The following is a 56,918-nucleotide window of genomic DNA, read 5'->3' as shown; positions in this document are numbered from 1 at the left end:
GCCAGGCCCTCCAGGCCGGGGGAGCGACCGTGCCGGCCGGTTCCTTCGACGAGGACGGCGCCAACCGCACCGTCCAGGTCGGCGGCGGCTTCACCTCGCTGAAGCAGATCGAGGACCTCCGGGTCGCCGGCCAGGGCGCGGACCGGCCCGTGCGCCTCGGTGACGTGGCCACCGTCGGGCAGCGGCCGGCCCCGGCGGACTCCATCACCCGCACCGACGGGCGGCCCAGCCTCGCCGTCACCGTCACCATGGACCACGACGGCAGCGCGGTCTCCATCTCCGACGCCGTCCGGGACAAGCTCCCCGGCCTGCGGGCGGACCTCGGCTCGGACGCCCGGCTCACGGTCGTCAGCGACCAGGGCCCGGCCGTGTCCAAGTCCATCGAGGGCCTGACGACGGAGGGCGCGCTGGGCCTGCTCTTCGCGGTCCTGATCATCCTGGTCTTCCTGGCCTCGGTCCGCTCGACGCTGGTCACGGCGGTGTCCATCCCGCTGTCGGTGGTCCTCGCGCTCATCGTGCTGTGGACCCGCGGCCTGTCGCTGAACATGCTCACGCTCGGCGCGCTGACCATCGCCATCGGCCGTGTCGTCGACGACTCGATCGTGGTCCTGGAGAACATCAAACGGCACCTCGGCTACGGCGAGGAGCGCCGCGAGGCGATTCTCGCCGCGGTGCGCGAGGTGGCCGGCGCGGTCACCTCCTCGACCCTCACCACGGTCGCCGTGTTCCTGCCGATCGGTCTGGTCGGCGGCATGGTGGGCGCCCTGTTCGGCTCGTTCAGCATCACCGTGACCGCGGCCCTGCTCGCCTCGCTGCTGGTGTCGCTGACCGTCGTGCCGGTCCTGTCGTACTGGTTCCTGCGCGCACCCAAGGGCACCCCCGAGGACGCCCACGAGGCGCGCCGGCTGGCCGAGGAGAAGGAGGCCAGGAGCCGCCTCCAGCGGGTCTACGTCCCCGTCCTGCGCTTCGCCACCCGCCGCCGGCTCACCAGCGTGCTGATCGCGGTGGCCGTCCTGGTCGTCACGTTCGGCATGTCCGGGCTGCTGAAGACGAACTTCTTCGACCAGGGCGAGCAGGAGGTCCTCACGGTCAAGCAGAAGCTCAGGCCCGGCACCGGCCTCGCGGCCACGGACGCGCAGGCGAGGAAGGTGGAGAGGCTGCTCGCCTCCACCGACGGCGTCAAGGACTACCAGGTCACCGTCGGCTCCTCCGGCTTCATGGCGGCCTTCGGCGGCGGCACCGACACCAACCAGGCGTCGTACCAGGTCATGCTGAAGGACTCGGCGTCCTACGACGACGTGCAGAAGCACCTCGAGGACGGCCTGGGCAAGCTCGACGGCATCGGCACGACCACGGTCTCCGCCGGTGACGGCTTCGGCAGCCAGGACCTGCGCGTCGTGGTGAAGGCCTCCGACGCCGGCGTGCTGCGCGAGGCCTCCGAACGGGTCCGCTCCACCGTGGCCGGTCTGGACGACGTCACCGACGTCACCAGCGATCTGGCCCAGAGCGTGCCGCGGATCTCGGTCAGGGCCGACTCCAGGGCGGCCGCGGCCGGGTTCGACGACCAGAAGCTGGGCGCCGCGGTCGCACAGGCCGTGCGCGGCACGACGGTCGCGCACGCGATCCTCGACGACACCGAGCGCGACGTCGTCGTGGGGTCGGCCAAGCCCGCCACCACCCTCGCCCAGCTCAAGGCGCTGCGCCTGGGCCCGGTGAAGCTCGGTGACGTCGCCACCGTCAAGGTGGTGGACGGACCGGTGTCGATGACCCGCATCGACGGTCAGCGCGCCGCGACCGTCACGGCCCGGCCGACCGGTGACAACACCGGCGCGGTCAGCGCCCAGCTCCAGTCGCGGATCAAGGCCCTGAAGCTCCCGGCGGGAGCGACGGCCGAGATCGGCGGAGTCTCCTCCGACCAGGACGACGCGTTCAAGAACCTGGGTCTGGCCATGCTGGCGGCGATCGCGATCGTCTTCATGCTGCTGGTGGCGACGTTCCGGTCGCTGGTGCAGCCGCTGATCCTGCTGGTGTCCGTCCCGTTCGCGGCCACCGGCGCGATCGGCCTGCTGGTGGCCACGGGCACTCCGATGGGTGTCCCGGCCATGATCGGCATGCTGATGCTGATCGGCATCGTGGTGACCAACGCGATCGTGCTGATCGATCTGATCAACCAGTACCGCGGGCAGGGGCACGGCGTCGTGGAGGCCGTGATCGAGGGCGGCCGGCACCGGCTGCGCCCGATCCTCATGACGGCGCTGGCGACCATCTTCGCCCTGCTCCCGATGGCGCTGGGGATCACCGGCGAGGGCGGCTTCATCGCCCAGCCGCTGGCGGTCGTCGTCATCGGCGGCCTGATCAGCTCGACCCTGCTGACCCTCCTGCTGGTCCCGACGCTCTACGCGATGCTCGAGCTCCGCAAGGAGCGGCGCGCGAAGAAGAAGGCGGCCGAGCGGGAGCCGGAGCCCGAGGTGCCGGAGACCGCGGGCGTGTGAAGCACAGGGCGGGGCCCGGTCCACGTCTTCGGTGGACCGGGCCCCGCGCCGTGCGCCGGTGAACCCGTTACGGCAGCGCCAGCATCCGCTCCAGGGCGAGCTTGGCGAACGCCTCCGTCTCCTGGTCGACCTCGATCCGGTTGACCAGGTTGCCCTCGGCCAGGGACTCCAGCGCCCAGACCAGGTGGGGCAGGTCGATGCGGTTCATGGTCGAGCAGAAGCAGACCGTCCTGTCGAGGAAGACGATCTCCTTGCCCTCGGGAGCGAAACGGTTCGCCAGCCGGCGGACCAGGTTCAGCTCCGTGCCGATGGCCCACTTGGAGCCGGCCGGGGCGGCCTCGAGCGCCTTGATGATGTACTCGGTCGAGCCGACGTGGTCGGCGGCGGCCACGACCTCGTGCCTGCACTCGGGGTGGACCAGGACGTTCACCCCCGGGATGCGCTCCCGGACGTCGTTCACCGAGTCCAGGCTGAAGCGGCCGTGCACCGAGCAGTGGCCGCGCCACAGGATCATCTTCGCGGCGCGCAGCTCCTCGGCGGTCAGCCCGCCGTTCGGCTTGTGCGGGTTGTAGACCACGCAGTCGTCCAGGGACATGCCCATGTCCCGCACCGCGGTGTTGCGGCCCAGGTGCTGGTCGGGCAGGAAGAGGACCTTCTCGCCCTGCTCGAAGGCCCAGTCGAGGGCCTGCTTGGCGTTGGACGAGGTGCAGATGGTGCCGCCGTGCCTGCCGGTGAACGCCTTGATGTCCGCCGAGGAGTTCATGTACGAGACCGGCACCACGTCGTCGGCCACGCCGGCCTCGGTCAGCACGTCCCAGCACTCGGCGACCTGCTCGGCGGTGGCCATGTCGGCCATGGAGCAGCCGGCCGCCAGGTCGGGCAGGACCACCTTCTGGTCGTCCGACGTCAGGATGTCCGCCGATTCGGCCATGAAGTGCACACCGCAGAAGACGATGTACTCGGCCTCCGGGCGCGCGGCCGCGTCCCGGGCCAGCTTGAAGGAGTCACCCGTGACGTCGGCGAACTGGATGACCTCGTCGCGCTGGTAGTGGTGGCCGAGCACGAAGACCTTGTCGCCGAGCTTCTCCTTGGCCACGCGGGCGCGCGTCACCAGGTCCGGGTCGGACGGCGAGGGCAGGTCGCCGGGGCACTCGACGCCCCGCTCGCTCCTGGGGTCGGCCTCGCGGCCGAGCAGCAGCAGGGCGAGCGGAGTCGGCTGTACGTCGAGTTCCGGGGTCTGGGCGGTGGTCACGACACGCACCCTTTCTACTTTTCGTCTAACTGACGCTATCTATGATAACCGCTTCACGTCACTTTGACGATGGCCATAGTGTCCATGTGACGTGAATCCCGCCCGGGTCGCTCCACGGGCCGCTGTCCGTGTCCACGCGCGTGTGCGAGCATGAAGAGAGAACCAACAAGCGCGACCACGCGAATGCCCGGCCCGGAATGAATCCGCGGAAACGCCGGTTGCACTCGTCGGCAAGCAGTCTCCGTACAACCCGGGAGAGATGTAGATGTCCGTATCGGACGAGACCACCACCGTCACCGACGGCATCATCCTGACCGACGCCGCGGCGTCGAAGGTCAAGGCCCTGCTCGACCAGGAAGGCCGCGACGACCTGGCCCTGCGGGTCGCCGTCCAGCCCGGCGGCTGCTCCGGCCTGCGCTACCAGCTCTTCTTCGACGAGCGTTCGCTCGACGGCGACGTGGTGAAGGACTTCGGCGGGGTCAAGGTCGTCACCGACCGCATGAGCGCTCCGTACCTCGGTGGCGCCACCGTGGACTTCGTGGACACGATCGAGAAGCAGGGCTTCACGATCGACAACCCGAACGCCACGGGCTCCTGCGCCTGCGGTGACTCCTTCAGCTGAACCCGCCACGACCTGACGGACGAAGCGGCGGCCCCCACACCGGGGGCCGCCGCTTCGTCGGTCGCGAGCCGGTGCACCCTTCCGGTCACGGCACCGGTGCCGCGCCGGCACCCACCGGACGCCGCTCCTCGACGCGCAGACCTCGGCTGGCGCTGCACTAACGGGACGCCTGCGGACGCGGCTCCGCCCGCTTCGCCGCGGGGAGCCGCCGGCCGTCGTCGCCGACCACCGCGCGGCCGTCGAGCGGTGCGTCGAGGCGCACGGTCTCGGTGTACAGCTTGCCCATGGCGACGCACATCTCGCCCGGCCGTGAGCTCTCCGTCACCGTCACCGTCACCCGGCCCGCGCTCTCCTTCGCCGCCGCCCGGTAGTCCGAGCACATCCCGCCCGTGAAGCTCACCCTCAGTTCACGGCCGTGGGCGCTGTAGCCGTCCGCCGGCACGCTCCGGTGCCTCGCGCCCGGCCCGGCGGAGGCCGCCCCGCGCGTCGGGGACGGTGCGTCGGGTGCGGTGGCCGCGGAACGGGCGACCAGGTACTCCGGGTCGACGGCCGGGTACGCCACCGTGAAGTCGCCGTCCGCCGCCGGGCCCCGCACCTCGAACAGCCACGCCGGTACCAGCACCTGCCGGCCGTCGGACGAGCGGGCGGCCAGCCCGAACACGGCCTTCTCCACCTTCATCTCGTCGGCGGCCTTCGGCACCGATGTGGACGCGCCGCACGGCTGCTCGTCGCGGTCCTTCAGCGGCACCGGACTGGCGCAGCCGCCGATCCCCATGCGGTGCGTGCTCCTCGGCTCCTCGTTCATCAGCTCAAGCGTCCTGGCCGCGCCGAGCACCGGGTACGTGTCGCCCCTGACCGGAGCCGCGAGCTGCCCGTGACCGCCGGCCAGCTCACCCTTCGCGTCCACGGTCAGCCCGGTCGTCAGACCGTCGGTGGGCAGCCCGCCCACCACCGGGTCCGCGTCGACCACCCGCTGCGCACCCATGACCGTGCTCGCGTCGATCCTGGCGTCGTCCAGGCCCAGCGCCTTCAGTACCGGCGCCGCCGCCTTCTCGGCGTCGGCCACGCTCACCGGATCGGCGGCCGGAGCGGCCGGGTCGTGCGCGCAGACCGCCACCTTGCGGCAGTTGTCGGTGCCGGGCGCGTACCGGCTGTAGGTCCAGTCGCCCGGGGCGTCCCGGTTCACCCGCAGCACCGGCCCGGAGCCGTCCTTCCCGCCGACCCGCCACCCACGCCCCTCGGCCACCGGCGCCCCGTCGACCCCGAGCGCCTTCGCCAGCCGGGCCACCCGGTCCCTGCCGACCTCGTCCCCGGGCAGGTACACCGGTGCCGAGCCGGGGCCGTCCGGCAGCTCGCCCACCGCCACATACCTCGCGCCGTACGGATTCGGCTCCCCGGGCGCGATGCCCCCCGTGCCGCCCCGCGTCCACCCGTCCAGGTGGAGCGGCGAGGGGGTCGCGCCCCCACCGGAGGCGCCCGCTTCCGCGCGGGAGCCGGAACCGCCGCCGGCGGCGGCGAGGTACGCGCTCCCGCCCCCCACCAGCAGGACCGCCGCGGCGACCGAGACGATCACCGCCCGCGAGCGGCTCCGCCGGGCCCACTCGCCCCCGTCCCCGTCCCCGTCGGCGACCCGGCCGACCCCACCGGTGGCCTCGCCGGCCTCGGCGCGGGCCGCGCCGGCGCCCCCGGCGTCGTCCCGGTCGGGGGCCTCGGCGGAGTCTTGGGCGGCCGCCGCGCGGGCCTCACCGGCCGCGCCGTCCGCCGCCTCGCCGGTCCCGGCCGTCCCGGGGCCCGAGACCTCCGGCTCGGCGGGGTCCCTGGGGTCCTCGGGGTTCTCGGGTCGCTCGGTGTTCACCGCATCGCTCCTCGCTGGCTCGTGTCCCGCGTTCCCGGCAGGGGGAACGCCGATGGGACGCGCCGAAGGAGCGCACGGTTCCCGCCCGCGCGCGCCGGCTCAGTCGCCGTAGTCGGACATGGAGTCCAGCAGCCGAGCGGACCGTGCCGGCACCGTCACACCGTGGATCAGCGAGGGCGGCACCGGACCGGGGCCCGCATGCGTCGGCGGCGCCCAGCGCGGGGCCATCCGGGCGCAGTCCCCGCGCAGGGAGGCCAGGTCGCCGTCGAGTTCGGCGGGAGCGTACGTGGGAACCTCGAGCTTCGTCATGGCGGCACCGTAAGCACGTGGGAACGATGAACAAAGACCTACTATCGGGTAGTTTCGCCTGCTTCAGTGTCCCGCGCCAACCGGGTAGCGTGAACTGTCAAGCTGCCTCCCACAGGAGAGTCCACGCCGTGCGCATCGCAGTCACCGGCTCCATCGCCACCGACCACCTCATGACCTTCCCCGGCCGTTTCGCCGACCAGTTCGTCGCGGACCAGCTGCACACGGTCTCGCTCTCCTTCCTGGTCGACAACCTCGACGTCCGCAGGGGCGGCGTCGGCGCCAACATCGCCTTCGGCATGGGTCAGCTCGGCACGAAGCCGATCCTCGCCGGCGCCGCCGGCTTCGACTTCGACGAGTACCGGTCCTGGCTGGACCGCCACGGCGTCGACACCGAGTCGGTCCGGATCTCCGAGACCCTGCACACCGCCCGCTTCGTGTGCACCACCGACGCCGACCACAACCAGATCGGCTCCTTCTACACCGGCGCGATGAGCGAGGCCCGCCTCATCGAACTCAAGACCGTCGCCGACCGCGTCGGCGGCCTCGACCTGGTCCTGATCGGCGCCGACGACCCGGAGGCGATGCTCCGCCACACGGAGGAGTGCCGCTCCCGGAACATCCCCTTCGCCGCCGACTTCTCCCAGCAGATCGCCCGCATGGAGGGCGAGGAGATCCGGATCCTGCTGGACGGCGCCACGTACCTGTTCTCCAACGAGTACGAGAAGGGTCTCATCGAGTCCAAGACCGGCTGGTCGGACGCGGAGATCCTGGCCAAGGTCGGCCACCGGGTCACCACCCTCGGCTCCCGCGGCGTCCGCGTCGAGCGGTCCGGCGAGGACCCGATCGAGGTCGGCTGCGCCGAGGAGGAGCGCAAGGCCGACCCCACGGGCGTCGGCGACGCCTTCCGGGCCGGCTTCCTGTCCGGTCTGGCCTGGGGTGTCCCGCTGGAGCGCGCGGCCCAGGTCGGCTGCATGCTGGCGACGCTCGTCATCGAGACGGTCGGCACCCAGGAGTACCAGCTTCGCCGGGGCCACTTCATGGACCGGTTCACCAAGGCGTACGGGCACGACGCGGCCGAGGAGGTACGCGCGCACCTGAGCTGAACGCCCACCACGAGGGGGGCGGGCCCGCCCGCCCCTCGTCAGCTCACCCGGCGGACCAGATGGGCCGAGCCCCGCTCCGCGGGCTCCTCGCCCAGGTACTCCTGGCCCCGCATCTCGCACCACGCCGGAATGTCCAGGCGGGCCGCCTCGTCGTCCGACAGGACCCGGACCGTGCCGCCCACCGGCACCTCCCCGAAGACCCTGGCCAGCTCGATGACCGGGATCGGGCAGCGCTTGCCGAGGGAGTCGACGACCAGCTCCCGCGCCCGCACGGCCGTGGCCGGCACGGCCGACGGGGCCCCCAGCTTCTCCCGGACCTCCGCCACCACCCGGGGCAGCACCTCGAGGAACCGCTCCACGTCCTCCGCCGCGGTCCCCACCGGCAGGGACACGCGCACGTTCCCCTCGCTCAGCACGCCCATCGCCCTCAGCACATGGCTGGGCGTCAGCGTGCTGCTGGTGCACGAGGATCCGGACGACACCGAGAAGCCCTCCCGGTCCAACCCGTGCAGCAGGGCCTCTCCGTCGACATAGAGACAGGAGAAGGTGACGATGCCCGGCAGCCGTCGCTCCGGATCGCCCACCACCTCCACATCCGGCACCAGCCGCGGCACCCGGGCCCGGATCCGCTCCGTCAGTTCCCGCAGCCGCAGCGCCTCCCGGGCCGCATCGGCCCGTACCGCCCGCAGGGATGCGGCGGCCGCCACGATGGCCGGCAGGTTCCCGAAACCGGGCGCCCGCCCCGACTCCCTCTCGTCCACCGGGCCTCGCGGCGCGAACCGCACCCCCTTGCGCACGGCCAGCAGACCCACGCCCGGGGGGCCGCCCCACTTGTGCGCGCTGCCCGCCAGCAGCGACCAGTCGCCCTCGACCGGTCCCCACGCCAGGGACTGAGCGGCGTCCACCAGCAACGGCACGCCGGCGGCCCGGCACGCCGCGGCCACCTCGGCCACCGGCTGGACGGTCCCGACCTCGTGACTGGCCGACTGGAGGCAGGCCAGCGCGGTGTCCGGCCGGAGAGCGGCGGCGTAGACCGAGGGGTCCACCGCCCCGCCGCGCTGCACGGCCACCCGGTCGACAGAGCCGCCCTCCGCCTCGAACGCGTCAGCCGAATGGAGGACCGAGGAGTGTTCGACGGCTGACACGATCAGGTGGCGCCCCGCCCGCCGCCGCCCGGCCAGCGCCCCGGCGACACCCGTGTGCACGGCCCAGGTCCCGGACGAGCCGAACACCACCTCGTCCGCCCGGCACTCCACGGCCTCGGCCACCGCCTCCCGGGCCGCGTCGAGCAGCATCCGCGCCTTCCGCCCCTCCCGGTAGAGCCGGGCCGGATCGGCCCACCCGTCGTCGAGCGAGGCCAACAACGCCTGCCGGGCGACAGGATGAAGGGGAGCCGCTGAAGCGGAGTCGAAGTAGGCCACACGGCAACGGTAGAACGCCGGTCGGCGGACGGGCGCGCGGGGCCGGGGTGAGCCGCGGCCCCGCCACGGGCGCGGGACCAGCCGCGACGTGCCCGCGTCCGGCGGTCAAACCCCGACAACCCGAGCCATTGGGCACCCCTTCCCACCTCTTCGGAGTGACCGGCGGCGCGTATGGCACCCTCCCCGCGAACCCTCGAAGAGCGTCGGCTAGGGTTTGGTCCGCATAAACATCCAAACCCCTGCCCGACGCAGGGCGGCGACCGACCAGCGAGAAGGCCGCAGCCGTACAGCGCGGGCGAGACTCTCGGGAAGGCGCTACGTGAGTCCCAACGGCTCCGACCGCTCGCCGCGGCGCCCGATGCGGCGGAAGCTGCTGCAGGCACTGACCGCGGGCCTGGTCCTGGCGACAGCCACCGGTTGCTCGTACAACTGGGAAGACTTCCCCCGCCTTGGTATGCCCACCCCGACCACGGAAGAGGCTCCCCGGATCCTCTCCCTGTGGCAGGGTTCCTGGGCGGCTGCGCTCGCCGTCGGCGTGCTGGTGTGGGGCCTGATCCTGTGGAGCGCCATGTTCCACCGGCGCAGCCGCACCAAGGTCGAGGTACCTCCGCAGACCCGGTACAACATGCCGATCGAGGCCCTGTACACGGTGGTCCCGATCATCATCATCTCGGTGCTGTTCTACTTCACGGCCCGGGACGAGACGAAGCTCCTGAGCCTCTCCAAGAAGCCGGACGTCACGGTCAACGTGGTCGGCTTCCAGTGGAGCTGGGGCTTCAACTACATCGAGAACGTTCCCGGCTCGGCCGGCAACGCCAAGACCGACCCGAACCTGTCCGCGATTCCGGACCGGTTCAAGAACGCCTTCCCGGCCGACGCCGGCGGTGTCTACGACGTCGGTACCCCGGCCACCCGGAACCCGCAGACGGGCAACCCCGGCCCGACCCTCTGGCTCCCCAAGGGGCAGAAGGTCCGCTTCGTCCTGACCTCGCGTGACGTCATCCACTCCTTCTGGGTGGTGCCGTTCCTGATGAAGCAGGACGTCATCCCGGGCCACACCAACGCCTTCGAGGTGACCCCCAACAAGGAGGGCACCTTCCTCGGCAAGTGCGCGGAGCTCTGCGGCGTCGACCACTCCCGGATGCTGTTCAACGTGAAGGTCGTCTCCCCCGAGCGTTACCAGCAGCACCTCAAGGACCTCGCCAAGAAGGGGCAGACCGGTTATATTCCCGCCGGCATCGCGCAGACGAGCCACGAGAAGAACCGGGAGACGAACAACCTGTGAGCATCCTCAACGAACCCCAGGGTGCCGCGGCAGCTGAGGACTCGTACGCGAACGAGCTGCCGGTCAGGCGCAAGGAGCCCGGAAACCTCGTGGTCAAGTGGCTGACGACCACCGACCACAAGACGATCGGCACGCTCTATCTGGTCACCTCGTTCGCGTTCTTCCTGATCGGTGGCGTGATGGCGCTGCTGATGCGCGCCGAGCTGGCCCGTCCGGGCCTGCAGATCATGTCGAACGAGCAGTTCAACCAGGCGTTCACGATGCACGGCACGATCATGCTGCTGATGTTCGCGACGCCGCTGTTCGCCGGTTTCACGAACTGGATCATGCCGCTGCAGATCGGCGCGCCCGACGTGGCGTTCCCGCGGCTGAACATGTTCGCCTACTGGCTCTACCTGTTCGGCTCGACCATCGCGGTCGGCGGCTTCCTCACGCCGCAGGGCGCTGCCGACTTCGGCTGGTTCGCCTACAGCCCGCTGTCGGACGCGGTCCGCAGCCCGGGTCTGGGCGCCGACATGTGGATCATGGGTCTGGCCTTCTCCGGCTTCGGCACCATCCTCGGCGCGGTCAACTTCATCACCACGATCATCTGCATGCGCGCCCCGGGCATGACCATGTTCCGCATGCCGATCTTCGTGTGGAACGTGCTGCTGACCGCCGTGCTGGTCCTGCTCGCCTTCCCGGTCCTGGCGGCCGCGCTGTTCGCCCTGGAGGCGGACCGCAAGTTCGGCGCGCACGTCTTCGACGCCACCAACGGCGGCGCACTGCTGTGGCAACACCTCTTCTGGTTCTTCGGCCATCCAGAGGTGTACATCATCGCCCTGCCGTTCTTCGGCATCATCTCCGAGGTCATCCCGGTCTTCTCCCGCAAGCCGATGTTCGGCTACATGGGCCTGGTCGCGGCGACCATCGCGATCGCCGGCCTGTCCGTGACGGTGTGGGCGCACCACATGTACGTCACCGGCGGTGTGCTGCTGCCCTTCTTCTCCTTCATGACCTTCCTGATCGCGGTCCCGACCGGGGTGAAGTTCTTCAACTGGATCGGCACCATGTGGAAGGGCTCGCTGTCCTTCGAGACCCCGATGCTCTGGGCGGTCGGCTTCCTGATCACCTTCACCTTCGGTGGTCTGACCGGTGTCATCCTGGCCTCGCCGCCGATGGACTTCCATGTCTCGGACTCGTACTTCGTGGTGGCCCACTTCCACTACGTGGTCTTCGGCACCGTCGTGTTCGCCATGTTCGCGGGCTTCCACTTCTGGTGGCCGAAGATGACGGGCAAGATGCTGGACGAGCGGCTGGGCAAGATCACCTTCTGGACGCTGTTCGTCGGCTTCCACGGCACCTTCCTGGTCCAGCACTGGCTGGGCGCCGAGGGCATGCCGCGCCGGTACGCCGACTACCTGGCGGCCGACGGCTTCACCGCCCTGAACACGATCTCCACCATCAGCTCGTTCCTGCTGGGCCTGTCGATGCTGCCGTTCCTCTACAACGTGTGGAAGACGGCGAAGTACGGCAAGCCGGTCGGCGTGGACGACCCGTGGGGCTACGGCCGCTCGCTGGAGTGGGCGACGTCCTGCCCGCCGCCGCGGCACAACTTCCTCACCCTGCCGCGGATCCGCAGTGAATCCCCGGCGTTCGACCTGCACCACCCCGAGATCGTCGCGCTCGAGCAGCTCGAGCACGCCGGTCACGGCACCGCCATCGCGGGCGAGAAGGAGGCCGGCAAGTGAAGATCCAGGGCCGGATGTTCATCTGGCTGAGCTTCTTCCTCCTGATCATGGCCGTCGTGTACGGCGTGTGGTCGAAGGAGCCGGCCGGCACCACGGCGCTCTTCCTGGCCTTCGGCCTGGCCATCATGATCGGCTTCTACCTGGGCTTCACCGCCCGGCGGGTCGACGCGGGTGCCCAGGACGACAAGGAGGCCGACGTCGCGGACGACGCGGGCGAGCTGGGCTTCTTCAGCCCGCACAGCTGGCAGCCGCTCATGCTGGGCGTCGGCGGCGCGATCGCCTTCCTCAGCATCGCGGTCGGCTGGTGGCTGATCTACTTCGCCGCGCCGATCATCGCCATCGGCCTGTTCGGCTGGGTGTTCGAGTACTACCACGGTGAGAACCGCACCCAGTAGCGAGCGTTGACGCCCGCGCCGAGCGCGCCGGGAGCCCGGACCTTCCACCAGGAGGGTCCGGGCTCCTGCTTTTGCCGCGGGGCATCACCCGAACGACTTACGTGCCGCGCCAACCAGGTCTTCATCTCATAGCGTGATCACATGAATCACACTCCGCGGACCCGCACCGTCGTCAGCTGCGCGTTGCTGGTGATCGCCCTCGGCGCGGGCGTCACCTCCTGCGGTTCGGACGGCAACCCCCTGTCGGCCAGTCCGTACGACGCGGCGGACGAGATCTCCTTCAACGGCCCGACCGAGGCCGGGAAGCAGGCCGACCCGGACAAGCCCCTGGAGATCACCGCCGAGAGCGGTGAGGGCCGGATCACCGACGTGACCGCCCAGGACTCCACAGGGCGCTTCGTGGCGGGCGAACTCGCCGCCGACGGCAGTCGCTGGCACAGCATCTCCCCGCTGGCCGCGAACGCCCACTACACGGTCCGCGTCAGCACCGAGGACGACGACGGAGCGCCGGGGCGCAAGGTCCTCACCTTCGACACCAGCAAGCCCGCCAGCAAGCAGCGGCTGAACGTCACGTTCGGGCCCGAGGCGGGTGTCTACGGCGTCGGGCAGCCCATCACCGCGCAGCTCGACCGCGAGGTCAAGGACAAGGCGCAGCGGGCCGTCGTCGAGCGCGGCCTGCGCGTGGACTCCGTGCCGGCCGTGCAGGGCTCCTGGTACTGGGTCAGCGACAAGGAACTCCACTTCCGCCCCAAGGACTACTGGCCCGCCCACGCCACCGTCCAGGTCCACAGCAACCTGGAGGGCGTGAAGGTCGGCGACCGGCTCTGGGGCGGCAAGGCGAAGGCGTTGAAGATCACAACGGGTGACCGGATCGAGGCCATCACGGACGCCTCGACGCACCAGCTCACCTTCTACAAGAACGGCCAGGCGGTCGAGCAGATCCCGGTCACCACGGGCAAGCCCGGCTTCGAGACCCGCAACGGGGTCAAGGTCGTCCTGGAGAAGCAGTACTTCGTACGGATGCGCGGCACCACCGTCGGGATCGCCGAGGGCAGCTCCGACTCGTACGACCTGCCCGTCTACTACGCCACCCGCGTCACCTGGTCCGGCGAGTACGTGCACGCGGCGCCCTGGTCGGTCGGCTCCCAGGGTTCCGCCAACGTCAGCCACGGCTGCACGGGCATGAGCACGTCCAACGCCGAGTGGTTCTTCGACAACGTCCATCCGGGTGACATCGTCAAGGTGGTCAACTCCAACGGCGACCCGATGGAGACCTTCGGCAACGGCTTCGGGGACTGGAACCTCGACTGGAACAAGTGGCGCACGGGCAGCGCCCTGACGTCCGGCACACCGGACACCGCGGTACCGTCCCGCGACGCCCCCCGGCTGCGGCCGGTGGCCCTGTGACCCGGGGGCGCGGGGCGGTACGGCCCGCCCCGCGCCCCAGGACCGTCCCTCAGACGCTCAGCAGTCGCTTGCGACGCAGCAGGGCCGCCAGGGCGGAGGCGAACTCCACCGGCTCCACCGGAAGCGTCACAGCGGCGTCCGCGCGGCTCCAGGTGGCCAGCCAGGCGTCCTGGGGCCGCCCCATGAGCAGCAGCACGGGCGGGCAGTCGAACACCTCGTCCTTGATCTGCCGGCACACCCCCATGCCGCCCATCGGCACGGCCTCGCCGTCGAGCACGCACACGTCGATGCCGCCCTTGTCCAGCTCGCGCACCACCGCCTCGGGCGTCGCGCACTCCAGGAACTCCACGGCCGGCACGTCCGGAGCGGGCCGCCGTCCGGCGGCCAGCCGCACCTGCTCGCGGGTGTTGGAGTCGTCGCTGTACACCAGCACTGTGGCGGTCGGCTGCATGCTTCCTCCGAGACGTCGACGTCGTACGGACCGGGCCGTTCGAGGCGGATGCTACTCCCATGAACACCACGTCAACACCGGTTCGGCGGGGCAAGACACTCCGAACGGCACCCCCCGGAGTGAGGGCGGGATAAGCGACCGACATAATGTCGGTCGTGGCGACAGCAACGACAGTAGAAACCGGGCACGCGCACCCGTCGGTCAATCGACCGAACCTCACCAGCGTCGGAACCATCATCTGGCTGAGTTCCGAGCTGATGTTCTTCGCGGCCCTCTTCGCGATGTACTTCACCCTCCGGTCGGTGACCGGACCGGCGCACTGGAAGGAGATGGCGGAGGCACTCAACGTGCCGTTCTCCGCCACGAACACCACGATCCTGGTGCTCTCCTCGCTGACCTGCCAGCTCGGCGTCTTCGCCGCCGAGCGCGGGGACGTGAAGAAGCTCCGTGGCTGGTTCATCCTCACCTTCATCATGGGCGCGATCTTCATCGGCGGTCAGATCTACGAGTACACGGAGCTGGTGAAGAAGGACGGGATCTCCCTGTCCTCCGACCCGTACGGCTCGGTGTTCTACCTGACCACCGGCTTCCACGGGCTGCACGTGACGGGCGGTCTCATCGCCTTCCTGCTGGTCCTCGGCCGTACCTACGCGGCGAAGAGGTTCACGCATGAGCAGGCGACCGCCGCCATCGTCGTGTCCTACTACTGGCACTTCGTCGATGTCGTCTGGATCGGCCTCTTCGCCACGATCTACCTGATCAAGTAGCCGGGACCGTTCCCGCACATCCAGCATCGACGCAGAAGATCCTGACACCGGGGTAATCCGTGAAAAAGCTCTCCGCACGACGACGCCATCCGCTGGCGGCGGTCGTCGTCCTACTCCTCGCGCTGGCGGCCACCGGGGGGCTGTACGCCGCGTTCGCGCCCGCGAGCAAGGCACAGGCCGATGAAACCTCCCAGTCCCTGACCATCAAGGAGGGCAAGAAGCTCTACGAGGTCGGCTGCGCCAGCTGCCACGGCACCGGTGGCAAGGGCTCCTCCGACGGGCCGAGTCTGGTCGGCGTGGGCGCCGCGGCCGTCGACTTCCAGGTCGGGACGGGCCGCATGCCCGCCTCCACCTCGCAGATGGCGCAGATCCCGCGCAAGAAGCCCGTGTACACGCAGGCCCAGATCGACCAGCTCGCCGCGTACGTCGCGTCGCTGGGCGCCGGCCCGAACGTGCCGACGAAGCAGCAGTACGGCCCGGAGGGCGCGGACATCGCCAAGGGCGGCGAGCTCTTCCGCACCAACTGCGCGCAGTGCCACAATTTCACCGGCAAGGGCGGTGCTCTCACCAAGGGCAAGTACGCGCCGAGCCTCGAGGGCGTGGACCCCAAGCACATCTACGAGGCCATGCAGACCGGCCCGCAGAACATGCCGTCCTTCCCCGACACCACGATGTCGGAGAAGAACAAGAAGGACATCATCGCGTACCTGAACGCGGTCAACGGTGACGAGACGGTCAACCCGGGTGGCCTCGAGCTGGGCGGCCTCGGGCCGGTCAGCGAGGGTCTGTTCGCCTGGATCTTCGGCCTCGGCGCACTGATCGCGGTTGCCGTGTGGGTCGCCGCCCGGACCGCAAAGGCCAAGAAGTCATGAGTAGCCAAGACATTCCAGAAGAGAACCTGCCCGCAGAGCAGGACCACGCGCACGGCGCCGTGAGCGTCGCGGACGAGGCCAACCCGTTCGCGGACCCGGGGCTGCCGCCCCACGAGCACCGGATCCAGGACATCGACGAGCGGGCCGCGAAGCGGTCCGAGCGCGTCGTCGCCATGCTGTTCACGGTCTCGATGCTGGCCACCGTCGGCTTCATCGCCTCGTACGTGACGATCTCGCCCGACACCTCGGTCTACATCTTCCCGATCGGGCACATCAGCGCGCTGAACTTCGCGCTCGGCCTGACCCTGGGCGCCGCCCTGTTCTGCATCGGCGCGGGCGCGGTCCACTGGGCCCGCACCCTGATGTCCGACGTGGAGGTCGCCGCCGAGCGTCACCCGATCGCGGCCCCGGCCGAGGTCCGCGCGCAGGTGCACGCGGACTTCAAGGAGGGCGCGAAGGAGTCGGCGCTCGGCCGCCGCAAGCTGATCCGCAACACGATGCTCGGCGCGCTCACCCTGGTGCCGCTCTCCGGCGTCGTGCTGCTGCGTGACCTCGGCCCGCTGCCCGGCACCTCGCTGCGGCACACCCTGTGGGCCAAGGGCAAGCTCCTCGTCAACATGAACACGAACCAGCCGCTGCGTCCCGAGGACGTCCAGGTCGGTTCGCTCACCTTCGCCAAGCCCGAGGGCCTGGAGGAGGCCGACGAGGACTTCCAGAACGAGATCGCCAAGGCCGCTCTGATGATCATCCGGCTGCAGCCGGGCAACATCAAGGACAAGCGCGAGCTCGACTGGTCGCACGAGGGCATCGTCGCCTTCTCGAAGATCTGCACCCACGTGGGTTGCCCGATCTCGCTGTACGAGCAGCAGACGCATCACGTCCTGTGCCCGTGCCACCAGTCCACCTTCGACCTCTCCGACGGTGCCCGAGTGATCTTCGGCCCGGCCGGTCACGCCCTGCCGCAGCTCCGCATCGGCGTGAACGACGAGGGTTACCTCCAGGCGCTCGGCGACTTCGAGGAGCCCGTCGGTCCTGCATTCTGGGAGCGCGGATGAGCACCAACGAGAACAACGAGCGACGCGGCAAGGCGCCGGCCGGCGAGCGGGTCGCGGACTGGGCCGACGGCCGGCTGGGGATCTACTCCCTGGCCAAGGCCAACATGCGCAAGATCTTCCCCGACCACTGGTCGTTCATGTTGGGCGAAGTCTGCATGTACAGCTTCCTCATCATCATCCTGACCGGTGTCTACCTGACGCTGTTCTTCCACCCGTCGATGAACGAGGTGGAGTACCACGGCAGCTACGTCCCGCTCCAGGGACAGCTGATGTCCGAGGCGTTCAACTCGACCCTGCACATCTCCTTCGACGTGCGCGGTGGTCTGCTCATCCGGCAGATCCACCACTGGGCCGCGCTGATCTTCCTCGCCGGCATGTTCGTGCACATGATGCGCGTGTTCTTCACCGGCGCGTTCCGCAAGCCGCGTGAGATCAACTGGCTGTTCGGCTTCCTGCTGTTCGTCCTGGGCATGTTCACCGGCTTCACCGGTTACTCGCTCCCGGACGACCTGCTCTCCGGCACCGGTGTGCGCTTCACCGAGGGTGCGATCCTGTCCATGCCGATCGTCGGCACGTACATCTCGTACTTCCTCTTCGGCGGCGAGTTCCCCGGCCACGACTTCGTGGCCCGGTTCTACTCGATCCACATCCTGCTGCTGCCGGGCATCATGCTCGGGCTGATGGTGGGCCACCTGATCCTGGTCTTCTACCACAAGCACACGCAGTTCGCGGGTCCCGGAAAGACCGAGAAGAACGTCGTCGGCATGCCGCTGCTGCCGGTGTACATGGCCAAGGCCGGAGGCTTCTTCTTCCTGGTCTTCGGCGTGATCGCGGCCATCGCCGCGGTCACCCAGATCAACCCGATCTGGGCCATGGGCCCCTACCGTCCGGACCAGGTGTCCACGGGCGCCCAGCCCGACTGGTACATGGGCTTCGCCGAGGGTCTGGTCCGCTACATGCCGGGCTGGGAGATCAACTTCTGGGGTCACACGCTCGTCCTGGGCGTGTTCATCCCGCTGGTCCTCTTCGGCCTGGTGCTCGGCGTGATCGCGCTCTACCCGTTCATCGAGTCCTGGGTCACCGGCGACAAGAGCGAGCACCACATCCTGGACCGCCCGCGCAACGCCCCGACGCGCACCGCGTTCGGTGTCGCCTGGATCACGGTGTACATGGTCGGCCTGGTCGGCGGTGGCAACGACCTGTTCGCCACCCACTTCAGCCTGTCGCTGAACGCGGTCACCTGGTTCGTCCGGATCGCCTTCTTCGCCGGACCGGTCATCGCCTTCATCGTCACCAAGCGGATCTGCCTCGGCCTGCAGCGCCGGGACCGCGAGAAGGTGCTGCACGGCCGCGAGACGGGCATCATCAAGCGCCTGCCGCACGGTGAGTTCATCGAGATCCACGAGCCGCTCAGCCAGGAGCAGCTCCACACCCTCACCGCCCACCACCAGTACGAGCCGGCCGAGATCGGCCCGACGGTGGACGAGAACGGTGTCGAGCGCAAGGTGAAGGGGTCCGAGAAGCTGCGCACCAAGCTCAGCAACGCCTACTACGGCGAGGACAACCAGATCCCGAAGGCCACCGTCGAGGAATACCGGGAGATCACGAGCGGCCACGGCCACCACTGATCCCCGAGCGTCGCCACGCCACAGTCGAAGGGCCCCGTCCGGATGGGGGTACCCCCCGCTCGAGCTCGTTCGAGAGCCTGGGGGAGGACGGGGCCCTTCGCCGCGTCCGGGGCTGGATAGGGTGGGGGCAACTGTTCTGCGACGACACCCAGGAGCGGCCATGAGCGCTGTGACCCCCGCTGGAGGCGACACCGCGGCGGGCCGTTCCTGGCCCGCCCTGCTGAACGGCCTGCTGGACGGCCGGGACCTGTCCGCCGACGAGACCGCCTGGGCGATGGACCGCATCATGCGGGGCGAGGCGACCGACGCCCAGATCGCCGGGTTCATGGTGGCGCTGCGGGCCAAGGGCGAGACGGTCCAGGAGATCACCGGCCTCGTGCGGACCATGTACGAGCACGCCAACGTGATCGAGGTGCCCGGCCCGGCCGTCGACATCGTCGGCACCGGCGGCGACGGCGCGAAGACGGTGAACATCTCCACCATGTCGTCGATCGTCGTCGCCGGCACCGGCACGAAGGTCGTCAAGCACGGCAACCGCGCCGCGTCGTCCGCCTCCGGCTCCTCCGACGTCCTGGAGAAGCTCGGCATCGATCTCAACCTGACCCCGCGGCGGGTCGCCGAGGTCGCCGAAGAGGCGGGCATCACCATCTGCTTCGCGGTGAAGTTCCACCCGTCGCTGCGCCACGTCGCGGCGGCCCGGGGCCAGTTGGGCATCCGTACCACCTTCAACGTGCTCGGCCCGCTGACCAACCCGGCCAAGGTGCGCGCCCAGGCGGTCGGTGTGGCCGATCCGCGCATGGCGCCCATCGTGGCCGGGGTCCTCGCCGAGCGAGGGAACTCCGCCCTGGTGTTCCGGGGCGACGACGGCCTGGACGAGCTGACCACCACCTCCACGTCCCGGGTGTGGGTGGTCCGGGACGGCAGGGTCGCCGAGGAGCGCTTCGACCCGCGGGACGTCGGCATCGAGCTGGTCCCCGTGGAGGCGCTGCGCGGCGCCGACGCCTCGTACAACGCGGAGGTGGCCCGGCGCGTGCTGGACGGTGAGCACGGACCCGTCCGGGACGCGGTGCTGCTGAACTCGGCGGCGGCGCTGGTCGCCCTGCGGCCGGCCGACCAGCCGCTCGCCGAGCAGCTCCGCGCGGGCATGGCGAGGGCGGCGGAGTCGATCGACAGCGGGGCGGCGAAGCGGGCGCTGGAGCGCTGGGTGGCGGCCAGCAACGCCTGACACCCGCCCGGTGCGACGCGGGGCGCTGTCCGGATGACGGACCGCGCCTTGCGCACCGAAGATCGTGTGGCAGGATGCTGAACCAGGTCATGAGTGACAGCCATTCGGCCCCGGCCGGCTGTCCGGCAACCCTCCGTCCGTGGCGGGGTGCCCCGGGTGAGGACCAGGTCGTGGGCAGCGAGGTCCACGGCAAGCGCGGACCCCTCGCGCGGCTCCTGAAGGAGCGCGGGACCAGGGGTCCTGGTCGTCGAGGGAGCCTTCCGTGAGCAAGCGAATGCGATAGGGCGTAGAGCCCCGCCTCCGCGTACCCCTTTTCACCTTCCGCCGTGCTTCGAGCCGTACCGCTCGCACGGTGGCGCCCGCCTGCCTCACGGGAGTTCACCCATGTCCGTCTCCACCGCCGCCGCCCCCGCCACCCTCTGCGGCCTGCTGCCCGTTCTGGGCCGTGACGTCACCGTCCCGGTCGTGACGGGCGGCGAGGTCGCCTACGCCGCGCTGGACTACGCCGCCAGCGCCCCCGCCCTGCAGCGCGTCTGGGACGACGTCGCCGCCTACGCGCCCTACTACGGCAGCGTCCACCGCGGCGCCGGCCACCTCTCCCAGCTCTCCACCGACCTGTTCGAGAACGCCCGCCGGACGGTCGCCGGCTTCCTCGACTGCCGGGAGAGCGACCAGGTGGTCTTCACCCGGTCGACGACCGACTCGCTGAACCTCCTCGCCCGCGCGCTCCCGGCCGGCTGCGAGGTCCTCGTCTTCGAGACCGAGCACCACGCCGCGCTGCTGCCGTGGCAGGGCGCCGGGGTGACCGTCCTCGACGCGCCGCGCACCCCGCGCCAGGCCGTGGAGACCCTGGAGCGGGCCCTCGCCGACCGCGATCCGCACGGCCCGGCCCTGGTGTGCGTCACCGGCGCCTCCAACGTCACCGGGGAGCTGTGGCCGGTGCGCGAGCTGGCCGCCGCGGCCCACGCGCACGGGGCCCGGATCGTCCTGGACGCCGCCCAGCTCGCCCCGCACCACCCGGTGTCGGTCAGGGACCTGGACGTCGACTGGGTGGCGTTCTCCGGGCACAAGCTCTACGCGCCCTTCGGCTCCGGCGTGCTGGCCGGCCGAGCCGACTGGCTGACCACCGCCGAGCCGTACCTCGCGGGCGGCGGCGCCAGCCGCAGGGTCACGCGGCGCGAGGACGGGGGAGTGGACGTGGAGTGGCACGAGAGCGCCGCGCGCCACGAGGCCGGCTCCCCGAACGTCATCGGCGCCCACGCCATCGCCTCCGCCTGCAGGGCCCTCACCGACACCGGCTGGGACGCCCTCGTGGCCCGCGAGCAGCATCTGATCGCCCGGCTCCGGGCGGGTCTCGCCGAGGTGCCGCAGGTCAGGGTGCTCTCCCTCTTCGGTGACGACGCGCCGCGGGTCGGCGTGCTCTCCTTCGTCGTCGACGGCTGGAACGGCTCCCACTTCGCCGCCGCGCTCTCCGCCGAGTACGGCATCGGCGTCCGCGACGGCCTGTTCTGCGCCCACCCGCTGGTCCGCGTCCTGCTGGGCGGCGACCCGCGGACCGAGGGGGGGTGCGGGGCGCCCGAGGCCGCGCCCGGCGAGAGGTCCCTGAACGCCGTCCGGGTCAGCTTCGGGGCGGGCACCCCCGACGAGCACGTCGAGCGCTTCGTCGACGCGGTGCGGGAACTGGTCCGCGACGGCGCGCGGTGGCGCTACCGCACCGAGGACGGACGCTGCGTGCCGGTCCGCGAGCAGGCCTGAGCCGGGCGCGGACCGCCGGGCCGACAGACCCGGCGGGCGGCGTTCACGTGTCGAGACCGATCGCGAACGCCGCCTCCAGGTCGTGCTGGGAGTAGGTGCGGAACGCGACGTGCGTGTCGGTGCCCTCCACGCCGGGGATCTTGCTGATCCGCCCCGGGATGACGTCGGCCAGGTCCTCGTGCTCCCGCACCCGCACCATGGCGATCAGGTCGTAGGTGCCGGTGACGGAGAAGACCTCGCTCACCGAATCCAGCGAAGCGATCTGCTCCGCGATCTCGGGGATCCGGTCCACGCTGGTCTTGATCAGGACGATCGCGGTGATCACGGCTGGGTCTCTCCCTCGGGTGCCGGGGCCGGTGCGGACTTCACTCTAGTAGTCCGCCCGTAGCGCGCCCACGTGTAGCCGAAGCCCAGGCCGAAGCCGATCAGGTGGGCGAGGTAGGCGACCCCGGGGCCCTGGCCGGCGCGGCCCGCCGCGAGCCACTGCAGGGCCGCCCAGAAGGGCAGCACGACCCAGGCCGGGAAGCGCAGCGGGAGGAAGAACAGGAAGGGGAGGAGACTGGTCACACGGGCACGTGGGAACAGGTACAGGAACGCTCCGAGGACCGCCGAGATCGCCCCCGAGGCGCCCACCAGCGACTGCCCGGAGGTGGCGTTGGCGGCCGCGTAGCCCAGCAGGGCCAGGTATCCGCAGCCGACGTAGAAGAGGGTGAACTCCACCCGGCCCATCCGTTCCTCGGTCATCAGCCCGAAGACGAACAGGAAGAGCATGTTGCCGAGCAGGTGCACCCAGCTGCCGTGCACGAACAGGGCCGTGGCCGGGGTCAGGGCCGCCCGGACCGACGGGGCGAACAGCTCGGCCGGGACCACGCCCCAGTGGTGGAAGTACGCCCGCTGTGCCGTGAACAGCGCCCCGCCCGAGCCGTACGCCGGGGTGAGACCGGAGGCCGGGCCGAGCACGAAGATCAGGGCGCACAGGACGAGGAGGACGTACGTCATCGGCGCGGACACGCCCCGGACCGCCCGGAACGCCCCGCGGGCCGCCGTGCCCCAGGTGCGGATCATGACTACAGAGCATGACGGAACGGGACGCGGGCCGACGACCGCCTCGCCGCCGTGGGCGGACGGACGGGCGGCGAGCGACCCGCAGGCCGTAGGGTTACGAGCCACACGCGTCGGGGAGCGGCGCGGACGACCCGAGAAGGAAGCGAACAGTCACGATGACGGTTCCCCTGCCGACCGCCACGACACGATGGCGCTGCACCCTCTGCGGCAACCTCACCCGCTTCGACGTGACCCGTTCGTCGAAGGTCGTCGAGTACGTTCACCTCGACCTCGCGGGCGAGCCGACGGTCGAGGAGCGCGAGGTGGTCAGTGAGACCATCGAATCGGTCCGCTGCCGTTGGTGCAACGCGGTGGACCAGGTGGAACTCGTGGACAGGCCGGGCGCCGGCTCCTGAGCGGAGCGGGCCCCGTGAGGGTATTGGGGTGTGACGGATGGTGGAGACCACAGGCGGGGGGCCGGGCGACGGCACCGCTGAGGTGCTTGACCGTCCGCTGCCCGACGGCGTGCGCCGGCGGGTCGTGCAGATCGTCTCGGACGGCTTCGGCCTGCTGACCGTGACGGAACTGCCCGCCCAGTTGCGGCAGTACGCCCGGTTCGCCCCCAATCGCCGGACCAAGTTCGCCGGCAACGCGATGGCGGCGGCCCTGGAGACCGACACCCTGTTCCGGCAGCGGATCGGGGAGAAGTTCAGAGAGGCCCAGCCGGAACTCTCCGGCGCCCTCGAATCCGGCTCGCCGCCCCCGGCCGCGGACCCGCTCGATGTGGCGGCCGCGGCCTACGTGCTGCGGCCCGCGGGCTGGGTGAAGCTGGTCACCGCGGCCGGCGAGGAGGCGCAGCGCGCCGACGCGGAGCGGGCCGACGAGGAGAGCCGGGCCGAACTGGAGCGGCTGCGCGCGGAGCTGGAGCAGGCCCGGGAGCAGACCCGCGCCGAGACCGAACGGCTGCGTGCCGAGGCGGAGTCGGCGAAGCGGGAGACGGAGTCGCTGCACCGCAAGCTGCGTGCCGCGCTCAGCGACGTCAAGCGCGGCGAGGCCGCGCTGCGCAAGGTCCGGGGCGAGGTCGAGGCCGCGCGTGCCGAGGGGCAGGCGCAGCTCTCGGCCGCCGAGAGCGAGTCCCGGCGGCTCAAGGCGCGTCTGGGCGAGGCCGAGGCGGCGCTGGAGGCCACCCGGCGGGCGGTCCGTGAGGGCCGCAGTGTGGAGGACATGCGGGTGCGGCTGCTGCTGGACACCATGCTGGACGCCGCCCAGGGGCTCCGGCGCGAACTCGCCCTGCCGCCCGTCTCCGTGCGCCCCGCCGAGACCGTGGACGCGGTCGAACCGGGACGGATGACCCCGAAGGACATCGCGGCCCGGGCGCTGTCGGAGAACGACCCGGCGATCCTCGACCAGCTTCTGGCGCTGCCGCAGGCGCACCTGGTGGTCGACGGCTACAACGTCACGAAGACCGGCTATCCCCAGATGCCGCTGGAGAAGCAGCGGCTGCGCCTGCTGGGGCAGCTCTCCGCGCTCGCCGCGCAGACCGGCGCCGAGGTGACCTGTGTGTTCGACGGCGCCGAACTGGCCGCGCCGGTGCTGCTCGCGCCGCCGCGCGGGGTGCGGGTGCTGTTCTCCAAGCCGGGCGTCACCGCGGACGAGCTGATCCGCCAGCTCGTGCGCGCCGAGCCCCCGGGCCGCCCGGTCATCGTCGCCTCGACCGACCGGGAGGTGGCCGACGGGGTCGCGCGCGCCGGCGCCCGTCCCGTCGCCTCTGCGGTACTTCTGAAGCGACTGTCCTGAAGGTGCAACGCAGGCACGCATTGCCCGAATTGGCCGCATCGTCACGCAACGTAGTGTCAATCCATTATCACCGCACGTGAGTTGCGGGCAAAGAATGCGTTGCGTCACCGGCTTTTTTGCCGCGGGGATTTGAACTGATCACAACCGGGTCACTAGGGTCTGGGCTCGAACCTCCGAACGGGTGATCACTCACAAGAAGGAGATCGTCCCTCGTGGCGTCCCACCGTCGACCCAAGCAGCCCAGCCGCACGCGTGTCACCGTGCTGACCACCGCGGCGGCCGCCGCCGTCGCGCTGAGCGCCAACGCCGCCAACGCCGCTCCGAGCGAGAAGCTGGGCAAGGACGAGGTCAAGGCGAAGGTCGACAAGCTCTACGAGGAGGCGGAGCAGGCCACCGAGAAGTACAACGGGGCCAAGGAGAAGCAGCAGAAGCTGCAGAAGGAAATCTCCACGATCCAGGACAATGTGGCCCGCGGGCAGCAGGATCTCAACAAGCTGCGCGACGGCCTGGGCTCGCTGGCCACCGCGCAGTACCGCTCCGGCGGCATCGATCCCTCGGTCCAGCTCTTCCTGTCCGCCGACCCGGACGACTACCTCGACAGGGCCTCCACGCTCGACCAGTTGAGCGGCCAGCAGGTCGAGGCGCTGAAGAAGATCCAGGACAAACAGCGCGAACTCGCCCAGGAGCGGGCCGAGGCCACCGAGAAGCTCAAGGACCTGGCCTCCACCCGTACCGAGCTGGGCAACAAGAAGAAGGAAGTCCAGGGCAAGCTCGCCGAGGCGCAGAAGCTGCTCAACACCCTGACGGCCAAGGAGAAGGCGGCCCTCGCCGCCGAGCAGCAGCGGGCCAACCGCTCCTCCAGCGACCGGGTGGACCTCGGCAACGACTCCTCCGCCTCCGGCCGGGCCTCCGCGGCCTTCTCCGCCGCGCAGAGCAAGATCGGCAGCCCCTACGTCTACGGCGCCACCGGTCCCTCCTCCTTCGACTGCTCGGGTCTGACCTCCTGGGCCTACGCCCAGGCCGGTGTCTCCATACCCCGCACCTCCGAGGCCCAGGCGAACTACGGCGCCCACCTGTCGCAGAGCCAGCTCCAGGTCGGCGACCTGGTGTTCTTCTACGGCGACCTGCACCACGTCGGGCTCTACGCCGGCAACGGCCAGGTGCTGCACGCCCCGCACACCGGCGCCGTCGTCCGCTACGAGGCGATCGGCAACATGCCGTTCCAGTTCGGCGTCCGCGTCTGACCCTCTCCGACGCCGGTTCCCGGGCGCCCGAACGGGCGAATCCCGCGTACCGCCAATGACTTCCCGCCCCGCCCTGACCTGCGTCAGTGGCGGGGCGCGGTGGTTGTGGAGCCTTCGAGGGTCTTTGGCCGGCGTCCTTCGGCACGGTTACTGTCTGCCGCGTTTCCCGGCGCGAGGGTCTCCCCGTCCCCCGCGCCGGGGAACCGTTCCTGTCCGCCAGCAGAAGGACTGCCGTGGGTTCCCATCGCCGTCTCGCACCGTCCGGGTTCGACCGCGGCGCCTCAGCCGCCCTGTGCACGCTGTCGGCGGCGGCCGCCGCCCTGACGGCCGTACCGGCCGACGCGGCACCGCACCGCGACACCCGGGCCGAGGTGGACCGCCTCTACGAGGAGGCCGAGCGGGCCACCCAGGCCTACGACAGGGCCGACGAGCGGGCCGACGCGCTGCGCCGCCAGGTACGGGACGCACAGGAGCACATCGCGCGCCGCGCGCAGCGCGTCAACACCATGCGGGAGCGGCTGGGTTCGCTGGCCGGCGCCCAGTACCGCTCCGGCGGCCTCGACCCGGCCGTCGCCCTGCTGCTGTCCGACGACCCCGGCGACTACCTCGCCAAGGCCGCCACCCTCGACCGCATCGGCGTCCAGCAGGAAGGCCGGCTCCGGGAGTTGCGCGGGGAGCTGCGGCAGCTCGCCCAGGAGCGGTCCCGAGCTGCCGGGAAGCTCGCCGAGCTGGAGCGCAGCCGCAAGGCCGTCGACACCCACAAGCGGATCGTGCAGCGCAAGCTGGCCCGGGCCCGTCACCTGCTCAACTCCCTGCCCGCCGACGAACGCGCCGCCTACGACCGCGCCTCCCGCGCCGGTCTGCCCGGACCGGCCGGCGACGTCGCCCCCGGCGCCCGCGCCGCGGCCGCCGTCGCCGCCGCACGGTCCGCCCTCGGCCGCCCCTACGTCTGGGGTGCCAGCGGACCGTCGGGCTTCGACTGCTCGGGGCTGATGCAGTGGTCGTACGCCCAGGCCGGCGTCCACCTGCCGCGCACCTCCCAGGACCAGCGGCACGCCGGCCGGCAGGTCCCGCTGTCCCAGGCGCGCCCCGGCGACCTGGTCGTCTACCGCGCCGACGCCAGCCACGTGGGGATGTACGTCGGCGCCGGCCGGGTGATCCACGCGCCCCACCCGGGCGCGCCGGTGCGCTACGACCCGGTCGGGATGATGCCGATCTCCTCCGTCACCCGTCCCTGAACCCCGGCCACGCGCCGTACGATCGGCGGGTGACTGTTCGTGGACGGGCGCGGCGCACCTGGCGGGCCGCCGCGGCGGGGCTCTGCCTGCTGCTCCTGCCGCCCCTGGCCGGCTGCGCCGGGCGGACCGCCGCCGATCCGGTCACCGCCGAGGTGCAGCGGGTCCTCGACCGGCGGTCGACGGCCCTGCTCGGCCACGACGAGACGGCCTTCGGCGCGACCGGTACCCGCACCTCCTACGTCCGGCTGCGCGCCCTGCCCCTGACCTCCTGGGCGTACCGGGTGACGGCCCTGCGCCGCGGCGGCTCCGGCGCCACCGCCGACGCCGAGCTGCGCTACCGGGTCGCCGGCTACGACAGGGCCCCGGTCAACGTCCGCCGCACCCTCACCCTGCGTCGCACCGGCGGCGGCCGGTGGTACGTCACCGGGGACCGGCCCGCCGGGAAGTCCGGACAGCAACTGTGGGACCAGGGCCCGGTCACCGCCGTCCGGGGCGCGCACAGCCTGGTCCTCGGGACCGGCCAGGGCGCCGCCGAACTGCGCCGGTACGCCCGGCTCGCCGACCGCGCCGTACCGGCCGTCTCCGCGGCGTGGGGGACGGCCTGGACCCGGCGGCTCGTCGTCCTCGTCCCCCGGAACCTCACGGGCATGGCCGCGCTGCTCGGCTCGTCCGCCTCCGGGTACCGGGGCATCGCCGCGGTCACCACCGGCGAGGCCGGGAGCCCGGGGCGCACGCCGGCGGACCGGGTGGTGGTCAACCCGGAGGCGTACGCGGTGCTGGGCGAGACCGGCAAACAGGTGGTGCTCACCCACGAGACCACCCATGTGGCCACCCGGGCGCACACCACCACCGCCACCCCGCTCTGGCTGTCCGAGGGCTACGCCGACTGGATCGGCTACCTCGGCACCGGCCGCACACCGACCGAGGCCGCACCCGAACTGAGCCGCGCGGTCCGGGACGGCGAGGTGCCGACGGCGCTGCCCGCCGACGGCGACTTCGCCTTCAGCGGCGACCCCGACCGCCTCGCACAGGCCTACGAGGGCGGCTGGCTGGCCTGCCGGATGATCGCCGCCCACTGGGACGAGAGCCGCCTCGGCGCCTTCTACCGCGCCGTGGGCGCCCACCACAAGCGTGCCGGTGCCCTCGAAGAGGCCCTGCGCGGGACGCTCGGCACCACCCCCGAGGCGTTCACCGCCCAGTGGCGGGACTACGTGCGCGATCAGCTCGGCTGAGTGTCCGAGCACCCGATCGCGTCCCGGGGCCACGGACGTCGCCGCATCGGCCCTCCGGCCGCGTCAGGGGGATGCCGACGCCCGCTCGGTCCGGGGTGTGCGAGGCGGGGGCGCGGTGCTCGGTGGGACGGTCGTGCGCCACAGGGCGCGGGCCGCGATGAGGGCCGCCGCCACGAGGAGGGCGTTGCGCAGGAGGAGCAGGGCGACGCCGTAGGTGTCGCTCACGATGACGTGCACGAAGCCGACGGGGAACTCCAGCAGCGTGACGAAGGCCGCCGCCACCACCAGGACGGCGGGCCCGCCCGTCCGGCTCCCCCGGAAGCAGCCGCCGACGGCGGCCAGCCCGATCAGCCACACCAGGTACTGCGGGCTGATCACCCGGCTGGTCACGGTGAAGAGCAGCACCGCGGTGAACGCCGCGTCCGCGAGCGTGTGCGGCTCGAACCGGGTCGCCCGCAGCCGCCACAGCAGCAGCCAGCAGAAGGCGCCGGCGCTGAGCGCCACGGCGACCTTGCCGACCACCCCGACGTACGGGCCGAGGAACTCCGCCGAGCCGTAGTTCAGCACCACCTCGCCCGGCCAGCCGAACCGCCGGGCCAGGTGCAGGACCAGGCCGCCCAGCGACTCCACCTCGGTACCCCGGTCCCGCTGGAAGGCCAGGAAGGCGAAGGCGCCCGGCATGGTGACCGCGAACAGCGCGGCGATCCCGCCCGCGGTCACCGCCGCCGAGAGCCACGCCCGCAGCCGGGTGGCGCCCACCAGGAGCAGGGCGGGCCACACCTTCAGCAGCGCCCCGAAAGCCGCCAGCGCGCCCATCGCCCGGGGATGCCGGGTGCCCGCGAGCAGGGCCGCCACCGCCACCGCGGTCACCATCAGGTCGTACCGGGCGTACGCCGTCGGGCCGAGCAGCGGCAGGCCCGCCACCCAGATCCACGCGCCGCGCGACGAGCGCTCCGGCCGCCGGCCCGCGTACGCCAGCAGACCGAACACGACCAGGTCGGCGAGGCAGCTCAGGACGAAGAAGGCCGGTGCGTAGCCGAGGAACGGCAACAGGGCGGGGGAGAGGACCGCCAGCGCGGCCGCGGGCGGGTACTGCCAGGTCACGTCGTGCAGCGGGAACGTGCCCTGGCGCAGTACCTCGGACCAGCTCCGGTAGATCACCGACACATCGGTGGTGACGTCCGCGCCGGGGAGGGACACCACCCGGAAGACCAGGAGCAGCAGCGCCAGCCGGGTCGCGCACCAGGTCCACGGCAGCGCCGCCGGCCACCCGTTCGTCCTGTCCACCCGCGCTCCCGTCCGTCCGCCGTTCATGGCCAGGTAACCATGATGGCCCGGGCCGCCGCAGGCGCGCGGTAGGGTCGGCGGCGATGCACAGGACCCTCATCGTGACCAACGACTTCCCGCCCCGGCCGGGCGGCATCCAGGCCTTCCTGCACAACATGGCCCTCCGGCTGGACCCCGAGCGGCTCGTCGTCCTCGCCTCCACCTGGAAGCACGGCCGGGAGGGCGCCCTGGCCACGGCGGCCTTCGACGACGAACAGCCCTTCACCGTCGTACGCGAACGAACGACCATGCTGCTGCCGACGCCCGCGGCGACCCGGCGGGCGGCCGGGCTGCTCCGGGAGCACGGCTGCACCTCGGTGTGGTTCGGGGCGGCGGCACCGCTCGGTCTGATGGCGCCCGCCCTGCGCCGGGCGGGTGCCGAGCGGCTGGTGGCGACCACCCACGGGCACGAGGCCGGCTGGGCCCAGCTCCCCGCCGCCCGGCGACTGCTGCGCCGCATCGGTGACTCCACGGACACCCTCACCTACCTCGGCGAGTACACCCGCTCCCGGATCGCCACGGCCCTCACCGAGGCCGCGGCCGGGCGCATGACACAGCTTCCGCCCGGGGTCGACGAGAAGACCTTCCACCCGGACTCGGGCGGCGACGAGGTACGGGCGCGGCTCGGGCTCAGCGAGCGGCCGGTGGTGGTGTGCGTCTCCCGGCTGGTGCCCCGCAAGGGCCAGGACACCCTCATCCGCGCCATGCCCTGGATCCTGGCCGCCGAGCCGGACGCCGTGCTGCTCATCGTCGGGGGCGGGCCCTACGAGCGGGATCTGCGCCGGCTGGCCCGGGACGCCGGTGTCGAGGCCTCCGTCCGCTTCACCGGCGCCGTCCCCTGGTCCGAGCTGCCCGCGCACTACGGTGCCGGCGACGTCTTCGCCATGCCGTGCCGCACCCGGCGGGGCGGCCTGGATGTGGAGGGCCTCGGCATCGTCTACCTGGAGGCCTCCGCCACCGGGCTGCCGGTCGTCGCCGGCGACTCGGGCGGCGCGCCGGACGCGGTGCTGGACGGCGAGACCGGCTGGGTCGTCCGCGGCGGTGAGCCGGCGGAGGTCGCCGAGCGGATCACCGCCCTGCTCGGCGACGCGGCGCTGCGCCGCCGGATGGGTGAGCGCGGTCGCCGGTGGGTCGAGGAGAAGTGGCGCTGGGACCTGCTCGCGGAGAAGCTCAAGGCCCTGCTCTAGCGCCGCGTCGGCCGGGGTTCGCCCCGTCGCGGTGCCCGGCCGGAGCTCCCGCCGCACCGGCCGAAGGCCCGAGTACGGCACCGGCACCGTGAGGGGTTCACCGGCTCGCGACGCCCGGCACGGCACCTCGCCGCGTTGTCGCGACACCCGAGTACGTCAGTACGCCGAGTGCGTCCAGTACGCGGGTGAAGCTCCGCCTCGCGACGCACCGCATCCGGCGCCGTGCGCTGGTCCACCGGGGACCACGGGACAGCCCTCGGGCGGAACCGCGACGAGGTACGACGGACCGGCGGCGACGCGTGACACGAACGGCGACGCACGACGGCGCGGGCCCCCACCGGGGACCCGCGCCGTGAAGCGCCTTCGGCGGGCCGCCTACTTCGCGTAGATCGCCTCGATCTCCTCCGCGTAGTCCTTCGCCACCACGTTCCGCTTGAGCTTCAGCGACGGGGTGAGATGGCCCGACTCCTCCGTGAACTGGGCGGGCAGGATGCGGAACTTGCGCACGGACTCGGCCTTCGACACCGCGGCGTTGCCGTCGTCGATCGCCGCCTGGACCGCCGCCCGCAGATCCGGGTCCTCGCGCAGCGAGGCCGCGGTGCAGCCCGCCGGCTTGCCGTGCTCCTGGGCCCAGCGGCCCAGGAACTCCTCGTCGATGGTGATCAGGGCGCCGACGAAGGGCCGCCCGTCGCCCACCACCATGCACTCGGCGACCAGCGCGTGCGCCCGGATCCGGTCCTCGATCACGGCCGGGGCCACGTTCTTGCCGCCCGCCGTGACGATGATCTCCTTCTTGCGGCCGGTGATCCGGAGGTAGCCGTCCTCGTCGAGGGTGCCTATGTCACCGGTGTGGAACCAGCCGTCCGCCAGCGCCTCGGCGGTCGCGCCCGGGTTGTTCCAGTACTCCTTGAACAGGTGCTCGCCGTGCAGCAGCACCTCGCCGTCGTCCGCTATCCGCACCACCGAGCCGGGCAGCGGCTGGCCGACCGTGCCGATCTTCTGCCGGTCCCACGGGTTGAACGCGGTGGCCGCGCAGGACTCCGTCAGGCCGTAGCCCTCCAGCACCGTGAACCCGATGCCCCGGAAGAAGTGGCCGAGCCGCTCGCCCAGCGGGGCACCGCCGGAGATCGCGTACTCGCCCCGGCCGCCGAGGACCGCGCGCAGCTTGCTGTAGACCAGCCGGTCGAAGACCTTGTACTTGATCTTCAGGCCGAGGGACGGGCCAGACGGGGCGTCCAGCGCCTTGCTGTAGGCGATCGCGGTGTCCGCCGCCTTGTCGAAGATCGCGCCCTTGCCGTCGGCCTGCGCCTTGGCGCGGGCCGTGTTGTAGACCTTCTCGAAGACGCGCGGCACGCCGAGGACGAGGGTCGGCCGGAACGCGGCCAGTTCGTCGGTGAGGTTCTTGATGTCCGGGACGCAGCCCAGCTTGATCGGCGCCATCATCGGGGCGATCTGCACCAGGCGGCCGAAGACGTGCGCGAGCGGCAGGAAGAGCAGCACCGAGCACTCGCCGGTGCGGAACAGCGGACGCAGCCGCTCGACGATGTTGCCGCACTCGGCGAAGAAGGCGCGGTGGGTGAGCACACAGCCCTTGGGCCGGCCCGTCGTGCCGGAGGTGTAGACGATCGTCGCCGGATCGTCGGCCCGGGCGAGCGAGCCGCGCTCCTCCACGGTCGCGTCCGCGACCCCCTGGCCGAGCCGGGCCAGTTCCTCCAGGCCGCCGGCCTCGATCTGCCAGACGTGTTTCAGCGCGGGCAGCGAGGCCCGCACCGCCTCCACGGCCTCCGCGTGGCCGTCCAGCTCCACGACACAGGCGGTCGCGCCCGAGTCGGACAGGATCCACTGCACCTGCTCCGGCGAGCTGGTCTCGTACACCGGCACGGTCACCGCGCCCGCGCTCCAGATCGCGAAGTCCATCAGCGTCCACTCGTACCGGGTGCGGGACATCAGCCCCACCCGGTCGCCCGGCTGCACACCGGCGGCGATCAGCCCCTTGGCGGCGGTGTGCACCTCGGCGAGGAACCGCGTCGCCGTCACGTCCTGCCAGGCACCGTCCACCTTGCGGGCGATGACGGCGACGTCGGGATGCTGCGCGGCGTTTCTGCGGACGATGTCGGTCAGGTTGCCGTCGGCAGGGACCTCGTACAAAGCCGGAAGGCTGAACTCGCGCAAGACTGCTGCTCCTCATAGGGCGCCGGCGCCACGACTCTGTGTGATGCGACGGTCGGTCCAAGGCTCGGGAGTGCTCCGGAGATCACATGCCGATTCACATGTTGAAATCCAGAGTACGACTGGACGGCCCGGACGTTACCCGCCGGTATGGCGTCTACGACAGGGGGGTCCGGCGAGATGTTCCCTGCGTCACACAGGTTGGCGTTCCTTCGCGCACAGTAGTCCACGGCACAACCGACCGGCGAGTAACCGCAGGCCGGACCGCCACTGTTCACAGGGGTCGCGCGCCACCTACGCTTGATCGCCATGGCACCCACACCGACCGGCAGCCGAAGGACACGTGTCCACGTGGTCAGCGACGTGCACGGCAACGCCCGTGACCTCGCCCGTGCCGGCGAGGGTGCGGACGCCCTGATCTGCCTCGGCGACCTCGTCCTCTTCCTCGACTACGCCGACCACTCGCGCGGGATCTTCCCCGACCTGTTCGGCGAGGAGAACGCGGACCGGATCGTCGAGCTGCGCACCGCCCGCCGGTACGAGGAGGCGCGCGCCTTCGGGGCCCGGCTGTGGGCCGGGATCGGCGCCGACCGGGCCGCCGCGATCGAGCGGGCGGTGCGCAAGCAGTACGCCGAGCTGTTCGCCGCGTTCCCGACGCCGACCTACGCCACCTACGGCAATGTCGACATGCCGCCCCTGTGGCGGGAGTACGCCCGGCCCGGCACCACGGTGCTGGACGGTGAGCGGGTGGAGATCGGCGGCCGGACCTTCGGCTTCGTCGGCGGCGGACTGCGCACGCCGATGCGCACGCCGTACGAGATCGACGACGAGGAGTACGCGGCCAAGATCGAGGCGGTCGGCGAGGTGGACGTGCTGTGCACCCATATCCCGCCGGAGGTGCCGGAGCTGGTCTACGACACGGTCGCGCGCCGATTCGAGCGGGGGAGCGGGGCGCTGCTGGACGCCATCCGCCGCACCCGGCCGCGCTTCGCCCTGTTCGGGCACGTCCACCAGCCGCTGGTGCGCCGGATGCGGATCGGCGCGACCGAGTGCGTGAACGTGGGGCACTTCGCGGGCACGGGCCGGCCGTGGGCGCTGGAATGGTGATCGCAACGCCTGGTGCCGTGACCGGAGGGGTTCACCGGCCGGCCTCCCCGGCCGCGGCACCGGACGGACGGGGTGAAGGCGGCGGGTCGGGGGCGCGGTAGCCTTCACGCTGCACACACGTGCGCGGTCCGCGCACGGCAAGAGTCTCTTCGGTCCGTATCTGGAGGAGCCACGGCGATGGCGGAACACACCAGTTCGAGCATCACGATCGAGGCGGTTCCGGCCGACGTCATGGCGGTGATCGCCGACTTCGCCCGCTATCCGGACTGGACCGGCGAGGTCAAGGAGGCCGAGGTGCTGGCGACCGACGAGCGGGGCCGCGCCGAGCAGGTCCGCCTCGTCATGGACGCCGGAGCCATCAAGGACGACCAGACGCTGGCGTACACCTGGTCCGGGGAGCACGAGGTCTCCTGGACGCTGGTGAAGTCCCAGATGCTGCGGTCCCTGGACGGCTCCTACCTCCTGAAGCCGGCCGGGCAGGGCACCACCGAGGTGACCTACCTGCTCACCGTCGACGTCAAGATCCCCATGCTCGGCATGATCAAGCGCAAGGCCGAGAAGGTCATCATCGACCGCGCCCTGGCAGGCCTGAAGAAGCGGGTGGAGTCGGACCACTGAGGACCGCGTCCGGCGGCCGCGGCCCGCGGCCGCCGGTGTCCCGGGGCCACCGCCCGACGACCGCCCGGGACCGGGCGGGAGCACGGGGCGCCCGCCCACTCCGTTACCGTTCACCCTCATGCGCACCCTCCTGATCACGGGCCCGGGCGGCAGCGGCCGTACCACCATCGCCGCGGCCACCGCACGGCGGGCCGCGGCCGCCGGCACCCGCACCCTCCTGCTCGGCGCCGATCACACCGACACCCTCGGCGCGGCGCTGGGCACCGGAACAGGAGCGGCCCCCACCGAGGCCGCCGGGAACCTCACCGTCTGGCGCCCCGACCCGGCAGAACGCTTCCGGCAGGACCTCACCGCCTTCCAGTCCCGCGCCGCGAACGTCCTCGACCTCCTCGGCGCCGCCCGGCTGGACGCCGAGGAGGTCACCCCGCTGCCCGGCGCACAGGAACTCTCCTTCCTGCGGGCCCTGAGGGACGCCGCCCTCTGCGAGCGCTACGACCTCCTCGTCGTCGACCTCCCGCCGCTCCCGCAGGCCCTCGCGCTGCTCGCCCTCCCCGAGGAACTGCGCCGCTACCTGCGCCGGCTGCTCCCGCCCGAGCGGCAGGCGGCCCGCGCCCTGCGCCCGGTCCTCGGCCGGCTGGCCGGGGTCCCCATGCCCGCCGAGTGGCTGTACGAGACGGCGGCCCGCTGGGACATGGAACTGGCCGCCGTGGAGGCGGTGCTCACCGACCGGAGGACCTCCGTGCGCCTGGTCGCCGAACCCGGCCCGGCCGGCGCCGACGCCGTACGCACCGCCGGCCTCGGCCTCGCCCTGCGCGGGCTGCGCACCGAGTCCCTGGTCGCCAACCGGGTACTGCCCGACACCGTGCCCGACACCTGGACGGCCGGACTCCTCGCCCAGCAGCGCAAGACGCTCGCCGAATGGCAGACGGAGCACGAGGTCCACCGCGTCCCGCACCTCGGCCGCGATCCCCAGGGCGCCGACGACCTGGACGCCCTCGCGGTGCCCGGCGTCAACCCGGCGCCCACCCCGGTCGAGTGGCCGGTCACCGACGCCCTGGCCGACGACGGGGTGCTGGTCTGGCACATCCCGCTGCCCGGCGCCGCACGGGACGACCTCGACCTGATCCGGCGCGGCGACGAACTGGTGGTGACCGCGGGCCCCTACCGGCGGATCGTTCCGCTGCCCTCGGCCCTGCGCCGCTGCACCGTCGCCGGCGCCGGGCTGCGCGAGAGCGAGCTGCGCGTCCGGTTCGCCCCCGATCCCGCGCTGTGGCCCGCGTCGGGCCGGTGAACCGGGTAGGCCGTTCGGGTAACGTCGTAGGGGCGAACCGTAGTCAGGAGTCCGCCATGAGCGAAGAGCGCCCCGCACCCGAGCCCGCCGCGGAGGTCCACGAGGAGGGGGCGACCGACGCCGACGCCTGGTCCACGGCCTGCGCCGAGGACCTCGCCGCCGAGAAGGCCCGCCGCCGCTCCGAGCAGGGCCCGCCCCCGGGCTCCGCCGCCGAGGAACTGCGCAGACTCGTGGACACCGTGGCCGACAAGCTGTCCGGCCTGCAGTCCCCGCTCCTCGGGGGGGTCGCCGGACCCGCCGCCCAGCAGGCGGTGCGCCAGGTCGTCCAGCAGGCGAAGGCCGCGGTGGAGCCCGTCCTCGAGCGCAACCCGGACGTGCTCGACCACCTCGCCGCGGCCGGCAACGAACTGCTGGCCGCCTACCGGTCGGCCGTCCAGAACCAGGAACGCCGCTGGACCACCGGATCGGCCGGCTCCGGGGACGAGTGGCCCGACACCCCCGGCCGGGGTGAGGACGGCGGTCCGGGGGAGCGCATCGACCTGGACTGAAGCCCTTCCGCGGCAGGGCCTCGGGTACGGTTGGCCGTAGCGGGGCTCGACCGAACTGAGGGATTCATGGGACTCACCATCGGCGTCGACATCGGCGGCACCAAGATCGCGGCCGGCGTGGTCGACGAGGACGGCAACATCCTCTCGACCTTCAAGGTGCCGACCCCCACCACGCCCGAGGCCATCGTGGACGCCATCGCCTCGGCCGTGGAGGGTGCGCGCGCCGGGCACGAGATCGTCGGCGTGGGCATCGGTGCTGCCGGTTACGTGAACCGGCAGCGCTCGACGGTCTACTTCGCGCCCAACATCGACTGGCGCAACGAGCCGCTCAAGGAGAAGGTCGAGGCCCGCGTGGGCCTCCCCGTCGTGGTCGAGAACGACGCCAACGCCGCGGCCTGGGGCGAGTACAGGTTCGGCGCCGGCAAGGGCCACCGCAACGTCATCTGCATCACCCTCGGCACCGGCCTCGGCGGCGGCATCATCATCGGCAACAAGCTGCGCCGCGGCCACTTCGGCGTGGCCGCCGAGTTCGGCCACATCCGGATGGTGCCGGACGGCCTGCTGTGCGGCTGCGGCTCGCAGGGCTGCTGGGAGCAGTACGCCTCCGGCCGCGCCCTGGTGCGCTACGCCACGCAGCGCGCCAACGCCACCCCCGAGCGCGCCGAGGTGCTGCTCTCCCTGGGCGACGGCACGCCCGACGGCATCGAGGGCAAGCACATCTCCATGGCCGCCCGACAGGGCGATCCGGTCGCCGTCGACTCCTACCGCGAGCTGGCCCGCTGGGCCGGCGCCGGCCTCGCCGACCTCGCCTCCCTCTTCGACCCCTCCGCGTTCATCGTCGGTGGCGGCCTCTCGGACGAGGGCGACCTGGTGCTGGACCCGATCCGCAAGTCCTACAAGCGCTGGCTCGTCGGTGGCAACTGGCGTCCGGTCGCCGACGTGATCGCCGCCCAGCTCGGCAACAAGGCGGGCCTGGTGGGCGCGGCCGACCTGGCCCGCGAGCCCGACCCGATCATGTGACGAGCCCGTACGGCAGTGCCCGCCGCGTCCGGTCCCGGGACGGCGGGCATCGTCGTATGTTGATCGTCATGGCAACCCCGACGCTTCCCAACTCCCGTACCGAACCGGACGGTTCCGCCGTCATCCGGGTCCTCGCCTACAACGTGCGCTCCCTGCGCGACGACACCTCCGCGCTCGCCCGGGTGATCACCGCCTGCGCCCCCGACCTGGTCCTCGTCCAGGAGGCGCCGCGGTTCTTCCGCTGGCGCAAGAAGCTGGCCCGGCTCGCCGCGGCATCCGGGCAGACCGTCCTCACCGGGGGCGCGACGGCGGCGGGCCCCGCGGTCCTGTGCTCGCTGCGGGCCACGGTCGAGCGCACGGAGGACGTGCTGCTGCCACTCACCCCGGGACTGCACCGGCGCGGGTTCGCCACGGCCGTCGTACGGTTCGGCGGAGCCCGTCTGGGCGTCCTGAGCTGTCATCTGAGCCTGCGGCAGGACGAGCGGCACGAGCAGGGCGGGATGCTCCTGGACCGCCTCGGCGCGCTGGGTGCGGAGCACGCCGTGGCCGGCGGTGACCTCAACGAGCGCCCCGGCGGACGTACCTTCCGCCGCCTCGCCGGCGCCCTGCAGGACTGCCGGGCCGTCAGCCCCTGGGGCGGCGAGTTCACCTCCACCGCCACCGATCCCCACCAGCGCATCGACGCCGTCTTCGCCACCGAGGGCGTCGAGGTCCTCGGCTGCGGGGTGCCGCTGGGCCTGCCGGGCGTGGACGAGGACGACCTGAGGAGGGCCACGGACCACCTCCCGGTCCTGGCCGCCCTCAGGATCCCGGCGTCGTAGCGCGGGCCGGCGGGACGGGCCGGCGGATCAGACCACGGCCCCGCGCCCCGGGTCGTCCCCGTCCTCGTCCGTCCGCATCCGCGTCACCAGCGTCACGAAGCCGCCGAGGAACCCGCCGATGCCGAGGGTCGCCAGATACCAGGTCATCTCCCAGCCGAGCAGCACGGCCAGCAGGAGCAGGACCGGGCCGCCCACCACCCCCAGCCAGGCGAACCTCGCGGTCGTGTCGGCGGTCGGCAGCGGCGGCGGCTCCGGTGGCACGAAGTGGCCCTCGTCGTCCTCGCCCAGGTCGTCCTCCGAGGGCTCGGCCAGGCGGTAGTCGCGCGGCCCCACCCCGGGCGCGAACGAGACCGAGCTGCCCAGCGGCCGGTCGGACCCCGGCTCACCGGGTCCTTCGGCGTCCTCGCCGGGGGGCTCCTTCTCGAGCAGCGCGAGATCCTCGACCGGCTTGTAGGGCCGGGCGCCCGGCGGGTCCGGCGGTTCGGCGCCGTAGCCCGCGACGATCGCCTGCCAGGCGGCCTCCTCGTCGAAGGGGACCCCCTTCTCGTCCGGCTCGCGATCCCCGCGGTCGGAGTCGTGCTCAGCCAACTGCGGCCGTCCCTTCCTTGCCGGTCATGGGTGCGAGCCGGCCGATGAAGGCGAGGCTCTCCTCGAAGACCCGGTCCGCGTCGTAGTCCAACGTCGCCACATGGCGGCTCTGTTCCAGCACGGTCTGCGTGACGTCCCTGGAGGACACCCGGCTCAGCACACGCGCCGAGTCGGCCGCCGGGACCACATGGTCGTGGGCGCTGCGCAGCAGCAGCAACGGCTGGGTCACCTGGGGCAGCTCGCCGTCCAGCCGGCGCAGGAACCCCCGCAGGGAGTGCGCCGCCCGCAGCGGCACCCGGTCGTAACCCAGCTCCGCGGCGCCCTGCTTGGCGATGTCACCGGTGACACCCCTCGTCGTGCGCACCAGGTGGCGGGCCACCGGGAGGGCGTACGCCGACACGCCGCGCACCCGGTTCACCGGATTGACGACCACCACGCCCGCGACGCCGTCACCGTGCCTCGCGGCGAGCCGCAGCGCCAGCGCCCCGCCCATCGAGAGGCCGCCGACGAACACCCGGGAGCAGCGGCCGGCCAGCAGCCGCAGCTCGCGGTCCACCTCCGCGTACCAGTCCTGCCAGCCCGTGACCTGCAGGTCCTCCCAGCGGGTGCCGTGCCCGGGCAGCAGCGGCAGCGACACGGTCAGACCGTGGGCCGCGTGGTGCTCCGCCCAGGGGCGCAGCGACTGGGGCGAGCCGGTGAAGCCGTGACAGAGGAGGACACCCACCTCCCCGCCCTCGTGGCGGTACGGCTCGGCTCCGGGAAGAACCGGCACCTTTCGGGCTCCTGTTCCTGAGAAAGGCATGAAGAACTGGCGGATGTGGTTCACCGTACGCGACCGCACCGACACCGACCAGGGCCGTCGGGCCCATTGGCGGCACTCCGGGTTATGGTCTGACCGACGGAAACAGGAGGCACGCGGGTGTTGTACGGCACGATGAAGGTCGCCATCGGAGGGCCACTGAAGGTCGCCTTCAGACCCTGGGTGGAGGGCCTGGAGAACATTCCGCCCGAGGGGGCCGCCATCCTGGCGAGCAATCACCTCTCGTTCTCGGACTCGTTCTTCCTGCCCGCGGTCCTCGACCGCAAGGTCACCTTCATCGCGAAGGCCGAGTACTTCACCACCCCCGGTGTCAAGGGCCGCCTCACCGCGGCCTTCTTCAAGGGCGTCGGACAGCTCCCGGTGGACCGCTCCGGGGCGCGCGGCGCCGGCGAGGCGGCGATCAAGAGCGGCATAGAGGTGCTGGAACGCGGCGAGCTGTTCGGCATCTACCCCGAGGGCACCCGCTCGCCCGACGGCCGGCTGTACCGGGGCAAGCCCGGCGGCCTCGCGCGCGTGGCGCTCGCCACCGGCGCGCCGGTCATCCCGGTCGCGATGATCGACACCGAGAAGATCCAGCCGCCCGGCCAGGTGATGCCCAAGCTCATGCGCCCGGGCATCCGCATCGGCAAGCCGCTGGACTTCAGCCGCTACCACGGCATGGAGCACGACCGGTTCGTGCTGCGCGCGGTGACCGACGAGGTCATGTACGAGATCATGAAGCTCTCCGGCCAGGAGTACGTCGACATGTACGCGACCGCCGCCAAGCGGCAGATCGCGGACGCGGCGAAGGCCGCCAAGGAGGCGGAGAAGGCCGAGAAGGCGGAGAAGAAGCAGGCCGGGAGCTAGCGGGGGACCGGGGGATCGGGGGCGGGGCCATGCCCAGGCGCGAGCGGGTCATGAGGATGTCGGTCGAACTGCCGCTGTGGCGTGCGCTCGCCGGCTACCGGGTGCTGACGATGCTGTACGCCATCGGCCTGTGCGCCACGGCGTACGACCACTTCGTGCGTCCCTGGGTCGCCGTCGGCTACTACGCCGTGCTGGTCGTGTGGACCCTCGCCACCCTGCCCAGGGTGGCCGGCGCGGCGCACTGCACCCGGGGTTTCCTGGCCGCCGACCTGACCGTCGCGCTCAGCGGCATCCTGCTCACCCCGCTCGCCGACAACCACGAGCGGATCGCGGGCGGCGGCCCGACCCTGCCGTCGATATGGACCGCCGGCGCGGTGCTGGCCTTCGCCATCAAGGGCGGCTGGCGCTGGGCCGCCGTGGCCTCCACGGCCGTCGCCGCCGTCAACCTGGTGGAGCGCGGCGGCCCGGCCCGGGACACCGTGCACAACGTGATCCTGGTCTGGGTGGCCTCCATCGCCATCGGCTACGTCGTGGAGGTCGCCCGCGCCTCCGAACGCACCCTCGCCCGCGCCCTGGAGATCGAGGCGGCGACGCGCGAGCGCGAGCGGCTGGCCCGGGACATCCACGACGGTGTGCTCCAGGTGCTGGCGATGGTGCAGCGGCGCGGTGCGGTCATCGGCGGCGAGGCCGCGGAACTGGGGCGGCTGGCCGGCGAGCAGGAGGTGGCGCTGCGCACGCTGGTCTCCGGCGGACTCCTGCCGGTGTCCCGGGTCTGCGAGGACCCGGCCGCCGGAGCCGTCGTACGCGCCGTCGAGGAGGCGCACGACGACGAGCCGGCCGGCCCGGTCGACCTGCGCTCGCTGCTCGCCCGCCACGCGGACGCCCGCACCGGCCTCGCCGAGCCCGGCGCCCCGGTCGAACTGCCCCGGCCGGCCGCGCGGGAGCTGGCGGCGGCGGTCGGGGCGGCCCTGGACAACGTGCGCGAGCACGCCGGAGCCGGGGCACGCGCCTGGATCCTGGTCGAGGACGAGCCGGACGAGGTCGTCGTGACCGTCCGGGACGACGGCCCCGGCATCCCCGAGGGCCGGCTGGCCGAGGCCGAGGGCGAGGGCCGGCTGGGCGTGGCCCAGTCGATCCGCGGCAGGCTGCGCGACCTCGGCGGCAGCGCCGAGCTGATCTCGGTGCCCGGACAGGGCACGGAAGTCGAGTTGAAGGTACCGAAGGGCGCCGCGGCGGCGCGGGGGAAGGCGGAGCGGCGATGACGCAGCAGCAGGACACGATCCGGGTCATGGTGGTCGACGACCACCCCATGTGGCGCGACGCGGTCGCCCGGGACCTCGCCGAGTCCGGCTTCGAGGTGGTCGCCACCGCCGGCGACGGCGAACAGGCGGTCCGCCGCGCCAAGGCCGTGGCCCCGGACGTTCTCGTGCTGGACCTCAACCTGCCCGCCAAGCCCGGGGTGACGGTGTGCAGGGAACTGGTGTCCCACGACCCCGCGCTGCGCGTCCTGGTGCTCTCCGCCAGTGGTGAGCACGCCGACGTGCTGGAGGCGGTGAAGTCCGGCGCGACGGGCTACCTGCTGAAGTCGGCCTCCACCGGGGAACTGCTGGACGCGGTGCGCCGTACCGCCGTCGGCGACCCGGTGTTCACCCCGGGTCTGGCCGGACTGGTCCTCGGGGAGTACCGGCGCCTGGCCGCCGAGCCCGCGCCCGCGCCGGACACCGGCTCCCCCGGGGCGCCCCGGCTGACCGAGCGGGAGACGGAGGTGCTGCGGCTGGTCGCCAAGGGCCTGAGCTACAAGCAGATCGCCGAACGCCTCGTCATCTCCCACCGCACCGTCCAGAACCACGTCCAGAACACTCTCGGCAAGCTCCAGCTCCACAACCGGGTCGAGCTGGTGCGGTACGCGATCGAGCGCGGCCTCGACGAGGAGTGAGTCCCGCCGTCCGAGCGGTCTCCCCGCAATTCACCGGAATCACCCTTCAGGCCTCTCGCCGCGTGACGCACATCACCATTACCGTGAGTGATCGTCAGGTGACCGCGGTGAAGGGACGTGTGGCATGCGGGTGGGAGTACTGACCGGAGGCGGTGACTGTCCCGGCCTCAACGCCGTCATCCGGGGCGTCGTCCGCAAGGGCGTGCAGGAGTACGGATACGACTTCGTCGGCTTCCGGGACGGCTGGCGGGGTCCACTGGAGAACCACACGGTCCGCCTCGACATCCCCACGGTGCGCGGCATCCTGCCCCGCGGGGGGACCATTCTGGGCTCCTCGCGGACCAACCCCCTCAAGGAGGAGGGCGGCGTCCGCCGCATCAAGGAGAACCTGGGCAAGCAGGAGGTCGAGGCGCTCATCGCGATCGGCGGCGAGGACACCCTCGGTGTGGCCGCACGCCTCTCCGACGAGTACGGCGTGCCCTGCGTCGGCGTGCCGAAGACCATCGACAACGACCTGTCCGCCACCGACTACACCTTCGGCTTCGACACCGCGGTCGGCATCGCCACCGAGGCCATCGACCGCCTGCACACCACCGCCGAGTCCCATATGCGGGTGCTGGTCTGCGAGGTGATGGGCCGTCACGCCGGCTGGATCGCCCTGCACTCGGGGCTGGCCGGCGGCGCCAACGTCATCCTCATCCCCGAGCAGCGCTTCGACCTCGACCAGGTGTGCGCCTGGATCACCTCCCGCTTCACGGCCTCGTACGCCCCGATCGTCGTCGTCGCCGAGGGCGCCATGCCCAAGGACGGCGAGATGGTCCTCAAGGACGAGTCGCTGGACTCCTTCGGGCACGTCCGGCTGTCCGGGGTCGGCGAGTGGCTCGCCAAGGAGATCGAGAAGCGCACCGGCAAGGAGGCCCGCACCACCGTGCTCGGGCACATCCAGCGCGGCGGCACCCCCAGCGCCTTCGACCGCTGGCTCGCCACCCGCTTCGGCCTGCACGCCATCGACTGCGTGCGTGACGGCGACTTCGGCAAGATGGTCGCCCTGCGCGGCACCGACATCGTGCGGGTCCCGATCGGTGAGGCCACGGCCAGACTGAAGACGGTCGACCCGAAGCTCTACGACGAGGCCGGGGTGTTCTTCGGCTGACCGCGCGGCAGGGGCCCGGGGACCGCGGTCCGGTCCCCGGGCCCCGCCGTCAGCCCGCCCGGCTCACCCCGCGCAGCGCGCCGATCAGCTCCCGCACCACCGCCGCCCCGTCGAGGGTCAGCACCGACTCCGGGTGGAACTGCACCCCGGCGAACCCCGGGCCCCGCAGGGCGTGCACCTCCCCGTTGCCCGCCCGGCTCACCTCCACGTGGTGCGCGGCCAGCTCCCGGGCGGCCTCGTCGTCGCAGCGCGCCGTGAAGCTGTTGTAGAAGCCGACCGTCTCCGGCCGCCCGAACAGGTCGATCGTGGTCTGCGCCCCCTGGTACGGGACCTCCTTGCGCACGATCTCGAGTCCCAGTTCCGCCGCGATCAGCTCGTGCCCCAGGCAGACCCCGAGCACGCCGTGCGGGTGCTCCCCGATCAGGGCGGCGGCGAGGTCCCGCAGGACCCGCATCTTCGGGTCGGCCGGATCGGACGGGTCGCCCGGGCCCGGCCCCAGCACCACGGGCCCCGGGTGCGTGAGCGCGGCCTGCCGCAGCCCCGGCTCGTCGTGGCGCCGGACGGTCACCTCCAGCCCGGCGGACCGCAGCACGTGCGCCAGCATCGCCGTGAAGGTGTCCTCGCCGTCGACGACGAGCGCGTGCCCGGCGAGAGCCTCGGTGCGCTCCTGCATCCGCAGCCAGAACGGGGCGAGGGAGGCCCGGCGCCCGTCCAGGGCGGCCCGCACCCGGGGATCGTCGGCCAGCCGGGGGTGCCTGCTCCCCGTGCGGGGCGCGGACGGCCGCACCCCGAGGGCCGCGAGCACGCCCGCCGCCTTCGCGTGCGTCTCGGCCACCTCGCCCGCCGGGTCGGAGCCGCGCACCAGCGTCGCGCCGACCGGCACGCGCAGCCGTCCGTCGGCGGCGATGTCGGCGGTGCGGATCAGGATGGGGGAGTCCAGCGTCTGGGCGCCGCCGGAGTCCCGCCCGAGCAGGGCCAGCGCGCCCGCGTAGTAGCCGCGGCCACCGGTCTCGTGCCGCTCGATCACCCGGCAGGCGTTCTGCACCGGCGACCCGGTGACCGTCGCCGCGAACATGGTCTCCCGCAGTACCTCCCGCACGTCCAGCGACGACTTCCCGCGCAGCTCGTACTCGGTGTGCGCGAGGTGCGCCATCTCCTTCAGGCGCGGTCCGACGACCACCCCGCCCATGTCGCCGACGGTGCACATCATCTTCAGTTCCTCGTCGACGACCATGGACAGCTCCTCGATCTCCTTGCCGTCGGCGAGGAAGGCCAGCAGGTGCTCCGGCGTCGGCCCCCCGGCCGGATAGCGGTACGTCCCGCTGATCGGGTTCATCACGACGGTGCCCGCCCGTCTCCCGCCGCCCCCCTCGGCCGGGAGCGCTCCGCCCCCGGCTCCTCCGCCCGACATCCGCACGTGCACCTCGGGACTGGCACCCACCAGCGTCCGGTCCCCGGTGTGCACGACGAACGTCCAGTACGCGCCCCGCTCGCCCGCCAGCAGCCGCCGGAACAGCGCCAGCGCGTCCGCCCGCCCGAAGCCGGGGACGTCCCCCTCGTAGGTCCGGCGGATCACGAAGTTGGCGCCCTCGCCCCGGCCGATCTCCTCGCGCAGCACCCGTGCGACGATCGCGCCGTACTCCTCGTCGTCCACGTCGAATCCCCCGCCCTCGACCCGCACCTCGTGGCCGGGCAGCGACCTCAGGGCCTCGTCGAGCGGGATCTCGTACGACTCCTCGGGGGTCAGCACCAGCAGCGGGGTGCCGTCGTCCCGGACGTCGAAGCCGCGCTCGCGGATCTGCCGGAACGGGATGAGCGCAAGGCCCTCGTCGGGCAGGTCGGCCAGCTCGTCCCGGGCGGAGACGGGGCCGAGCAGCAGCTCCACCGGGTGCTCGTCGCGGCCCGGGGTGCGCCGGCGGAGCAGGGCGAAGGGGCGGGGGTCGGACAGCAGGTCCTGCAGGTTCACGGGTGGGGCTCCTTCTCGGTCGTCTGTGTGACGGAGAGGAACGGCCCCGGAAACGCCGAAGGCCGCCCCTCGGGCGGCCTTCGCGAAGTCTTGGGTACGCGCAGTCAGCGGGCCGCCGGATGAGCGGTCCACCACCAGTTCTGGATCGAAAGCGCGAACACGGCAGGAACCCTACCGCACCGGCCCGGCGTCCACGGGACAAACAGTCCGTCTCATCCTTCGAGCCGGACGAAGAGCATGCGACACGACCCCGTAATGTTTGAGGGGTGACCGTGAACGCTAAGACCAGCGCGAGCGCTGGCAACACCTGGCGAGACCTGCCCGCGGCGCAGCAGCCCGAGTACCCCGACACCGAGGCTCTGCGCGCAGTGATCGCGGACCTCGAGTCGTATCCGCCGCTCGTCTTCGCGGGCGAGTGCGACCAGCTGCGCGCCCGGATGGCGGCCGTCGCCAAGGGAGAGGCGTTCCTCCTCCAGGGCGGCGACTGTGCCGAGGCCTTCGACGCGGTGTCCGCCGACCACATCCGCAACAAGCTCAAGACGCTCCTCCAGATGGGCGCCGTCCTGACCTACGCGGCCTCCGTGCCGGTGGTCAAGGTGGGCCGGATCGCCGGCCAGTACTCCAAGCCGCGCTCCAAGCCGACCGAGACCCGGGACGGTGTGACGCTGCCGACCTACCGCGGCGACTCCGTCAACGGCTTCGACTTCACCGAGGAAGCCCGCGTCCCGGACCCCGAGCGGCTGAAGCGCATGTACAACGCCTCGGCCTCGACCCTGAACCTGGTGCGCGCCTTCACCACCGGCGGCTACGCCGACCTGCGCCAGGTGCACGCCTGGAACCAGGACTTCGTGAAGTCCTCCCCGTCCGGGCAGCGCTACGAGCAGCTCGCGCGGGAGATCGACAGCGCGCTGAACTTCATGCGGGCCTGCGGCACCGACCCGGAGGAGTTCAAGACCGTCGAGTTCTTCTCCTCGCACGAGGCGCTGCTGCTGGACTACGAGTCCGCCCTGACCCGGGTCGACTCCCGCACCGGCAGGCTCTACGACGTCTCCGGGCACATGGTGTGGATCGGCGAGCGCACCCGGCAGATGGACGGCGCGCACATCGAGTTCGCCTCGCGCATCCGCAACCCGATCGGCATCAAGCTCGGCCCGACCACCACGGCCGAGGAGGCGCTGCGCTACATCGACCGGCTCGACCCCGAGCGGGAGCCGGGCCGGCTGACCTTCATCGTCCGCATGGGCGCCGACAAGATCCGCGACCGGCTCCCCGAGCTGGTCGAGAAGGTCACGGCGTCCGGTGCCACGGTGGCCTGGGTGACCGACCCGATGCACGGCAACACCTTCGAGGCGGCCTCCGGCCACAAGACCCGCCGCTTCGACGACGTGCTCGACGAGGTCAAGGGCTTCTTCGAGGTCCACAAGGAGCTCGGCACCCACCCGGGCGGCATCCACGTGGAGCTGACCGGCGACGACGTCACCGAGTGCGTGGGCGGCGGCGACGAGATCTTCGTCGACGACCTGCACCAGCGCTACGAGACGGCCTGTGACCCGCGGCTGAACCGCAGCCAGTCCCTCGACCTGGCGTTCCTGGTCGCGGAGATGTACCGGGACCAGTGAGGTGATCTGGGGCGCGGATCACACCGGATCCGCGCCCCGCGTACTTTTGCGCTTCCGACGCGATGGGTAAGGTTAGGTTTGCCTCACCGGAAAACGGGACGGCATGACAACAGCGATCCCGTCGGGAGGTGAATCCGCGTGTACGTCTGCAGTTGCTTCGGCGTCACCGAGGCCCAGGTCAAGCAGCACGCGGAGGACGGTGCCTGCACCCCCCGCCAGATAGCCTCCGCCTGCAAGGCGGGCACGGACTGCGGCGGCTGCGTACGGCGCATCCAGGCGCTGCTCGGCCGGGGCGCCTGCCCCCGCCGGGAACTGATCGACCGGCACGCGCCGGCCCTCGACCGGCTGGACGACGCGGCCTGACGCCGCGCCCGGCGCCGCCCCGCGCGGCCGCGCAGTGCGTGGCGAGGCCCCCGGCGCCCGGTCAGGACGGGTCGGGCTGGCTCTGCTCGATCACCGTCGACAGGTACAGCGCCTCACCGAGTTTGTCCACCAGTTCGAGCTGGGTGTCCAGGTAGTCGATGTGGTGCTCCTCGTCGGCCAGGATCGCCTCGAAGATGTTGGCCGACGTGATGTCGTCCTTCTCCCGCATGAGCTGGACGCCGCGGCGCAGCCGGTCGATGGCCTCGACCTCGATCTGCCGGTCGGCCCGGAACATCTCGGCCACCGTCTGCCCGACCTGCACGTGGAAGAGCCGCTGGTAGTTCGGCAGGCCGTCCAGCAGCAGGATGCGGTCGGTGAGCACCTCCGCGTGCCGCATCTCGTCGAACGACTCGGCCCGGGTGTACTGGGCGAGCTTCGTCCATCCCTTGTGGTCCTGCAGCTTGGCGTGCAGGAAGTACTGGTTGATCGCGGTCAGCTCGGCGGTCAGCTGCTCGTTGAGCAGTTCGATGACCTCGGGGTCGCCCTGCATCGCGATGGACTCCTTCAAGTGGTCGAACCAGGTCGCCGCATGATTTCACCGGCCGGGAAGATCGTCCAGTAAGTGAGTACTGATTACTTAAGTGGCGGCTTGATGGCGTTTGTCCGACCTGGGGGAGGGTGGTCAAGGGCACTGCCCGAGGTCTGTCAGGATGGACACATGGGTCATCCGGTGGAGCGAGCGTCTGGAGAAGCGGCAGGGCCCGAGCTTCCGCCGGGGCAGCGGCTGCAGCGCGGCTGGCCGGTCACGCACTACGGCCCGGTACCGAAGTTCCGGCCCGAGCGCTGGGAGTTCCGGGTCTTCGGCGCCACCGCCGACGGTGACAAGCGCACCTGGGGCCACGAGGAGTTCACCGCGCTGCCCTACACCACCGTGGTGGCCGATCTGCACTGCGTGACGAAGTACAGCATGACCGGCGCGGAGTGGGGCGGTGTCCCGGCCCGCGCGGTCCTGGACCTCGCGCCGCCGGCCCCGGACGTCACCCATGTGATGGTGTGGGCGGAGTACGGGTTCAGCTCCAACCTGCGGCTCGCCGACTTCGCCTCCGACCGCACGATCTTCGCCACCCACAAGGACGGCGAGCTCCTCACCGCCGAACACGGCTTCCCGGTCCGCCTGGTCGTCCCCCACCTGTACGCGTGGAAGGGCCCCAAGTGGGTCCGCGGCGTGGAGTACATGACCGCCGACCGGCGCGGCTTCTGGGAGGAGCGCGGATATCACAACATCGGCGACCCCTGGAAGGAGCAGCGCTACTCGTACCAGGAGGAGCCCGGGGAGGGTCCCGAGCTCTGATCCCGGCGCCCCTGCCGGGTCAGTGGTGGTACTGGTGCACCATCGCGTGCCCCTTGCCCCGACCGATCGTCCACCTGTTGACCGGGGTGGTCACGGCGAAGGCGATCACCAGTGAGACGGCCAGCGAGATCCAGAACAGCGCGTCGCCGAGCGTGGCGTCCATCGCGGACGGCCAGACCAGGATCACACCGTTGTCGATCAGCTCCATCACGGCGATGGACAGGGTGTCCGCGGCCAGGGCCACGCGGATCGCGGTCCGCAGGTCGACGCCGGCCCTCAGCACCCCGCGCATGGTGAGCGAGTAGCCGAAGAAGAAGGCCAGGACGATCGCCAGCAGCGTGGTCGGCAGGTTGCCCCAGCCGGCGGCGGTGCCGACGACCATGCCGAGCACCTCGCCGACGGCGCAGCCGGTGAGGCAGTGCAGGGTGGCCTGCGCGGCCGTCGCCCAGCTCGCCGGGCCGTGTCCGGGCCCCTGGCCGTGCCCGGATCCCTGGTCGTGCTGCTGGTGGTGCCCGGTCTGTGCCGTGTGCTCCATGGGGTCCCCCAATGCCGGACGGGCGGTTCCTGTGTCCATGGCAACCCCATACCCCCTAGGGGTATTCCTACGCGGTCAGGAATCCCGCAGCTTCTTCAGCCGCTCCACGTCCGCCGAGTGCCCCTCCTTGCCGCCGGGAGTCTCGATGACGAGCGGCACGCCCGCCGTCGCCGGGTGGTTCATCAGCGCGCGGAACGGGTCCTCGCCGATGTGGCCCGCGCCGATGTTCTCGTGGCGGTCCTTGTGCGCACCGGTCACGTCCTTGGAGTCGTTGGCGTGGATCAGCTTCAGCCGGCCCTCGCCGACGGTGTCGACCAGCAGGTCGAGGGTCCGGTGCATGCCGCCGGGGCCGGCCAGGTCGTGTCCGGCGGCGAAGACGTGACAGGTGTCCAGGCAGACGCCGAGCTTCGGATGGGCGTCCAGCGCCTCGAAGTACGGTCCGAAGTCCCAGGTGCGCGAGCACAGCGAGGCGCCCTGCCCCGCGGTCGACTCCAGCAGCAGGAACGGGTCGTCGTCGTGGGTCAGCTCGTCCAGCAGCGGCAGCAGGCGGGCGCGCACCTGTTCCAGCGCCACCTCGCGGGTCCGCCCGCCGGTCGCGCTGCCCGTGTGCACCACCACGCCGAGCGCCCCGATCTCCCGCCCGCGCCGCAGCGAGTGCCGCAGCGACTCCACCGAACGCTCCACGGTCGCCTCGGTGTGCGAGCCGAAGTTGATCAGGTAGGGGGCGTGCACGTACGCCGGGAGCGACTCCGCGGCGCACGCCTCCCGGAACGCCTCGTCCTGCCGCGGGTTCCCGGCCGGTGTGGCCCACCCGCGCGGGTTGGCGACGAAGACCTGCACGGCCTCGGCGTTCAGTTCCCGGGCGTAGGACAGCCCCACCGAGTGCAGACCGCCGGCCACGGGAACGTGTCCGCCGATCGGGTTGCGGGCGGGGCCGGAGAGGGGCGGGGCGGCGGAGCGGGACTGCTGAGAGGTCACCCGTTCAGGGTGTCATGCCGTCCCGCTCCGCCGGGCCGGCGGTCTGCGGTGATCCCGCTCACCGGTCAGCGGATGGTGATCGTGATCGTCGACCCCTTGGGCGCCTTCCGGCCCGCGTCCACCGACTGCTTCTTCACGGTGTCGCCGAACAGGCCGAGCAGACCCCGGTCCTCGCTCACCTCGAAGCCGGCGGCCTCCAGCCGCTGCTTGGCGTCGTCCACGCTCGACCCGACCACGTCCGGCACCGCCACCATCACCGGGCCCTTGGACAGGGTCAGCGTCACCGTGTCGCCCTCGGCGGCCCGGCTGTCCGCCCCCGGGGACTGCCGGGCCACCTGGCCCTTGTCGTACTCGGAGTTGACCTGCTGCGCGGAGATCCTCACCTTCAGACCCGCGTCCTCGAGGTCCTGCCGCGCGCTGTCCTGGTCCTCGCCGGTGACGTCCGGCACGTCGACGGGGCTGCCCTTGCTGACCAGGAGCGCGATCGCCGAGCCCGCGTGCCGCTCGGTGCCCGCCTCCGGGTCGGTGCCGATCACCGAGCCCCGGTCCACGCTGTCGCTGAACGCGCGGTCGACCATGCCCGGCTCCAGCCCGGCCGACTTCAGCCGCGGCCGAGCCTCGGCCAGCGGCACCCCGCGCAGGTCGGGCACCTTCACGATCTCCGGGCCCCGGGAGATGACCAGGGTCACGGAGCCGTTGCCCCGGATGCGGGCCCCGGCCGTCGGATCGGAGCTGATGACCGTGCCGCTGCCGACCGTGTCGTTGTACTCGCGCTTGATCTCCTTGACCCGGAGCCCGGACGACTCCAGCCGCGCCGTCGCCTGCTCCTCGGTCTTGGCCAGCAGCGGCGGGACCTTGGTGAACTGCCCGGAATTGATGTACCAGAACCCCGCGCCCACGCCGAGGACCACCAGCACGGCGGCGACCAGGGCGGCGAGCCGGCGTCCCGGCCGGAGCGGCCCCCGGCGTTCGGGCACCGGCGGGCTCTGCAGCCGGCTGGTGCGCCGGACGTCCGCCGGGCCCTCGTCCTCGTTCACGGGCAGCGGCCGGGGCACGGTCAGCGAGCGCGGGATCACGCTCGTACGGTCCCCGGCGTTGTCGTGCTGCGCGGACAGCGCCTGCGGCGGCACGGCGTCGAGCTGACCGGTGCTGAGCCCGGCACGGACCCGCAGCACCTGGCCGAGGAGCGCGGCGGCGTCGTCCGGCCTGAGGTCCGGGGTGCGCGCGGTCGCCGAGGCGACCAGTTCGTCCAGCTCCGGCGGCAGCCCGGGCACGAGCCCGGAGGGCGGCGGCACGTCCTCGTGGATGTGCCTGTAGAGGATCTGGGCGGGGGAGTCCCCCGCGTGCGGCTTGCCGCCGGTCAGCATCTCGTAGAGCACGACGCCGCAGGCGTACACGTCGACCCGCGGGTCGGCGGTGCCCTGCTCGATCTGCTCGGGCGCCAGGTACGACACGGTCCCGAGGACGGAACCCGTGGTGCTGGTCACCGTGTCCACCGACCGCACCAGCCCGAAGTCGGCGACCTTGACCCGCCCGTCGTCGCCTATCAGCACGTTCTCGGGCTTCATGTCGCGGTGCACGAAACCGGCCCGGTGCGCGGCGCCGAGCGCCGCCAGCACCGGCTCCAGGATGTCCAGTGCCGCCCGGGGCTGCAGCGCCCCCCGCTCGCGCAGCACGTCCCGCAGCGTGCACCCGGCGACGTACTCCATCGCCAGGTACACGTACGACGCGTCGGTGCCCTGGTCGAAGACCTGCACCACGTTGGGGTGGGCGAGCCGGGCGACCGACTTGGCCTCGCGGATGAACCGGTCCACGAACGACCCGTCGGCCGCCAGCGCCGGGTGCATCACCTTGAGCGCGAGCACGCGGTCCAGACGGGTGTCCAGGGCCCGGTAGACCGTGGCCATCCCGCCGACAGCGATCCGCGCGTCGACGCGATAGCGTCCGTCGAGCACCTGCCCGACCAGCGGGTCCTGAAGGGTCGTATCCACGCAGGCGAGTCTACGAGGACCGGCGGACACCGCCGCACGCTGCGCCGTTCCGGTGACGTACTGCAGCAGAGCTGTGACCGTCCCCGCGGGCCGCCCGGCCGGTGCCGACCGTCGGCGAAGGCGCGCCCCGACGGGACGGGCGAACCCTCACGGCACTGCTGCCGCGCCGGCCGCGGTGCGCCCCGTCGCGGCGTCCGGCGGGCACGCCCGCCGCACCGGCCGACGGCCCGAGCGCACCCGGTACGAGGGCTTCCGGCCGCACGCCGTGAGCACCCGCCGGACGCCGCTCCTCGACGGGGGAACCTCGGCCGACGCGGTACTGAGGGCTGTCCCGCGATCCCCGGCGGGCGCACGACGACGGCCCACGGCACCTCGCCGCGTTGTCGGATCGCCCTAATACGCCCCGTACGAGGACGACCCTCCGCCGTGCGACGCACCGCATCCGACGCCGCGCGCCGCCCCCACCGGGGATCACGGGACAGCCCTTAGAACGCGGGCCGCTCCGGGTCCAGGTCGGCCCGGCCCCCGGTGGGGGAGGACGCCTCGGCGAAGTGCCTGCGCGGGATCCGGCCCGCCAGCCGGGCCAGCCGCCCGCCCTCCACGGCGTGCCGCATGGCCGCGGCCATCGTCTCGGGCCGCTGGGCGCGGGTCACGGCGGAGGCGAGCATCACACCGGCGCAGCCCAGCTCCATCGCCAGCGCGACGTCCGAGGCCGTACCGGCGCCCGCGTCCAGGATCACCGGCACGCGCGCGTGCTCCACGATGAGCTCGAAGTTGTGCGGGTTGCGGATCCCCAGCCCGGAGCCGATCGGGGAGCCCAGCGGCATCACCGCCGCGCAGCCCACGTCCTCCAGCTTCCGCGCGAGCACGGGATCGTCGTTGGTGTACGGCAGCACCGTGAAGCCGTCGTCGACCAGCGCCTCCGCCGCGTCCAGCAGTTCCACCGGGTCCGGCAGCAGGGTGCGCTCGTCGGCGATGACCTCCAGCTTCACCAGGTCGGTGCCCAGCGCCTCACGGGCCAGCCGGGCCGTCAGCACGGCCTCGCCGGCGGTGAAGCAGCCCGCGGTGTTCGGCAGCACCCGGATGCCCAGCTTCTCCAGCACCGACAGCACCGAGCCGTGCACCCCGGGATCGACCCGCCGCATCGCCACGGTGGTCAGCTCCGTGCCGGAGGCGACCAGCGCGCGCTCCAGCACGTCTAGGCTGGGCGCGCCGCCGGTGCCCATGATCAGCCGGGACCCGAGGGGCACCCCGCCCACCACGAAGGGATCGTCGGTCATGCTCAGCCTCCCTGCACGGCGGTGAGGACCTCGACACGGTCGCCGTCGAGGAGCGCGGTGGCCGCCCACCGCGCGCGCGGTACGACGGTCTCGTTGACCGCCGCGGCCACCCCCGACGGCGCCGCGGTCAGTGTCCTGACCAGCGCGTCCAGCGCGGTGCCCGGGGCGATCTCCCGGCGTTCGCCGTTGACCGAGACACGGATGCTCATGCGGGCTGCTCCAGGAGTGCGGCGCCGAAGCGCTCCGGGGTGAACGGGCGCGCCGCCCGCGGTGGTTCGCCGCCGGTCAGCAGCGCGGCCATGACATCGCCGGTGACCGGCGTGAGCAGCACCCCGTTGCGGTAGTGCCCGGTGGCCAGCAGCAGTCCGTCGAGCCCGGACGGGCCGAGCAGCGGGGCGTTGTCGGGGGAGCCGGGCCGCAGCCCCGCCCGGGTCTCGGTGAGGGGCAGCTCGGTGATCCCGGGCACCAGCTCGTGGGCGTCGCGCAGCAGCTCGTACACGCCCCCCGCGGTCACCGTGGTGTCCCAGCCCAGCTCCTCGCTGGTCGCGCCGACGACCAGTTCACCGTCCTCCCGGGGCACCAGGTAGACCTGGCCGCCGCGCACCACCGCCCGCACGGTACGGCTCAGGAACGGCGCGTACCGCCGGGGCACGGTCAGTCGCAGCACCTGCCCCTTCACCGGCCGCACCGGGGGCAGCAGGTCGTCCGGGACGCCCGCGAGTCGTCCGCTCAGGCTGCCGCCGGCGAGCACCACCGTCCCCGCGCCCAGCCGGGTGCCGTCCGCCGCGGTGACGCCGGCGGCCCGGCCGCCGGCGACGTCGAGCCGCTCGGCCCAGCACCGGTGGAACACCACCCCGGCCCGCTCGCACGCGTCCACGAGGGCGGACGCCAGCCGCCTGGGGTCGATCTGGTGGTCGCCGTCGACCCGCAGCCCGCCCCGCACCCCGGGTGCGAGCATGGGTTCGAGGCGCCGGCACTCCCGCCCCGACAGCCACTGCGAGTCGAGCCCGGAGCGCCGTTGCAGCGCGTGCAGTTCGCGCAGGTGGGCGCGGTCGTCCGAGTCGAGCGCCACGGCGAGGGTGCCGCAGCGCCGGTAGCCCAGGCCGCGACCGGTCAGTTCGGTCAGTTCGGCCGCGAAGTCCGGGTACCGGCGGGCCGATTCCAGGTTGAGGGCGAGCAGTTCCTCCTCGCCGTAGTGCAGTTCGGTGACCGCGGCCAGCATCCCGGCCGCGACCCGGGCGGCCCCGCCGCCCGGCTCGGGGTCCACCACGGCGGTGGCGAGCCCGTGCTGCGCGGCGCGCCAGGCAGTGACCAGGCCGATGATCCCGCCCCCGATGACGAGGACGTCGCACGTACGTGACGGCATGGGCGTCCAGCCCCTCCCTTCGCCGGCATGACCCGGATCAGGTTCGTACGGTCGGAGGCCGCCAGCCTCCCTCTCAGCCCGGTCCGTCCGGGCTCCCGCGAGTGCTTGTACGGTGGCCACCCTAGCCCTCGGCGCCCCCACCCCGTAAGGAGCCCCGCCCCATGGCCCCCTCGCTCGACGGACTCCTCCTCGCCCCGGTGGCGGACCAGGCCCCGGGCCAGGTGGGCACGCGCACCCGCTTCGCCTACCACGAGCGGGACGGGGAGGTCTGGGCCGAGTACGCGGGCGGCGACGTGGTGCGCGGCCACCTGGTCGGCACCCGGGAGGGCGACCGGCTGGACTTCCGGTACGTGCAGCTCAAGCAGGACGGAACCACGTCCTCGGGGCACTGTGTGTCGACGGTCGTGGAGCTGCCCGACGGGCGGGTGCGGCTGGAGGAGACCTGGGAGTGGGAGTCGCAGGACGGCGCCGGGACCAGCGTGGTGGAGCAGGTCGCCGAGCACGCCCCCTGACTGACGTTGCGTCAGTTGTCTAAGGTGGTCGGGTGAGCGAGCAGACAGCACAGCAGGGCACGCCGCGGCGCGTGGTCGTCGCCGGCGCGGGCATGGCCGGGGTGCAGACCGCGGTGGCCCTGCGGGAACAGGGCTTCACGGGCACCGTCACCCTGATCGGCGCCGAGCCCCACCAGCCCTACGACCGGCCGCCGCTCTCCAAGGCGGTGCTGCTCGGCACGGCCGAGGGCTCCGCGTTCGACGTGGACTTCGAGTCCCTGGGCATCGGACTCAGGCTCGGCTGCGCGGCGCTCGGCGTACGTCCCGCCGACCACGAGCTGGACACCGAGGCCGGTCCCGTGCCGTACGACGCCCTGGTCCTCGCCACCGGCGCCGAACCGGTCACCCTGCCCGGCACCGAGGGGGTGCCCGGCGTCCATCTGCTGCGCACCCTGGACGACGCCGAACGGCTGCGGCCGGTGCTGGCCCGGCAGCACGACATCGTGGTCGTGGGCGCCGGCTGGATCGGCGCCGAGTTCGCCACCGCCGCCCGTGAGGCGGGCTGCGCCGTGACCGTCGTGGAGGCCGCCGACCGGCCGCTCGCCGGCGCGCTGCCCGCCGAGGTCGCCGCGCCCATGACCGCCTGGTACGCCGACAGCGGCGCCGAACTGCGCACCGGCGCGCGCGTGGCGCGCGTGGAGCCCGGCGCGGTGCTGCTCGACGACGGCACCCGGCTGCCCGCGGACGCCGTCGTGGTGGGCATCGGCGCCCGCCCGGCCACCGCCTGGCTGGCCGGCTCCGGCATCGAGCTGGGCGCGCACGGCGAGGTGTCGGCCGACGACCGGCTGCGCGCCTCCGTCGAGGACGTGTACGCCGTCGGGGACTGCGCCTCCTTCCCGTCCGCCCGCTACGGCGCCCGGCTGCTGGTCCACCACTGGGACAACGCCCTGCAGGGGCCGCGCACGGTCGCCGCGAACATCGTCGGCGAGATCCCGGCCGTCTACGACCCGGTGCCCTACTTCTGGTCGGAGCAGTTCGGCCGGTTCGTGCAGTACGCCGGCCACCACGCCGTAGCCGACCGCATGGTGTGGCGGGGCGATCCGGAGAGCCCGGCCTGGTCCGTGTGCTGGCTGCGCGAGGACCGGCTGGTGGCCCTGCTGGCCGTGGGCCGGCCCCGCGACCTGGCCCAGGGCCGGCGGCTGATCGAGGCGGGCCGCCGCATGGACGCCGAGGCGCTGGCCGACCCGGCGAGGCCCTTGAAGAACGCCACACTGGACTAGAGGGGTGTCGTTCGGGTCAGGTCGGCCCCGAGCTGATCCACACGACACTCCCTGGTGCCGGGGGGGGCCGGGGGGGACCCCCCGCCCCC

The 56,918-nt window shown here is 72.2% G+C and carries 54 protein-coding genes and 2 riboswitches (1 of these 56 running past the window's edge); of the genes, 34 read left to right on the top strand and 20 right to left on the bottom strand.

From position 1 onward, the window contains the following. Positions 1-2,492: the 3' portion of an efflux RND transporter permease subunit gene (locus MXD57_RS10800; RefSeq protein WP_250401134.1), read on the top strand. 607 nt of this gene lie to the left of the window's left edge; the window shows 2,492 of its 3,099 coding nt (coding positions 608-3,099); its start codon lies off the left edge, out of view; the stop codon is at positions 2,490-2,492. A gap of 67 nt (positions 2,493-2,559) precedes the next feature. Here the strand turns inward: MXD57_RS10800 and nadA are convergent, their stop codons facing one another. After that, positions 2,560-3,744 carry a quinolinate synthase NadA gene (gene nadA / locus MXD57_RS10795; protein ID WP_250401133.1) on the bottom strand — a complete coding sequence of 395 codons (1,185 nt, stop codon included), beginning with the start codon at positions 3,742-3,744 and terminating at the stop codon, positions 2,560-2,562. 265 nt (positions 3,745-4,009) lie between these two features. Between nadA and MXD57_RS10790 the strand changes: the two genes are divergently transcribed. Next, positions 4,010-4,366, top strand: a complete 357-nt coding sequence (locus MXD57_RS10790) for a HesB/IscA family protein (RefSeq protein ID WP_061919812.1) — start codon at positions 4,010-4,012, stop codon at positions 4,364-4,366. A 157-nt stretch (positions 4,367-4,523) separates the two neighbouring features. Here the strand turns inward: MXD57_RS10790 and MXD57_RS10785 are convergent, their stop codons facing one another. Further along, a complete protein-coding gene (locus tag MXD57_RS10785) occupies positions 4,524-6,221 on the bottom strand; it encodes a hypothetical protein (protein ID WP_250401132.1) in 1,698 nt (565 codons plus the stop codon). Between the two features lie 99 nt (positions 6,222-6,320). Further along, a complete protein-coding gene (locus MXD57_RS10780; RefSeq protein WP_250401131.1) occupies positions 6,321-6,530 on the bottom strand; it encodes a hypothetical protein in 210 nt (69 codons plus the stop codon). A 128-nt stretch (positions 6,531-6,658) separates the two neighbouring features. Between MXD57_RS10780 and MXD57_RS10775 the strand changes: the two genes are divergently transcribed. Next, complete coding sequence (locus tag MXD57_RS10775; RefSeq protein WP_250401130.1) at positions 6,659-7,633, top strand: carbohydrate kinase family protein; 975 nt, start codon at positions 6,659-6,661, stop codon at positions 7,631-7,633. A 38-nt stretch (positions 7,634-7,671) separates the two neighbouring features. On the opposite strand, the gene MXD57_RS10770 is transcribed toward MXD57_RS10775, so the two are convergent. Beyond that, positions 7,672-9,054 (bottom strand): cysteine desulfurase/sulfurtransferase TusA family protein, encoded by a 1,383-nt coding sequence (locus MXD57_RS10770; RefSeq protein ID WP_250401129.1) that lies wholly within the window; start codon positions 9,052-9,054, stop codon positions 7,672-7,674. A 319-nt stretch (positions 9,055-9,373) separates the two neighbouring features. Between MXD57_RS10770 and ctaC the strand changes: the two genes are divergently transcribed. From ctaC to MXD57_RS10750, 4 genes are all read left to right on the top strand, one after another. After that, on the top strand, positions 9,374-10,339 hold the full coding sequence (gene ctaC, locus MXD57_RS10765) for an aa3-type cytochrome oxidase subunit II (RefSeq protein ID WP_250401128.1): 966 nt from the start codon (positions 9,374-9,376) through the stop codon (positions 10,337-10,339). Next, positions 10,336-12,069 (top strand): aa3-type cytochrome oxidase subunit I, encoded by a 1,734-nt coding sequence (gene ctaD, locus MXD57_RS10760; protein ID WP_250401127.1) that lies wholly within the window; start codon positions 10,336-10,338, stop codon positions 12,067-12,069. The genes ctaC and ctaD overlap by 4 nt, the downstream gene beginning before the upstream one ends. Continuing rightward, the gene (locus MXD57_RS10755; RefSeq protein WP_250401126.1) at positions 12,066-12,464 is read left to right on the top strand and encodes a cytochrome c oxidase subunit 4; all 399 of its coding nucleotides are present in this window, start codon (positions 12,066-12,068) and stop codon (positions 12,462-12,464) included. The genes ctaD and MXD57_RS10755 overlap by 4 nt, the downstream gene beginning before the upstream one ends. Before the next feature lie 141 nt (positions 12,465-12,605). Beyond that, positions 12,606-13,871 carry a L,D-transpeptidase gene (locus MXD57_RS10750; RefSeq protein WP_250401125.1) on the top strand — a complete coding sequence of 422 codons (1,266 nt, stop codon included), beginning with the start codon at positions 12,606-12,608 and terminating at the stop codon, positions 13,869-13,871. 49 nt (positions 13,872-13,920) lie between these two features. On the opposite strand, the gene MXD57_RS10745 is transcribed toward MXD57_RS10750, so the two are convergent. After that, on the bottom strand, positions 13,921-14,322 hold the full coding sequence (locus MXD57_RS10745) for a hypothetical protein (protein WP_250401124.1): 402 nt from the start codon (positions 14,320-14,322) through the stop codon (positions 13,921-13,923). A 146-nt stretch (positions 14,323-14,468) separates the two neighbouring features. Here MXD57_RS10745 and ctaE point away from each other — a divergent pair, with 146 nt between their 5' ends. The 6 genes from ctaE to MXD57_RS10715 all read left to right on the top strand — a co-directional run bounded on the left by ctaE (position 14,469) and on the right by MXD57_RS10715 (position 21,624). Further along, positions 14,469-15,089, top strand: a complete 621-nt coding sequence (ctaE, locus tag MXD57_RS10740) for an aa3-type cytochrome oxidase subunit III (protein ID WP_143636562.1) — start codon at positions 14,469-14,471, stop codon at positions 15,087-15,089. A gap of 59 nt (positions 15,090-15,148) precedes the next feature. Further along, positions 15,149-15,961, top strand: a complete 813-nt coding sequence (qcrC, locus tag MXD57_RS10735; RefSeq protein WP_250401123.1) for a cytochrome bc1 complex diheme cytochrome c subunit — start codon at positions 15,149-15,151, stop codon at positions 15,959-15,961. Then, positions 15,958-17,016: a cytochrome bc1 complex Rieske iron-sulfur subunit gene (qcrA, locus tag MXD57_RS10730; protein WP_250401122.1), complete on the top strand. Its 1,059-nt coding sequence runs from the start codon at positions 15,958-15,960 to the stop codon at positions 17,014-17,016. Before qcrC ends, qcrA begins: the two co-directional genes overlap by 4 nt. Beyond that, positions 17,013-18,644: a cytochrome bc1 complex cytochrome b subunit gene (gene qcrB, locus MXD57_RS10725; RefSeq protein WP_250401121.1), complete on the top strand. Its 1,632-nt coding sequence runs from the start codon at positions 17,013-17,015 to the stop codon at positions 18,642-18,644. Before qcrA ends, qcrB begins: the two co-directional genes overlap by 4 nt. Positions 18,645-18,804: 160 nt before the next feature. After that, entirely contained in the window at positions 18,805-19,869 is a 1,065-nt protein-coding gene (gene trpD, locus MXD57_RS10720) for an anthranilate phosphoribosyltransferase (protein WP_250401120.1), read from the top strand. 85 nt (positions 19,870-19,954) lie between these two features. Next, positions 19,955-20,071: riboswitch (SAM riboswitch) on the top strand. A gap of 182 nt (positions 20,072-20,253) precedes the next feature. Beyond that, positions 20,254-21,624, top strand: a complete 1,371-nt coding sequence (locus MXD57_RS10715; protein WP_250401119.1) for an aminotransferase class V-fold PLP-dependent enzyme — start codon at positions 20,254-20,256, stop codon at positions 21,622-21,624. Positions 21,625-21,667: 43 nt separating this feature from the next. Here the strand turns inward: MXD57_RS10715 and MXD57_RS10710 are convergent, their stop codons facing one another. Both MXD57_RS10710 and MXD57_RS10705 read right to left on the bottom strand, forming a co-directional pair. Further along, entirely contained in the window at positions 21,668-21,949 is a 282-nt protein-coding gene (locus tag MXD57_RS10710; protein WP_250401118.1) for an Lrp/AsnC family transcriptional regulator, read from the bottom strand. After that, positions 21,946-22,689: a rhomboid family intramembrane serine protease gene (locus MXD57_RS10705; protein WP_250401117.1), complete on the bottom strand. Its 744-nt coding sequence runs from the start codon at positions 22,687-22,689 to the stop codon at positions 21,946-21,948. Before MXD57_RS10705 ends, MXD57_RS10710 begins: the two co-directional genes overlap by 4 nt. Positions 22,690-22,844: 155 nt before the next feature. Here MXD57_RS10705 and MXD57_RS10700 point away from each other — a divergent pair, with 155 nt between their 5' ends. The 5 genes from MXD57_RS10700 (at position 22,845) to MXD57_RS10680 (ending at position 28,179) form a co-directional block, all read left to right on the top strand. Beyond that, on the top strand, positions 22,845-23,084 hold the full coding sequence (locus MXD57_RS10700; protein WP_014672226.1) for a hypothetical protein: 240 nt from the start codon (positions 22,845-22,847) through the stop codon (positions 23,082-23,084). 37 nt (positions 23,085-23,121) lie between these two features. After that, positions 23,122-24,465 (top strand): NYN domain-containing protein, encoded by a 1,344-nt coding sequence (locus tag MXD57_RS10695; RefSeq protein ID WP_250401116.1) that lies wholly within the window; start codon positions 23,122-23,124, stop codon positions 24,463-24,465. A gap of 212 nt (positions 24,466-24,677) precedes the next feature. After that, the gene (locus MXD57_RS10690; protein WP_250401115.1) at positions 24,678-25,709 is read left to right on the top strand and encodes a C40 family peptidase; all 1,032 of its coding nucleotides are present in this window, start codon (positions 24,678-24,680) and stop codon (positions 25,707-25,709) included. Positions 25,710-25,942: 233 nt separating this feature from the next. After that, entirely contained in the window at positions 25,943-26,947 is a 1,005-nt protein-coding gene (locus MXD57_RS10685; protein ID WP_250401114.1) for a C40 family peptidase, read from the top strand. 29 nt (positions 26,948-26,976) lie between these two features. Beyond that, a complete protein-coding gene (locus MXD57_RS10680; RefSeq protein ID WP_250401113.1) occupies positions 26,977-28,179 on the top strand; it encodes a hypothetical protein in 1,203 nt (400 codons plus the stop codon). A 63-nt stretch (positions 28,180-28,242) separates the two neighbouring features. Here MXD57_RS10680 and MXD57_RS10675 read toward each other — a convergent pair whose 3' ends face one another. Continuing rightward, entirely contained in the window at positions 28,243-29,493 is a 1,251-nt protein-coding gene (locus MXD57_RS10675; protein WP_374114678.1) for a glycosyltransferase 87 family protein, read from the bottom strand. A gap of 56 nt (positions 29,494-29,549) precedes the next feature. On the opposite strand from MXD57_RS10675, the gene MXD57_RS10670 reads away from it, so the two are divergent. Beyond that, positions 29,550-30,692 (top strand): glycosyltransferase family 4 protein, encoded by a 1,143-nt coding sequence (locus tag MXD57_RS10670; RefSeq protein WP_250401111.1) that lies wholly within the window; start codon positions 29,550-29,552, stop codon positions 30,690-30,692. Between the two features lie 375 nt (positions 30,693-31,067). Here the strand turns inward: MXD57_RS10670 and MXD57_RS10665 are convergent, their stop codons facing one another. Then, entirely contained in the window at positions 31,068-32,864 is a 1,797-nt protein-coding gene (locus tag MXD57_RS10665) for an AMP-dependent synthetase/ligase (RefSeq protein ID WP_250401110.1), read from the bottom strand. Positions 32,865-33,170: 306 nt separating this feature from the next. On the opposite strand from MXD57_RS10665, the gene MXD57_RS10660 reads away from it, so the two are divergent. From MXD57_RS10660 to MXD57_RS10635, 6 genes are all read left to right on the top strand, one after another. Beyond that, a complete protein-coding gene (locus tag MXD57_RS10660) occupies positions 33,171-33,968 on the top strand; it encodes a metallophosphoesterase family protein (RefSeq protein WP_250401109.1) in 798 nt (265 codons plus the stop codon). Between the two features lie 177 nt (positions 33,969-34,145). Continuing rightward, complete coding sequence (locus tag MXD57_RS10655) at positions 34,146-34,586, top strand: SRPBCC family protein (protein WP_250401108.1); 441 nt, start codon at positions 34,146-34,148, stop codon at positions 34,584-34,586. Positions 34,587-34,704: 118 nt separating this feature from the next. After that, on the top strand, positions 34,705-35,877 hold the full coding sequence (locus MXD57_RS10650; RefSeq protein WP_250401107.1) for an ArsA family ATPase: 1,173 nt from the start codon (positions 34,705-34,707) through the stop codon (positions 35,875-35,877). 56 nt (positions 35,878-35,933) lie between these two features. Further along, positions 35,934-36,425 (top strand): DUF5304 domain-containing protein, encoded by a 492-nt coding sequence (locus MXD57_RS10645; protein WP_250401106.1) that lies wholly within the window; start codon positions 35,934-35,936, stop codon positions 36,423-36,425. A 66-nt stretch (positions 36,426-36,491) separates the two neighbouring features. Continuing rightward, positions 36,492-37,445 (top strand): ROK family glucokinase, encoded by a 954-nt coding sequence (locus MXD57_RS10640; protein WP_250401105.1) that lies wholly within the window; start codon positions 36,492-36,494, stop codon positions 37,443-37,445. Positions 37,446-37,513: 68 nt separating this feature from the next. Beyond that, positions 37,514-38,266, top strand: a complete 753-nt coding sequence (locus tag MXD57_RS10635) for an endonuclease/exonuclease/phosphatase family protein (protein WP_250401104.1) — start codon at positions 37,514-37,516, stop codon at positions 38,264-38,266. A 27-nt stretch (positions 38,267-38,293) separates the two neighbouring features. Here MXD57_RS10635 and MXD57_RS10630 read toward each other — a convergent pair whose 3' ends face one another. Next, complete coding sequence (locus MXD57_RS10630) at positions 38,294-38,854, bottom strand: hypothetical protein (protein ID WP_250401103.1); 561 nt, start codon at positions 38,852-38,854, stop codon at positions 38,294-38,296. Then, complete coding sequence (locus MXD57_RS10625; RefSeq protein WP_250401102.1) at positions 38,847-39,626, bottom strand: alpha/beta hydrolase; 780 nt, start codon at positions 39,624-39,626, stop codon at positions 38,847-38,849. Before MXD57_RS10625 ends, MXD57_RS10630 begins: the two co-directional genes overlap by 8 nt. Positions 39,627-39,776: 150 nt before the next feature. On the opposite strand from MXD57_RS10625, the gene MXD57_RS10620 reads away from it, so the two are divergent. The 4 genes from MXD57_RS10620 (at position 39,777) to MXD57_RS10605 (ending at position 43,609) form a co-directional block, all read left to right on the top strand. Beyond that, positions 39,777-40,520, top strand: coding sequence for a lysophospholipid acyltransferase family protein (locus MXD57_RS10620; RefSeq protein WP_250401201.1), 744 nt, complete (start codon positions 39,777-39,779; stop codon positions 40,518-40,520). A 29-nt stretch (positions 40,521-40,549) separates the two neighbouring features. After that, the gene (gene macS / locus MXD57_RS10615; protein ID WP_250401101.1) at positions 40,550-41,782 is read left to right on the top strand and encodes a MacS family sensor histidine kinase; all 1,233 of its coding nucleotides are present in this window, start codon (positions 40,550-40,552) and stop codon (positions 41,780-41,782) included. Continuing rightward, on the top strand, positions 41,779-42,456 hold the full coding sequence (locus MXD57_RS10610) for a response regulator (RefSeq protein ID WP_250401100.1): 678 nt from the start codon (positions 41,779-41,781) through the stop codon (positions 42,454-42,456). Before macS ends, MXD57_RS10610 begins: the two co-directional genes overlap by 4 nt. 124 nt (positions 42,457-42,580) lie before the next feature. Beyond that, positions 42,581-43,609: a 6-phosphofructokinase gene (locus MXD57_RS10605; protein ID WP_250401099.1), complete on the top strand. Its 1,029-nt coding sequence runs from the start codon at positions 42,581-42,583 to the stop codon at positions 43,607-43,609. Between the two features lie 49 nt (positions 43,610-43,658). Here the strand turns inward: MXD57_RS10605 and MXD57_RS10600 are convergent, their stop codons facing one another. After that, positions 43,659-45,575 carry an anthranilate synthase family protein gene (locus tag MXD57_RS10600; RefSeq protein WP_250401098.1) on the bottom strand — a complete coding sequence of 639 codons (1,917 nt, stop codon included), beginning with the start codon at positions 45,573-45,575 and terminating at the stop codon, positions 43,659-43,661. Positions 45,576-45,679: 104 nt separating this feature from the next. Next, positions 45,680-45,736 (bottom strand): trp operon leader peptide, encoded by a 57-nt coding sequence (locus MXD57_RS31995; protein ID WP_374114683.1) that lies wholly within the window; start codon positions 45,734-45,736, stop codon positions 45,680-45,682. 105 nt (positions 45,737-45,841) lie between these two features. On the opposite strand from MXD57_RS31995, the gene MXD57_RS10595 reads away from it, so the two are divergent. Together MXD57_RS10595 and MXD57_RS10590 are read left to right on the top strand one after the other, a co-directional pair. Continuing rightward, complete coding sequence (locus MXD57_RS10595; protein ID WP_250401097.1) at positions 45,842-47,194, top strand: class II 3-deoxy-7-phosphoheptulonate synthase; 1,353 nt, start codon at positions 45,842-45,844, stop codon at positions 47,192-47,194. Between the two features lie 138 nt (positions 47,195-47,332). Next, positions 47,333-47,557: a (2Fe-2S)-binding protein gene (locus tag MXD57_RS10590; protein WP_250401096.1), complete on the top strand. Its 225-nt coding sequence runs from the start codon at positions 47,333-47,335 to the stop codon at positions 47,555-47,557. A 61-nt stretch (positions 47,558-47,618) separates the two neighbouring features. On the opposite strand, the gene bfr is transcribed toward MXD57_RS10590, so the two are convergent. Then, entirely contained in the window at positions 47,619-48,107 is a 489-nt protein-coding gene (gene bfr, locus MXD57_RS10585; RefSeq protein ID WP_250401095.1) for a bacterioferritin, read from the bottom strand. A gap of 168 nt (positions 48,108-48,275) precedes the next feature. On the opposite strand from bfr, the gene MXD57_RS10580 reads away from it, so the two are divergent. After that, on the top strand, positions 48,276-48,908 hold the full coding sequence (locus MXD57_RS10580) for a sulfite oxidase-like oxidoreductase (protein WP_250401094.1): 633 nt from the start codon (positions 48,276-48,278) through the stop codon (positions 48,906-48,908). Between the two features lie 19 nt (positions 48,909-48,927). Here the strand turns inward: MXD57_RS10580 and MXD57_RS10575 are convergent, their stop codons facing one another. The 6 genes from MXD57_RS10575 to thiO all read right to left on the bottom strand — a co-directional run bounded on the left by MXD57_RS10575 (position 48,928) and on the right by thiO (position 55,058). After that, complete coding sequence (locus MXD57_RS10575; protein WP_250401200.1) at positions 48,928-49,443, bottom strand: DUF4396 domain-containing protein; 516 nt, start codon at positions 49,441-49,443, stop codon at positions 48,928-48,930. A gap of 75 nt (positions 49,444-49,518) precedes the next feature. Next, positions 49,519-50,421 (bottom strand): deoxyribonuclease IV, encoded by a 903-nt coding sequence (locus MXD57_RS10570; RefSeq protein ID WP_250401093.1) that lies wholly within the window; start codon positions 50,419-50,421, stop codon positions 49,519-49,521. A gap of 65 nt (positions 50,422-50,486) precedes the next feature. Next, positions 50,487-52,412, bottom strand: coding sequence for a Stk1 family PASTA domain-containing Ser/Thr kinase (gene pknB, locus MXD57_RS10565; RefSeq protein ID WP_250401092.1), 1,926 nt, complete (start codon positions 52,410-52,412; stop codon positions 50,487-50,489). 485 nt (positions 52,413-52,897) lie between these two features. Beyond that, a complete protein-coding gene (locus tag MXD57_RS10560) occupies positions 52,898-53,692 on the bottom strand; it encodes a thiazole synthase (RefSeq protein WP_250401091.1) in 795 nt (264 codons plus the stop codon). Between the two features lie 2 nt (positions 53,693-53,694). Next, positions 53,695-53,895, bottom strand: a complete 201-nt coding sequence (thiS, locus tag MXD57_RS10555) for a sulfur carrier protein ThiS (protein ID WP_250401199.1) — start codon at positions 53,893-53,895, stop codon at positions 53,695-53,697. A gap of 2 nt (positions 53,896-53,897) precedes the next feature. Further along, complete coding sequence (gene thiO / locus MXD57_RS10550; RefSeq protein WP_250401090.1) at positions 53,898-55,058, bottom strand: glycine oxidase ThiO; 1,161 nt, start codon at positions 55,056-55,058, stop codon at positions 53,898-53,900. Next, positions 55,056-55,167: riboswitch (TPP riboswitch) on the bottom strand. Its footprint overlaps the gene before it by 3 nt. 52 nt (positions 55,168-55,219) lie before the next feature. Between thiO and MXD57_RS10545 the strand changes: the two genes are divergently transcribed. Together MXD57_RS10545 and MXD57_RS10540 are read left to right on the top strand one after the other, a co-directional pair. Further along, positions 55,220-55,570: a hypothetical protein gene (locus tag MXD57_RS10545; RefSeq protein WP_250401089.1), complete on the top strand. Its 351-nt coding sequence runs from the start codon at positions 55,220-55,222 to the stop codon at positions 55,568-55,570. Positions 55,571-55,602: 32 nt separating this feature from the next. Continuing rightward, positions 55,603-56,829 (top strand): NAD(P)/FAD-dependent oxidoreductase, encoded by a 1,227-nt coding sequence (locus MXD57_RS10540; protein ID WP_250401088.1) that lies wholly within the window; start codon positions 55,603-55,605, stop codon positions 56,827-56,829. The last annotated feature ends 89 nt before the right edge of the window (positions 56,830-56,918 follow it).

Source organism: Streptomyces cellostaticus (assembly GCF_023630175.1).
Taxonomy (GTDB): Bacteria; Actinomycetota; Actinomycetes; order Streptomycetales; family Streptomycetaceae; genus Streptomyces; species Streptomyces cellostaticus_A.
The sequence above is the reverse complement of the archived record's forward strand: the minus strand, read 5'-3'. Positions and strand labels throughout refer to the sequence as shown.

Excerpts from the sequence above, each read along its gene's own strand:
- MXD57_RS10700 (WP_014672226.1), top strand. The coding sequence starts at position 22,845 with ATGACGGTTCCCCTGCCGACCGCCACGACACGATGGCGCTGCACCCTC.
- MXD57_RS10640 (WP_250401105.1), top strand. The coding sequence starts at position 36,492 with ATGGGACTCACCATCGGCGTCGACATCGGCGGCACCAAGATCGCGGCC.
- MXD57_RS10635 (WP_250401104.1), top strand. The coding sequence starts at position 37,514 with ATGGCAACCCCGACGCTTCCCAACTCCCGTACCGAACCGGACGGTTCC.
- MXD57_RS10610 (WP_250401100.1), top strand. The coding sequence starts at position 41,779 with ATGACGCAGCAGCAGGACACGATCCGGGTCATGGTGGTCGACGACCAC.
- MXD57_RS10780 (WP_250401131.1), bottom strand. The coding sequence starts at position 6,530 with ATGACGAAGCTCGAGGTTCCCACGTACGCTCCCGCCGAACTCGACGGC.
- MXD57_RS10545 (WP_250401089.1), top strand. The coding sequence starts at position 55,220 with ATGGCCCCCTCGCTCGACGGACTCCTCCTCGCCCCGGTGGCGGACCAG.
- MXD57_RS10670 (WP_250401111.1), top strand. The coding sequence starts at position 29,550 with ATGCACAGGACCCTCATCGTGACCAACGACTTCCCGCCCCGGCCGGGC.
- qcrA (WP_250401122.1), top strand. The coding sequence starts at position 15,958 with ATGAGTAGCCAAGACATTCCAGAAGAGAACCTGCCCGCAGAGCAGGAC.
- MXD57_RS10790 (WP_061919812.1), top strand. The coding sequence starts at position 4,010 with ATGTCCGTATCGGACGAGACCACCACCGTCACCGACGGCATCATCCTG.
- MXD57_RS10575 (WP_250401200.1), bottom strand. The coding sequence starts at position 49,443 with ATGGAGCACACGGCACAGACCGGGCACCACCAGCAGCACGACCAGGGA.
- trpD (WP_250401120.1), top strand. The coding sequence starts at position 18,805 with ATGAGCGCTGTGACCCCCGCTGGAGGCGACACCGCGGCGGGCCGTTCC.
- MXD57_RS10645 (WP_250401106.1), top strand. The coding sequence starts at position 35,934 with ATGAGCGAAGAGCGCCCCGCACCCGAGCCCGCCGCGGAGGTCCACGAG.
- MXD57_RS10580 (WP_250401094.1), top strand. The coding sequence starts at position 48,276 with ATGGGTCATCCGGTGGAGCGAGCGTCTGGAGAAGCGGCAGGGCCCGAG.
- MXD57_RS10745 (WP_250401124.1), bottom strand. The coding sequence starts at position 14,322 with ATGCAGCCGACCGCCACAGTGCTGGTGTACAGCGACGACTCCAACACC.
- MXD57_RS10750 (WP_250401125.1), top strand. The coding sequence starts at position 12,606 with ATGAATCACACTCCGCGGACCCGCACCGTCGTCAGCTGCGCGTTGCTG.
- MXD57_RS10605 (WP_250401099.1), top strand. The coding sequence starts at position 42,581 with ATGCGGGTGGGAGTACTGACCGGAGGCGGTGACTGTCCCGGCCTCAAC.
- thiO (WP_250401090.1), bottom strand. The coding sequence starts at position 55,058 with ATGCCGTCACGTACGTGCGACGTCCTCGTCATCGGGGGCGGGATCATC.
- MXD57_RS10560 (WP_250401091.1), bottom strand. The coding sequence starts at position 53,692 with ATGACCGACGATCCCTTCGTGGTGGGCGGGGTGCCCCTCGGGTCCCGG.
- qcrB (WP_250401121.1), top strand. The coding sequence starts at position 17,013 with ATGAGCACCAACGAGAACAACGAGCGACGCGGCAAGGCGCCGGCCGGC.
- MXD57_RS10705 (WP_250401117.1), bottom strand. The coding sequence starts at position 22,689 with ATGATCCGCACCTGGGGCACGGCGGCCCGCGGGGCGTTCCGGGCGGTC.
- MXD57_RS10695 (WP_250401116.1), top strand. The coding sequence starts at position 23,122 with ATGGTGGAGACCACAGGCGGGGGGCCGGGCGACGGCACCGCTGAGGTG.
- MXD57_RS10660 (WP_250401109.1), top strand. The coding sequence starts at position 33,171 with ATGGCACCCACACCGACCGGCAGCCGAAGGACACGTGTCCACGTGGTC.
- ctaE (WP_143636562.1), top strand. The coding sequence starts at position 14,469 with ATGTCGGTCGTGGCGACAGCAACGACAGTAGAAACCGGGCACGCGCAC.
- MXD57_RS10650 (WP_250401107.1), top strand. The coding sequence starts at position 34,705 with ATGCGCACCCTCCTGATCACGGGCCCGGGCGGCAGCGGCCGTACCACC.
- MXD57_RS10655 (WP_250401108.1), top strand. The coding sequence starts at position 34,146 with ATGGCGGAACACACCAGTTCGAGCATCACGATCGAGGCGGTTCCGGCC.
- bfr (WP_250401095.1), bottom strand. The coding sequence starts at position 48,107 with ATGCAGGGCGACCCCGAGGTCATCGAACTGCTCAACGAGCAGCTGACC.
- MXD57_RS10715 (WP_250401119.1), top strand. The coding sequence starts at position 20,254 with ATGTCCGTCTCCACCGCCGCCGCCCCCGCCACCCTCTGCGGCCTGCTG.
- macS (WP_250401101.1), top strand. The coding sequence starts at position 40,550 with ATGCCCAGGCGCGAGCGGGTCATGAGGATGTCGGTCGAACTGCCGCTG.
- MXD57_RS10675 (WP_374114678.1), bottom strand. The coding sequence starts at position 29,493 with ATGAACGGCGGACGGACGGGAGCGCGGGTGGACAGGACGAACGGGTGG.